This window comes from Burkholderia sp. SCN-KJ (genome assembly GCF_024656005.1).
In the GTDB taxonomy this organism is placed as follows: domain Bacteria; phylum Pseudomonadota; class Gammaproteobacteria; order Burkholderiales; family Burkholderiaceae; genus Burkholderia.
Genome location: NZ_JANKOG010000003.1, coordinates 1 through 57,671 on the forward strand (window position 1 = coordinate 1; position 57,671 = coordinate 57,671).

Consider the following 57,671-nt stretch of genomic DNA (forward strand, 5'->3'; position numbering starts at 1 on the left):
TGCGCGGCGGTGTGCCGGCGCGCCGGTGCGTCATGCGGCCTTGTCGGCGCGCGTCCTGCCGCCTGCGGCCGGCCGCGCGTTCTTCTTCAGGTGCGCGCGGTTGTAGTCGATCGCCGCGCGAACGAGACGCTTCAGCGCCCGTTTGTCGAGCTTGTCGCCTTCGAGGAAATCGATCGCACGCCGCGCATTGCCTTCAAGGCCCGCATTGAACAGCCCGTCGGGATCGGGCAGCTGCGCGCCATGCATGAACGTGAGCTTCACCTTGCCCTTGTGCGCGTTCGCGACCGCGATCATCCCGTCGCACGACCACACCGGGCTGCCCATCCATTTCCACTCCTCGACGATGCCTTCGTCGGCGGCGAGGATCGTCTCGCGCAGCTCGGCGAACGTCTTGCCGCGCCAGTCGGCGATGCCTGCGATCAGCGCGTCGATGCGGGCCGACGGTTCCAGGTCGGAGGCGCTCATGCACGGCCCTCCTGGTCGTCATCGGGGCGCGCGAGCACCTGCTCGAGCGACGCGAAGAACTGCGTCCAGCCGTGCTGCGCACCGCGGTACGCCTGCTCCTGATCCGCGCGGAAACCGGCCTGCTCCATCCGCAACAGCGTGCCGACCGGCGTCGGCGTGAGCGTCCAGGTGACGACGCTTTCCAGCCCGTACGCGGCCCACGTATAGGACAGCACGCGCTGCGGCTCGATCGTCAGCAACGTGCAGTCGACCGAACCCCAGTCCGCGCGGAAGCTGAACGCGCGGCCCGCGACGGGCTCGAAATCGCTCTGCATCAGCCATGCCTCGATCAGATGCGGTTGCGTGAGCGCACGCCAGACCTTCTCCGGCGGATGCGACAGTTCCCGTTCGACGACGACGGTGCGTGTGTCAGTGGTGGCTTGGTTCATGACTGATCCATCCTCTTGAGCAGATCTTCGAGCGCGTCGAACCGGTTCTGCCAGAAGCCTGCCATCTGGCTGGTCCAGTCGATCAACGGTGTCAGCGCTTGCGGCTGCGCGCTGTAATGCGTCTGCCGGCCTTCGTGACGGTCGCTCACGAGCCCGGCCTGCTTCAGTACCCCCAGATGCTTCGATACCGCCGGCTGCGACACACCTGCGTGCGCCGTCAGCGCGGCAACCGTCAGCTCGCCCTCCTCGCACAGCCGCTCGAACAGCGCGCGGCGGGTCGGATCGGCGAGCGTCCTGAACAGCATGTCGGGAACGTTTTGCATGGCTTGATTCATAACCCGATAGTTATGGATTCAAGAATATCGCGGGATCGACGCACGTCAAGGCGCAATTTCGCAGGAAGCATCAGGCGATCCTGCAGCGGGGGGCGTTCGCCGGAACGGACGGAATGGCGGCGAATCGGCTTGCGAAGGACATCACGCGCGCGTCGAGGCAGCGTCACCGTCCGATTCGAGCATTTCCTCTAATCTGCTCACCGGACCGTCCAACCGAAAGCGCGCTGCAAGACTCGCCAATACGTCGTTCCACAGTTCGGGAAACGCGCGCGACCGACGGGTTCCGTTTTTGTGCATTCGCGCATTCGTACGTCGTCGCGCCGGCCGCGCGGCCACGCCTGACCACATATTGCAACGCGCAATGCGTTCACGGGCGCTCGAAAACGCTGCTCGCACACGGTCCTTCGCTCTGCAATCGCGCGCATTCCGCTGCCGAAACGAACGAGTCGTGCGCGCAAACGCCAGCGACCGATGCGCGGTCGCGTGGCGAACCGGTTCCCTTTGCCGCGGGCTGCTGCCGCATGCATGAACGACGCATCGCCGGCACGCGAGCACGCCGATGTCAGAACTGACAGCTATGGAAACTGGCAGCTACCTGAACGGCACCGGCGCCCTACGCTCGTCACCGCTCGCGGCCCCACAAGGGCCCGGGCTTCCAGCAACGTCGTCTCTCCTAAAAAGGACTCCCGATGAAAAGGAACGCCTGGTTTGCCCTTCCCCTTCCGTCGCCGCGCCGCCTCGCATGCGCGTGGCCGCTCGTGCTCGCCGCCGGCGCGGCACATGCGACGACGGACTGGGTCGACACCCACACGAAGGCCTTTCTGACCGGCCCGCAATTGATGGCGCGCAGCGCCGCACCGTCGCTCGAACTCGCGGCCGGCGAAACGGCCGACATCGTCGTCAGCCTGAAGCTGCGCAACGCCGCGCAGCTCAAGCAGCTCGCGCACGACGTGAACCGGCCCGGCAACGCGCATTACCGCCAGTACCTGACGCACGAACAGTTCCTCGCCAGCTACGCGCCCACCGACGCGCAAGTGAAATCGGTCGTCGACTATCTGCGCAAGAGCGGCTTCGTGAATATCGAGGTCGCGCCGAACCGGCTGCTGGTGTCCGCGCGCGGCACGGCCGGCACGGTAAAGACCGCGTTCAACACGTCGCTCGTGCATTTCCAGTACGCGGGCCGCTCGGGTTTCGCGAATGCTTCGACCGCGCAGGTGCCGCGCGCGCTCGGCGACGTCGTCGGCTCGGTGCTCGGGCTGCAGAACGTCGCGCGCGCACGGCCGATGCTGCGCATCGGCAACGTCGCGAAACCGCAGGCGCTCGCGGCCGGCACGGCCACCGGCCACTATCCGAAGGAATTCCCGGGCCTCTACAACGCGACCGGCGTGCCGACCGCGGCCGGCGTGAGCGTCGGCATCGTCACGATCGGCGGCGTATCGCAGACGCTGCAGGACCTGAAGCAGTTCACGTCGAGCAACGGCTACGGCACGGTCACGACCCAGACCGTGAAGACCAACGGCACCGGCACGACCGGCAGCTACAGCGACGACCAGGACGGCCAGGGCGAATGGGATCTCGACAGCCAGTCGATCGTCGGCTCGGCCGGCGGCCAGGTCGGCAAGCTCGTGTTCTACATGGCGGACCTGAACGCCGCCGGCAACACGGGGCTCACGCAGGCGTTCAACCGCGCGGTGTCGGACAACACCGCGAAGGTGATCAACGTGTCGCTCGGCTGGTGCGAGACCGACGCGAACGCGGACGGCACCATCGACGCCGAAGAGCAGATCTTCACGACGGCTGCCGCGCAGGGTCAGACGTTCGCGGTGTCGTCGGGCGACGAGGGCGTGTACGAGTGCAACAACCGCGGCTATCCGGACGGCGCGAACTACACGGTGTCGTGGCCGGCCGCGTCGCCGCACGTGCTCGCGATCGGCGGCACGACGCTGTACACCACGTCGGCGGGTGCGTTCTCGAACGAAACGGTGTGGAACGAAGGCCTCGACGGCAACGGCAAGCTGTGGGCGACGGGCGGCGGCGTCAGCACGGTGCTGCCGGCGCCGGCGTGGCAATCGGGCAGCAATCGTCAGTTGCCCGACGTATCGTTCGATGCCGCGCAGAGCACGGGCGCGTACATCTACAACTACGGCCAGTTGCAGCAGATCGGCGGCACGAGCCTCGCCGCGCCGATCTTCACCGGCTTCTGGGCGCGTCTGCTCGCGGCGAACGGCACCGGCCTCGGTTTCCCGGCCGCGAAGTTCTATGCGGACATCCCGTCGAACCCGTCGCTCGTGCGCTATGACGTCGTGTCCGGGAACAACGGCTATCAGGGGTATGGCTACGGAGCAGGCACCGGCTGGGACCTGACGACCGGCTTCGGCAGCCTGAACATCGCGAACCTCAACAAGCTGATCCAGACGGGCGGCTTCTGAGCCCGACGCGAAGGCCGGCGCGCGGCGGTCGTTCGCCGCACACCGGCCGGGAAAGATTCGGAAAACGGGCGGGCGCGGAGCCCTACTCCGTCGCCCGCTCGTTCGTCGCTGTCGTCGCTGTCGTCGCTGTCGTCGCTGTCGTCGCTGTCGTCGCTGTCGTCGCGACCGACGCAACCGGCGCGCCGGCCCGGTGCGACGGCGCGAAGAGCCGCAGCCCGCTCGCCACGCTCGCCGCCCCCGCAAAACCCGCCCCGAGCATCAGCGCGAGCGTCGGCCCGTGACGCCCCGCGATCCCGAACGACAGCGCGACGAGCGCCGCGCCCGTCGCCTGCCCGATCAGCCGCGCGGTCGCGATGATCCCGCTCGCACCGCCGCTGCGCTCGGGCGGCGCGCTCGACATCAGCGCCTTCAGGTTCGGTGACTGGAAGAAGCCGAAGCCCGCGCCGCACAGCATCATCCGCCAGCCGATGTCGACGACGCTCGGCGCTGCCGGCAACGCGGCGAGCGACACCATCCCCGCGCTCAGCAGCGCGAGCCCGATCGCACCGAGCAATCCGGGCGGATAACGGTCGGACAAGCGGCCCGCGATCGGCGCGGCGAGCGCGACGATCGCCGACCACGGCGTCATCAGGAAACCGGTCTCGACCGCATCGCGATGCAGGACGGTTTCGAAGTAGAACGGCAGCGACACGAACGCGAGCCCCTGCGCGGCAAACGCGCACACGGCCGTCAGCGCGGACAGCGTGAACACGGGCCGGCGGAACAGGTCGACCGGCAGCATCGGTGCCGGATGCCCGGCCTGGCGGCGGATCAGCAGCCAGCCGAACGCGAGCGCGACTGTCGCGGCCGCGAACACGACGGACAGCGGCCCGCGCTGCGCGAATTCGCCGAGCGCGAAGATCAGCGACGCGAACGTGATCACGTTGAACAGCGCGGCGAGCGGATCGAACGCATGCTTGCCGCGCGCCGTCTGCGGCAGCGACGGAATCGCCACGGCAAGCGCGAGCACGCCGAGCGGCACGTTCACCGCGAACAGCCACGGCCATGCGGCCACCGACAGGATCAGCGACGCGATCGTCGGCCCCACCGCGAACGACACGCCGACGACGAGCGCGTTGAAGCCGACGCCGCGCCCGAGCCGGTGCGCGGGAAACAGGTTGCGGATCAGCGCGACGTTCACGCTCATGATCGCGCTCGCGCCGAAGCCTTGCACGATCCGCGCCGCCGTCAGCTGCGGCAGCGTCGCCGCGAGCGAGCAGCCGAGCGACGCGAGCGTGAATACCGCGAGGCCGCCGACATACACGCGCTTGTGGCCGACGATGTCGCCGAGCGACGCGAACGGCAGCAGCGTCGCGACCATCGCGAGCTGGTACGCGTTGATGATCCACACCGACGCGGCCGGCGACGCGTGCAGGTCGGCGGCGATCGCGGGCAGCGCGGTGTTCGCGATCGCGGTGTCGAGCGTCGCGAGCGCGACGGCCAGCAGCACGGCGGACATCGCGCGCCAGTTGACGGCCGGCTCCCGGGCGCCGGCGGAGGATGCGAATTCGGACAAGATGAGGCTCGGCTGACTGACGAGCGACGCGCGGCGTCGCGGATTGAGCGGCGCGGCAACGGGCGCTCCGTGCGTGCGACGGCAACGGAACGCGCGGCACCACGAGCCGTATTGTTGCAGAGCCGCATCGAACGTGCAGGCAACCGCTTCGTCAGTCAGCGAAACGAAAGCTTCGCCACGCCGGGTCAGGCGCGCGGCTTCGTTGAGAACGCAACGATCGCCGGCCCGGCAGCCGGCGCAACGTCACGCGTCCGCCCGCCGTTACGACACCGCGCGCCGCGCGTTGCGGCCGCGCAGCCATTCGAGCGCGAGCAGCAGGCTCGTCGAGAAGATGATCAGGATCGTCGCGAGCGCGGCGATCGTCGGGCTGATGTTCTCGCGAATGCCGGTGAACATCTGGCGCGGCAGCGTCGTCTGGTCCGCGCCCGCGAGGAACAGCGTGACGACGACTTCGTCGAACGACGTCGCGAACGCGAACAGCGCGCCCGACATCACGCCCGGCGCGATCACCGGCAGCGTCACGCGGAAGAACGTCGTGACGGGGTTCGCGCCGAGCGACAGGCTCGCGCGCACCAGGTTCTGGTTGAAGCCCTGCAGTGTCGCGGCCACCGTCGTCACGACGAACGGCACGCCGAGCGCCGCGTGCGCGGCGATCAGGCCGGTGTAGGTGTTCGCGAGCCCGAGCGGCGCGAAGAACAGGTACATGCCGACGCCGACCACGACGACCGGCACGATCATCGGCGACAGCAGCACGGCCATCAGCAGCCCCTTGCCGCGGAAATCCGCCTTCGTGAGCCCGATCGCGGCGAGCGTGCCGAGCACGGTCGCGACGACAGTCGCCGACGGCGCGACGATGAAGCTGTTCTTCGCGGCCATCCGCCACTCGTCGGACGCGATCAGGTTCTCGTACCAGCGCGTCGAGAAGCCCGGAATCGGATAGACGAGGAACGTGCTCGACGAAAACGACAGCGGCACGATCGCGAGCACCGGCAGGATCAGATACAGCAGCGTCAGCACGACGAGCACGCGCAACGCGACGTACCACGCGCGCTCGACGAACGACATGTGCGGCGCGAACAGCGGCCTGGCGAGTTTCATGGTCGGCTTCCCCTTCCCGTTTTCCTGTCCCCGGCGCTCAGCCGAGGCTCACGTTGGTGCGCGTGAAGCGCCCGTACACCGCATACAGCACCAGCGTCGCCGCGAGCAGCAGCCCGCCGAGCGCGCACGCCATGCCCCAGTTGATCGTCACGTTGGTGAAGTACGCGACGTAGTAGCTGACCATCTGATCGTTCGGCCCGCCGAGCAGCGCGGGCGTGATGTAGTAGCCGATCGCGAGGATGAACACGAGCAGCGCGCCCGCGCCGACGCCCGGATAGGTCTGCGGCACGTACACGCGCCAGAACGCGGCGAACGGATGGCTGCCGAGCGACACGGCCGCGCGCTGGTAGGTCGGCGGGATCGACTTCATCACGCTGTACAGCGGCAGGATCATGAACGGCAGCAGGATGTGCGTCATCGAGATGTACACGCCGACGCGGTTGAACAGCAGCGTCAGCGGATGCGAGATCAGCCCGGCGCCGATCAGCGCGGTGTTGATCAGCCCCTCGCTCTGCAGCAGCACGATCCATGCGGCGACGCGCACCAGCACCGAGGTCCAGAACGGAATCAGCACGAGGATCATCACGAGGTTCGCGCGGCGCTCCGACAGCGTCGAGATCCAGTACGCGAGCGGATAGCCGAGCAGCAGCGCGAACAGCGTGACCGCGACGCCGATCACGAACGTGCGGCCGAAGATCGCCAGATAGATCGACTGGTCGGGATCGGCCCGCACGATCTGGCCGAAGCCGTCCTGCTTGTGGTCGAGCGCGGCGAGCAGGTAGAACGGCGACACCTGGCTGCCGTTCTTCGCGATCGCCTGCCAGTACGCGGGCTCGCCCCAGCGCGAATCGAGGTCGATCAACTTCGCGCGGGTCTGCGCGGGTGTCAGCGCCGCGGTGCCCGCGCCCTCCTCGCCCTTCAGCGGCATCGCGCGCGCCGTCTTCGCGACGAGCGAGCGGTAGCCGGGAATCTCGGTGTTCAGGCGCCGCGCGAGCGCGCCCATCGCCTCGCTGTCGGCGACCTTCGTCATGTCGGCCGCGAGTGCGGCATACGCGGCATCGGCCGGCGGGGTCTTGCGGTCCCAGCCCGACAGCGCGGCCACCGTGTTCGGCAGCGCGGTCGCGATCTCCGGGTTCTGCACCGCGCGCGTGAGCAGCGTGCCGATCGGCACGACGAAGATGAGCAGCAGGAAGATCGCGAGCGGCGCGATCAGCAGCAACGCCATCGTGCGCTTGCGGGCCTCGGCGGCCTTCAGCTCGCGCTTGAGCGCGGCTGTCGACGGCGAGGAAGGAGCGATCGTCATCGTGTTCAACGGTTCTCTCCGGCCGGGCTCGATCCGGCAGAATGCCGCGCGACGCGTTCGGCGCGCCGCGCGGCAGGTTGCATCAGGACACCTGAGTAGCGGTTACTTCGTCGCCCACGCGGCGAAGCGCTGCTCGAGCTCGTCGCTGTGGTCGGTCCAGAAGCCGATGTCCTCCAGCACCGCGTTCTTGCCGTTGGCCGGCGAGTTCGGCAGGTTCGCGAGCGTCTTCGCGTCGAGCGACTTGATCGCCGGGATGTTCGCGGGGCCGTACGCGATGTGATGCGCATACTCTTGCTGCGGCTTCGGCGTCAGCGTGTACGCGATGTACTGTTCGGCCAGCGCCTTGTTCGGCGAGCCCTTCGGAATCGCCCAGTAGTCGAGGTCGTAGATGCTGCCGTTCCACACGACCTTCAGGTTCTTGCCTTCCTTCTGCGCGGCGTCGATGCGGCCGTTGTACGCGGTCGACATCACGACGTCGCCGGCCACGAGGAACTGCGGCGGCTGCGCGCCCGCTTCCCACCACTGGATGTACGGCTTCAGTTCGTCGAGCTTCTTGAACGCGCGGTCCTGGCCGGCCTTCGTGCCGAGCACCTTGTAGACGTCCTTCGTCGGGACGCCGTCGGCCATCAGCGCGAACTCGAGGTTGTAGCGCGCGCCCTTGCGCATCCCGCGCTTGCCGGGGAATTTCTTCACGTTCCAGAAATCGGCCCAGCCGGTCGGCGCGGTCTTCAGCTTGTCCGCGTTGTACGACAGCGCGGTCGACCACACGAAGAAGCCGACGCCGCACACCTGCGGCGATTCCGGAATCAGGTCGGACTTCTTCGCGATCTTCGACCAGTCGAGCTTCTCGTACAGCCCTTCGTCGCAGCCGCGGTTCAAGTCGCCCGACTCGACTTCGACCACGTCCCAGTTGACGTGCTTCGCCTCGACCATCGCCTTCACTTTCGCCTGCTCGCCGTTGTACTCGACGGCCGTGACCTTGTTGCCGGTCGCCTTCTCGAACGGCTGGTTGAATGCGGCCTTCTGTGCGTCGCCGTTCGCGCCGCCGAAGTTGACGACCGTGAGTTCGGCCGCCGCGGCCGATGCGCCGACGACGGCGAGCGCCAGTGCGAGCGCGGTGCGACGCGCGGTAGTGCTTGCTCCGTTCATGATGGTTCCTCTCCTCTCGTGGTGGAAGTGGGCGGTTGTTGTTGACGACGTGCTGCGATAAAGCGGGAAAACCCTGTGTCAGGCGAACACGCGCAGGTGCTCGGGCGCGAATGCGAGCGATACCGGCGCGCCGGGCGAGAACGCGTCGAGCGCGCCCGTGCCGAGCGGCACCTTCACGAAGCATTCGTCCTGGCCCGGCAGCGCGCAGCGCATGCGCACGTGATCGCCGAAATAGATGAGGCTGCGCGCCTCGCCGGTCACGCGGTTGGCGGTGCTGCCGTTCATGTGCCCGTTCGCGAGGCTCATGCGTTCGGGGCGGATGCACGCGACGGCCGGCGCGCCTTCGGCCGCGTCGCCGATGCGGCGCCCGACGAGCTGCGTGCCGTCGTCCAGCCGGAATTCGCAGAATTCGCCGTCGACGCGCGCGATGGTGCCGCGCAGCCGGTTGCTGTCGCCGATGAAGTTCGCGACGAATTCGTTGCACGGCGATTCGTACAGGCGGTCGACGGTATCGAGCTGCTGCACGATGCCCTTGTCGAACACGGCGACGCGGTCGGACATCGTCAGCGCCTCGCCCTGGTCGTGCGTCACGTACACGAAGGTCACGCCGAGCTTCTCGTGCAGCGCCTTCAGTTCGTACTGCATGTGTTCGCGCAACTGCTTGTCGAGCGCGCCGAGCGGCTCGTCCATCAGCACCAGCTTCGGCTCGAACACGAGCGCACGCGCGAGCGCGATGCGCTGCTGCTGGCCGCCCGACAACTGCGCCGGATAACGCTTCGCGAAACGCTCCATCTGCACCATCTTCAGCGCATGCGCGACGCGCTCCGCGCGCTCGGCGGCCGCGAGCTTGCGCACCGTCAGCGGATACGCGACGTTCTGCTCGACCGTCAGGTGCGGAAACAGCGCGTAGTTCTGGAACACCATGCCGATGTTGCGCTTGTGCGGCGGCACGGTGTTCAGCAGTTCGCCGTCGAGGCGGATCTCGCCGCCCGTCGGGAACTCGAAGCCCGCCAGCATCATCAGGCAGGTGGTCTTGCCCGAGCCGGACGGCCCGAGCAGCGTCAGGAATTCCCCTCGGTGGATATCGAGGTCGAGCGATTTGACGACCAGCGTCTCGCCGTCGTAGGTCTTCCGCACGCCGCGAAAGCTGACGATCACATCATCGGACTTCATCGTGGCTGTCCCCTTGCTGCGCGACAAACGTTTTTGAGATGCGAGCCACTATACGGCGCGCACGGTTCTATACTAGGGAACCATTTCAATATTCCTAGTAGGACCACTTTGGATACCGTGATCCTGGGCGACTGGCTCTCGGCCCGTCTCGACCGCGGCTCGTCCGAGCCGATGTACCGGCAACTGCTGCAACTGATGCAGCAGGCCATTCTCACCGGAGAATTAGGGCCAGGCACAAAGCTGCCGAGTTCGCGCACGCTCGCGTCAGACCTGTCGATCGCGCGCAATACCGTGCTGCACGTGTACGACCAGCTGACGGCCGAAGGCTACGTGCTGACGACGACCGGCAGCGGCACCTACGTGGCCGACACGCGGCCGGACGCGGCCGCGATCCGCGTGCCGGGCGCCGCCGCACCGCAGCCGTCCGATGCCGATGCGGCGCTGCAGCAGGACGCACAAGGCGGCCTGTCGATGCGCGGCCGGCAGCTGATCGAGCACGCGGGCGTGTCGCGGCGCCAGTGGGGCGCGTTCATGCCGGGCGTGCCGGATGTGTCGGAATTCCCGAGCCGCACCTGGAGCCGCCTGCAGGCGCGCCTGTGGAAGGAAGCGAATCCCGAATTGCTGACCTATGCGCCGGGCGGCGGCTACCGGCCGCTGCGCCGCGCGCTCGCCGACTACCTGCGCGTCGCGCGCTCGGTCAAATGCACGCCGGACCAGGTGATCATCACGACCGGCATCCACCAGTCGATCGACCTCGCGGTGCGGCTGCTGTCCGATATCGGCGATCGCGCGTGGGTCGAGGAGCCGTGCTACTGGGGCGTGCGCAGCGTGCTGCAGGCGACCGGCCTCGCGCTCACGCCGGTGCCGGTCGACCAGGAAGGCCTCGATCCGAGCGCGGGCGACATGCAGCATCCGCCGCGGCTCGTGCTCGTCACGCCGTCGCATCAGTATCCGCTCGGGATGGTGATGAGCCTCGCGCGGCGCCGGATGCTGCTCGAGTACGCACGCCAGCACCGCTGCTGGATCATCGAGGACGACTACGACAGCGAATTCCGCTACGGCAGCCGGCCGCTCGCGTCGCTGCAGGGGCTCGACGACGGCGGCCGCGTGATCTACGTCGGCAGTCTCGGCAAGATGCTGTTCCCGGGCCTGCGGATGGGCTACATGGTCGTGCCGGAGCATCTGGTCGACACGTTCCGCACCGGGCTGTCGGAGCTGTATCGCGAGGGCCAGCTGATGCAGCAGGCCGTGCTGGCCGAATTCATCATGGACGGGCACCTGACTTCGCACGTCAGGCGGATGCGCACGCTGTACGGCGAGCGCCGGCAGTTGCTGATCGATGCGATCCATGCGCGCTTCGGCGACGCGCTGCCTGTGATGGGCGACGAGGCGGGACTCCATCTGGTGCTCGGCCTGCCCGACACGTGCGACGATCGCGCGGTCACGCAAAGCGCGTTCGACGCGGGCGTGATCGTGCGCCCGCTGACCAGCTACTACAGCAGCCTGGACACTGCGCGGCGCGGGCTGCTGCTCGGCTACGCGTGCGTCGCGCACGAACGCATCGGCCCCGCGTTCGACACGCTCGCGGCCACCATCGAACAGCATCTGCCGCGGCGCTTCACGCGCGCGGCATGAGCGCGTGCGCGATTGCGCGCATTACTGCGCGGCAGCCGCGCCGCGGTCGAGCGACGCCGCGCGCAGCGCTTCGCCGGGCTTCGTGAACATGCGCTGACGCAGCGCGGCGATCTGCGCGTCGCGATCCTGCGGCGACAATCCGGCCGCGCCGATCTGCGCACGCTGCGCCGCATAGTCGGCGTAGCGGCTCTGCCACGACGCGTCCTCCTGCTGCATCTGCGCGACGCGCGCGGCGGCTTCCGGGCCGAGTGTCTGCGTCAGTTGCGCGCGCATCGCATCGGGCGTCGCCCCGCTCTTCCGTAATTGCGCGATCTGGTCGAGCGCGGCTTGCTGCCGGTCGGCCTTCTGCCGTGCCGCGCGTTCGTCGGCCGGCATCTGCTGCGCGAGCGCCGCGAGCCGCTCCGCCTTTTGCGCCTCCGTCAGCGCAGGGTCCTGCGTAATCTTCAGCCGCGCGAGATCGTAGCGCTGCCGCCACTGCTCGGTGCCGAAGAACGGCTGGCTCCAGTCGCCGAGCGTCCGATACGCGATCGACGCGCGCTGGTCGAGCGCGAGTTGCAGCGCGCCGAGATCGGACTTGTCGACCGCACCCGCCTCCGGCAGCTTCGCGAGCGCGTCGAGATACGTGCGGTATCGATGCCAGACGTCGAGCGCCTCGGGTTGCGCGACCGTGCCTTCGAGCTGGGCGGCGATCTCGCGCACGACGAGCGCATCGAGCGCGGGCGCGCTCAAGTCGCTCCGCGCGGTCAGGCAATAATCGAAGAAATCGCGCACCGCGCGCGACTTCGCAAGGTGGCCGCCGGTGTCGAGCGGCAGCCGCGGCGCACTGGAATCGGCGAGCGGCGGCGGCAGGCCAGCGCTCGCCGGCAATGCGGGCTGCGACGGCGCGGCGTTCACGCCGCCGAGGGCTGCGGCATCCGCCGACGCATGCGTCGCGTCGGCGCCGCGATGCGATGCCGTACCGGTCCAGATCGCGACGCCGGCGATCGCCGCCAGCCCCACCGCGCCGTAGACCACGACGCGCCGCGCGAGCGGCGCGCGTCCTTCATGTGTCGTCATCGATCACACGCCCGCGAGCTGCAGCCGGTTCGCATGCGTGCGGATCACCGCGACCGGATCTTCCGCATACGCACCGCGCACGCCGAGCAACTGGTTGATCTCGTCGAGATGGTTCCACTTGTAGCTCGTGCCCAGCACCTTCCCGTACAGCGCGCTGCACTTCGACACGAGTCCGTCGTTCTGGCCTGAGCCGCGATTGATCATCACCGTGCCCGTGCCGAACAATGCGAGTGTCGACAGGTCGAGCGCATTCGCCGGATCGATCACCGGGATCGTGCTGGTATCCGTCGCGCCCGTGACGCCGAATGCGGAAACGGTCGGCTGGACCGCCGTGCCGGCCCACGAATACAGCAGGTGCGTATTGCCGCCGACGGTCTCCGTCGGCGCGCCCGTCTGGCAACTGCCCGGCGCGCCGAGGCCGGCACTCGGGTAATTCCGGTTGTACGCGGCGGCCTGGGCGGTCGTCAGCGTCTTCAGTGCGGCGAGCGCGTCCTGGTTGGTGTTGTTGCTGCTGCTCGTCAGGATGCCGAACACATTGACGAACGCGGCGATCACCGCCGACGACAATCCGGTCGGATCGTAGGCGAGCACGCCCTGCACGAAATCGGCGAACTCCGAGCCGCGATGCGGCGTGCCGATCGTCGTGACCGACGCGACGAGATCGGGCGCGACGGCCGCGACATAGCGCGACGTGAGGCCGCCCTGGCTGTGACCGACCAGGTTCACCTTGGTCGCGCCGGTCGCGGCAAGCACCGTCTTCACGTAAGCGAGCAGCTGTTCGCCGCGCCCGTTCGGCCCGTCGTCGCTCTGGAACCCCGACAGGTTCGCGACGTAGACGGTCGCGCCGTGCTGCTGCAGGTCCTCCTGGATGCCGTACCAGTACTCGAGCACGCCCGCGTACTTGTCGGTGCCGGTGAGCCCGTGCACGAGGATGATCGGGTAACGCGTCGCCGCGTAGTTGTCCGCCGGCGCGGTTGCCGCCATCGCCGCGTGCGTCGTCGCGAGCGTCATCACCGCGGTCGTCCCCGCGAACGGCGCGACGCTCATCGCGCATGCCACTGCCCCTGCCACCATCCTGGAACGCATCGATCTGGCCATGCATGTTCTCCTGATTATTGTGCTGCCGGTGCGAATGAGATCGGATCGACGCGCACGGCACGTCGCGAACGGTCGCGGGTACCGTGTGCATCGAATGCGGGAGTGAATCACGAGTCGCGAACGTTTGCGCCCTGACTAGATACGGTTCTCTAATCGGTTGACGCGCCCCGCCCGTTCGGGCGGGGGCTGCATTCACGCGTGCGCATGCTGCATCGCACACGCGCGCCGCACGTCACAGTTTCGCGCTCACGCGCACCCATGCCGTGCGCCCCGGCTCCATTACCGGTGCGTTCGCCGGATAGCCGAAGCCCGCGTTGCCGGCGAGGTTCAGGTGCTCGGTGTAGGCCTTGTCCAGCACGTTGTCGACGCCGATCGAGATCTGCACCTTCTTGCTGACGTTGTACTGCGCATGCAGCGACAGCACGCCGAAGCCGGCGCTCGGGCCGAAGTCCTTGCCGACCACGTTGCCCTCGTTCATCGCATAGCGATGCTGCGGTGCAACGACCCGCCACAGCCCGCCGGCCGACCATGCGCCGCGCGTGTACTCGAGCCCGAAGCGCGCCTCGAGCGGCGGCATCTGCGGCAGCGGATCGCCGCTCGTCGCGTTGCGCCCCCACGCATACGCGAGCGACGTCTCGACGCGCAGCGGCGCGACCGGCCGCCACGACACGCCGGCTTCGCCGCCCATGATCTGCGCGTTGACGTTGCTTGCCTGCGTGGTCGGGCCCATCATCCCGGCCGCGTAGTTGAACAGGATGTAGTCCTGTACATATCCCGCGTACGCCGACACCCATGCATCGAACCGGTCGCTCTTGTATTGCGCGCCGATGTCGAGCTGCGTGGTCTTCTCCGGCTGCACTGCCGAGAACGCGTTGATCGAGCCGGCGGGCCCGCGCTTCGCGGAGAACAGCTCCCAGTAGTCGGGATAGCGTTGCGCATGGCCGATCCCCGCGTACCACGTGACCGGCAGCGACGCGAGATCGCGCTCGTAACGCACGAATCCGCTCGGCAGCACGCGCGCGCGATCGTCGTCGAAAGTCGGATTCGGCTTGCTCGCCATCATCCCGCTCGTCGTCGCACGCTTGTCGCGCGCGCTCGCGTAGTCGACCCGCGCACCGCCGATCACGCGCGACGCATCGCTCGCATACCACGTCAGCTCGCCGAACGCACCGGCGTTCCACATCGTCGCCTGCGCATCCCACGGCTGGTCGCCGTAGTTCTGCCGCCCCATCGCCGAGCGCGCGTCGAGCCGGTTCGACTGCGCGTCGACGCCGGTCACGAGCTTGAAGTCGCCACCGAAACGGAAGGTCGCCGCCGCCCGCGCGCCGAGCGTGCGGCGCCGCACCTCGGACGCCATCCGCATCGGCATGCTGCTGGTCGGGTCGGGCTGCCGCAACGTATGGTTGTCCATCACGTGGTCGGCTTCGTTGTAGTACACGCGCGCCTCGATCCGGTCGAGCACGTCGCCGAGATGCCGCTTGTCGAACGACAGGCCGAACGTCTCGCGGCGGAAATGCGCGCCGTCCATCCCGCGCCCGGCGTAGCGCGCATAGCCGTCGCCGGTGCCCGCCGTCAGTTCGACGCGCGTGTGATCGTCGGGGGTCCAGCCGAGCGCCGCGTCGGCGTTCCACTTGTCCCATTGCGACGGCACGGTATTGCCGTTGCCGTCCTCGTAGTCCTGCGCATGCGCATGGTTCGCGGTCACGCGGCCATAGACGTCCGGCGTGCCGGCCGTCACGTCGACGTTCTGGTCGTTGCGGCCGAACGAGCCGCCGACCACGCTGCCGTCGAACCGCATGCCGGGACGCTCGAAACGCGGCGTCACGCGTTCGAACAGCACGGTGCCGGCCGAGGCGCCGGGGCCGTACAGCACGGTCTGCGGGCCCTTCACGACCGTGACCTTGTCATAGCTTTCCGGCGCGATATACGAGGTCGGCGCATCCATCCGGTTCGGGCAGGCGCCGAGCGTCGGCATCCCGTTCGCGAGAATGTTCAGCCGCGAACCGAACATCCCGCGCAGCACGGGGTCACCGTTCGTCCCGCCGCTGCGGATCGACGTGAAGCCGGGAATCGTCTTCAGGTAGTCCGCGCCGTCGCTCGCCGGCAGCGGCTGGCGCGGCGTCTTCGGATCCGTGACGACGACGAGCGGCGTCTTCAGCGGCGACGCAACGACTTCGACGGGCGGCAGCAGCGTGGCCGCGTCGTCCGTCGGCGCACCGGCCGCACGTGCGGATTCGGTCGCGGCCGCTGCCGCGGTCATCGCGCCGACGGCGAGCGCGGGAACGGTGAGTTTCAGCATGCGCGGCACGCGCCGCATACGGGAATGGCGCGACGCCCTCGGCGCGCGCAAGGAAAGCATGGTCATGATCGAAAGCCCGAGTGACGCCCTCCACGCGGCCTCGACGGACCGCACGGATATCGGCGATGAAAGAAACGGAAGACAGCGCGTCAGGCGCGCTCGGGCGGTGCGCGTGGATACGCGCGCGGATAGCGGTCGGCGCGCGCCGCGACGGCATGCGGCGCGGCGGCGGAAACGGCATGAGCGGGGACGAAGGCGAACGAGGCGGCGGCCGCGCCGCCGATCGCGGGGCTGTGCGCGAAGAAGCCGCAGTAGCCGCACGCATCGAGATGCCGCGCGTGATCGTGCGCGTGGCCTGCATCGGGCGCGCGGTGCGCGCCATGCTCTGCACTACAGACGATCGCGTCGGGGGTCACCGCCTGCGCGATGCGCCACTGCGACACCAGCGGCGCCGCGATCGCGAGCCAGATCGCGAACACGCCGAGCCAGGCGGTCAGGTGACGATGTCGGTGCAGCATGCGCGGCGATGCGTAAGCGGAACGTAAAAACAGCCGAGATGTTACAGAATGTTCGCCGCGATGGCCAGCCGCGCATCGGGGTAAACGGATCGAGGGCGCATGGTTGCGTCAACAACCATGTGCCCCCGAATGTTACGCGGCTTCAGCGCGCGGCGATCACGGCGCCATGCGTCGCAGCACGCCGTCGCGCCGGATGAAGTGGTGGTACAGCGCGGCCAGCGCATGCAGGCCGATCACGAAGTAGAACGCGTTGCCGATCAGTTCGTGCGCTTCCTTGATCGTCGGCCGCAGCGCCTTGTCGGGGCCGAACAGCGTGAACGACACGCCGATCCAGTCGAGCGACACGGGCTTGCCACCCATGTTGACGAGCATGATGCCGAGCAGCGGCTGCGCGATGATGAAGACATACAGCGCGACATGGGCGAGCATCGACAGCCACTTGAGCAGCGTCGCCTGCGGAATCGGCTCCGGCACGCGGCTGACCGTCCGCCACAGCACGCGCAGCACCGACAGCACGAGCACGAACGTGCCTGCCAGCAAGTGCACGTTCATCCAGAACACGCGGCTGTCGCTGCCTTTCGGTCCGCGAATCTCGATGGCCAGGTAGGCGAGTGCCACCAACAGGAAGATGACCCAGTGGAAGAAAATTGCGGGCGCGCTGTAGCGCGTCTGTTTCGCGAGGATGTTTTTCATGCGTTGTCTCGTGTTTCTCGTGTGGTATGCGGGGGAGGCCCGTGCCGGGCTGGCCGGTGCCCGGCGGCTGCCCCGATTGTAGCCTCGCGCGTGGCCGGCGTTGTGCGACCGGATCAAATATCCGACGAATCCGCGCGACCCCGTTCCACGGTGCCGCCATATGGAAAATCCGCATCGCGCGCGTGCGCGGCTGTGGCACGATGAAGCTTTGGTGCGACGTTGCGCGGGCATCATGAGCAAAGCGATCTTCGTTGCGGCCTACCGGCTGATCGCCGCGTTGCTCGCGGTGTCCACCACGCTGCACAGCGTCGCCGGCGGCTGGGGCATGCCGGCCTTCCATCTCGGCAACTACCTCAGCTACTTCACTCAACTGAGCAGCCTGTATGCAGCGGCCATGCTGGTCGCGGGGCTGTCGCGCATCACGCGTCCCGGCTCGGCCCGCTACGAATCGATGCGCGGCGCCGCCGTGCTCTACGTGCTGATCACCGCGATCGTCTACGAGCTGCTGCTCGCGCGGCTCGATGCGCTGCGCCACGTCACGCCGGCCCTCAACAACTGGGTCCTGCACCGGATCGTGCCGCTCGTGGTGCTGTGCGACTGGCTGTACGTGGAGCCGCGCTCGCCGATCCCGTGGCGCAGCGCGGTCGCGTGGCTCGGCTTTCCGGTGATCTATCTCGGCTATACGCTCGTGCGCGGCGCGCTGGAGAACTGGTATCCCTATCCGTTCGTCGATCCGCGGCCGCACGGCTACCTGCCGGTCGCGATCCAGTGCTCGCTGATCGCGCTCGGCGCGGCGGGGCTCGCGCTGGGCATCCGCTGGCTCGGCAATCATGCGAGGCAGTCCGACGCCGCGGCGCTCGAGGAAGGGTGAAGGCGGGAGCGTGTGCGCCGCACGGCGCACACGTCGTGAAGCGGCGCGTCAGCCGCCGTTGCGCGGCAGGAAGTTCATCGGGTCGACGACCTTGCCGTTCTGCCGGACTTCGAACTCGAACGTCGCGCGGCCGCTCGCGTCGGTGCCCATCTCGGCGACCGGCTGGCCCGCGCGCACCGCGTCGCCTTCGTTGACGAGCAGCCTGCCGTTGTGCCCGTAGGCCGTGATGAGCCCGTTGTCGTGCTTCAGGATCACGAGCGGGCCATACGCCTTGACGCCGGATCCGGCGTACACCACCCGCCCGTTGGCCGCGGCCCGCACCGAACGGTCGGGCCCCGACGCGGCGATCACGATGCCGCGCGTCTTGCCGGCCGAGAACGGCGTCGCGACGATGCCCGTGGCCGGCCATGCCAGCGAGCCAGGCTGCGCGGCCGCCGCGGACGGCTGCCCGAGCGACGTCGCGGCTGGCGGCGGCGCGACGCGCAGCACCTGGCCGGGATACACGGCGTCATTCGGCGACATGCGGTTCCAGCCGGCCAGGTCCTGCACGCGCTGCCCGTAGGCGGCGGCGATGCCGGCGAGCGTGTCGCCCGGATTCACGCGGTAATAGCCGGCGATCACGCCCGGCGTGGCGACCGACGCCGGCGTCGACGGCCGCACCGGCTGCCAGCTGTCGGTCCACGGCGTCATCGTACAGCCCGTCAGCGCGGCAGCCGCGGCGACGAACGCCGCCTGCGGCAACCAGCGCGCCAGCGCATCGTGGATCGGAATCGTTTTTCTCAAGGGTCCTCCCGGATTTGCGTCGTTGCGCCGCCCACCGCCCTCCGGCATGCGACGCACGATGTCCGGCCGGACGGCCGGACCAACCAGTATCCGACCGCTCTCGCGGCCGTCAGTTTCTACAGCGGGACGTCGACGCGAAAAGGCTCACCGGCCCCTTCTTCGCGCCATCTTTGTGTCGTCCCGATCGGCAAAGATACCATTTGTCGCGGTCAGGACCGCGGCAGACGCCCCGGCCGGCAACAATCTTGCGGCGTAACGAACGGGTGCCGGCGGGCGGCAGGCCGCGCCGCGCGGGTCATTCCGCGGACTTCCGGCCGGCCGTCCCGCGGCGGGCAGCGTATCGCACCCATGAGCGCTGCCCCGCTGCCGGCCGCCTCCTATACTCGGAGGAGCACCGCACGTTCCAGCGATAACGAGGAGAAAACCATGAACAATGCGACGTTTCTGTCCGTGCAGCTCAACGCCGAGGATTTCGCCGGTTCCAGCGGCCTCGTCGAACTGCTCAACCGGCACCTGCTGTTCGCGACGGACGTCGCCGAAGCCGCGGACGCCCTCGTCCAGCTGGCGAGCGTCGCGCACCTGAGCGGCGCCACCCGGCACAGCGTCGAGCTGCCGGTACTCGCGATCGAGCGGCTGCGCGACGCGCTCGACACGCTGAGCGGCTACGACGAAGCGTGGCTGCAGGCGCTGGAACCGGCCGACGCACTGTTCCGGGACATCGGCCGCGGCCCGCGGCCGCTGCACTGACGCGGCGGGCGCCGCCAATGAAAACAGCCCGTCGTTCCGTGATTCGGAACGACGGGCTGCGTGTACTGCGCGGGGGTCGGATCAGGCCGCCCATGCGGCCGGCGATCGATGACGATCAACGACCCTTGTAGACCGGTGCACCGTCCGACACGCGCTTGACCTGCCAGCCGGTCTTGGCAGCGGCCGGGGCGCCCGATTCTTGCTGGGCGGCCGGTTGCGCACCGTAGCCGCTCGTATCGGCAGCGGCGACGTTCTGTTGCGGGTTCACGCGGGCTTCAGCTGCCTGGATGCTTGCCGGGTAGTCGGTACGGTCGCTGCCCAGCTTGTAGCCGGCCTGTTGCAGCTGGGCCAGTTCGGCCTTCACCTGCGCACGGGTGACGGGAGCGTTCTGTTGGGCGAACGAGACGGCGGGAACGGCGAGGACGGCAGCTGCAGCGAACGTTGCGATCAGCGATTTCATGATTACCTCCGGGATTTTTTTGCTCCGCCGCACACACCATGTCTGCAGCGATGGAACAAAGTTTAGCCCCGAGATCACCTAGGGAAAACCATGAAAGAACGAAAACACTGTTTCCTCGGAACCAACAATTGCGGGATCCGGGAACGAAAAACCCTACTCAAAGAATAGAATTTCGCAACAATACCGTCCTCGCCTGCCGGTTACGACCAGTTCGCGTGGAAGCTGCCCGGCTTGTCGGTACGCTCGAACGTGTGCGCGCCGAAGAAGTCGCGCTGCGCCTGCACAAGGTTCGCCGGCAGCCGTTCGGAACGGTAGCTGTCGAAGTACGCGACCGCCGACGCGAACGCCGGCACCGGCACGCCTGCCTTCACCGCGGCCACCACCACGTCGCGCAGCGATGCCTGGTAATTCGCGGCGATGTCCTTGAAGTACGGGTCGAGCAGCAAGTTCGCGAGCGCCGGATCCTTCGCGTACGCGTCCGTGATCTTCTGCAGGAAACGCGCGCGGATGATGCAGCCCGCGCGGAAGATCTTCGCGATCGTGCCGAGATCGAGGTTCCAGCCGTACTCTTCGGATGCCGTGCGCAGTTGCGCGAAGCCCTGCGCGTACGAGATCACCTTGCTCAGGTACAGCGCGCGGCGCACGGCTTCGACGAACGCGGCACGATCGCCGTCGAACGGCGCGGCGGCCGGGCCCGACAGGATCTTGCTGGCCGCGACGCGCTCGGTCTTCAGCGATGACAGCACGCGCGCGAACACCGACTCCGTGATCAGCGGCAGCGGCACGCCCAGGTCCAGCGCGTTCTGGCTGGTCCACTTGCCGGTGCCCTTCTGCGCGGCGCGATCGAGGATCACGTCGACGAGGTGCTTGCCGGTCTCTTCGTCCTTCTTGCCGAAGATCTTCGACGTGATCTCGATCAGGTAGCTGTCGAGCTCGCCCTGGTTCCACTCGGTGTATACCTCGCCGAGTTCGTCGTTGGTCAGGCCCGCGACGTCCTTCAGCACCGCATAGCTCTCGGCGATCAGCTGCATGTCGCCGTATTCGATGCCGTTGTGGACCATCTTCACGTAGTGGCCCGCGCCGTCCGGCCCCATGTACGCGACGCACGGCTCGCCGTCCGACGGCGCCTTCGCGGCGATCTGCTTGAGGATCGGCTCGACCAGGTCGTACGCGTCGCGCTGGCCGCCGGGCATGATCGAAGGGCCGCGCAGCGCGCCCTCTTCGCCGCCCGACACACCGGTGCCGATGAAGTGCAGGCCCGATTGCGCGAGCTCCTGGTTGCGGCGGATCGTGTCCGTGAAGTGCGTATTGCCGCCGTCGATCAGCACGTCGCCCTTCTCGAGCAGCGGCTTGAGCGATGCGATCGTCGCATCGGTCGCTTCGCCGGCCTTCACCATCATCAGGATCCGGCGAGGCGTCTCGAGCGACGCGACGAACTCCTCGAGCGTGTAGGTCGGCACCAGATTGCGGCCGGGGAATTCGGCGATCAGTTCGTCGGTTTTCTCGCGGCTACGGTTGTACACCGACACCGCGTAACCGCGGCTCTCGATATTGAGTGCGAGATTGCGGCCCATCACCGCCAGCCCGATCACACCGATTGCTTGTTTGCCCATTAGTCAATTCTCCGGAAAAAACGGGGCGCGACCCGAGCCGGGCCGCGCGCACAGGCGAAAGGATAGTGGAAACCCGGCCGCGATGCGCGCTTGCGTGTCATTGCTCCGCGTGCGGCAGGCGCCGGAACACGACGCTCAGGTTGTTCGCCGGCATGTCGACGACCTCGATGCAGTCGAGCCCGCGGTCGAGGCCAAGCGCGACGACCGCCTCGAGATCGCGCACGCCCCACGACGGATCGCGGCTGCGCAACTGCTGGTCGAATGCCTCGTTGGATGGCGCCGTGTGCCGGCCTGCGCGGCGATACGGGCCGTAGAGGAACAGCACGCCGCCCGGACGCAGCACGCGCGACGCGCCGGCGAACAGCGCGTCGGTGCAGGCCCACGGCGAGATGTGGATCATGTTGATGCAGACGATCGCGTCGAACGCCGCGGCCGGCCACGACGCGTCGCGCACGTCGAATGCCAGTGGCTCGGCCAGGTTCGCGAGGCCGGCATGCGCGACCCACGCGGCGATCGAGCGGCGCGCGTGCGCGTCGGGATCGCTCGGCTGCCAGCGCAGCCCCGGCAGCGCCTGCGCGAAATGGACCGCATGCTGCCCGGTGCCGCTCGCGATCTCGAGCACGTCGCCGGTAGCCGGCAGCACGCGGCGCAACACGTCGAGGATCGGCCCGCGATTGCGCTCGGCCGCCGGTGCCGACAGCCGCGCGGACGGATCGGACGACGACGTCGGCCCGGTCACGATGCGTGCTCCGGCGCGCTGCCGGCAACGCCCAGCCGCGCGTTCAGCGCGTCGAGCGCGGGCGCGCAACGCGCCTCGACCTTCAGCGTCAGCATCGGATCGGCACGCGTATGGCCGAGGTTCAGCGCGGCGACGGGCTTGTTCTGCGCCTGGGCCCACACGCAGAACCGGTAGCCGGAATACACCATCAGCGACGAGCCGACGACGAGCAGCGCATCGGCCGCATCGAGCGCCTGCGACGCCAGCGCGACGCGCTCGCGCGGCACGTTCTCGCCGAAGAACACCACCGCCGGCTTCAGCAGCCCGCCGCAGGCCGGGCAGGCCGGGATGCGGAACGTGTCGAGCGCGGCCCATTCGAGATGCGCGTCGCCGTCGGCGGCAGGCTCCGCGTGCGCGCCGAGCAGCTCGGGGTTGTCCGTTTCGAGCACGGCCTGGATCGTCGCGCGCGCGTGATGCGCGCCGCAGTCGAGGCACGTGACGCCGTTGATGCCGCCATGCAGTTCGATCACGTCGCCGCTGCCCGCGCGCTGGTGCAGCCCGTCGACGTTCTGCGTGACGAGGCGCTCGATCCGGCCGGTGCCGCCGAGCCGCGCGAGCGCGACATGCGAGCGGTTCGGCTGCGCACGGCCCACCACGGGCCAGCCGATCATGCTGCGCGCCCAGTAGCGGCGGCGCGCAGCGTCGGAACCGAGGAATTCGTGGAGCTGGATCGGCGGCGAGCGCATCCATTGACCGTTGCGGTCGCGATAGCCGGGAATGCCGGAATCCGTGCTGATGCCCGCACCGGTCAGCACGAGCAGCCGCGGATGGCGCTCGACGAACGCGTGCAGCGCATCGAGCGCGGCCGGTTCGATGCCGGCGGATGAGGGGTCGGGCAAGGCGATGTCGTTCATGTTGGCGGCGCGTGATCGGGCGCGGTGGCCGGCCGTGCGGCCGGCGCGCCAGCACATGATACAGAACGCCGCGCGATCCGGCCGGCGGTCCGCGCGCGACACCGGCGCCGCAAAAAAAGACGCCCATCGACCACATGGCGATGGGCGCATCAACAATTGATCCATCGGGGTAGTGGATCAACTGACAGCACAATGTCGTCGGATCCGCCGCAGCGCCGCCGGCAGACCTTCCCCGGGACTACACCTTCGAATTCCTGAAATTGCCCTGATGTTTGCGAGGATCGCCGCGCGGCACGGCGCACGGCACACGCACGCATGCTTCGCGTGCGGCGCGCCTGCGTTTCGCGCGTCGGCATGACGATCCGGAAGTCATGGTCGCCCACCCGCGCACCGGCGGTTCATCCCCGACGGCCGACCGGCACGGGTCGGCCTCGTGCGTCACGCCTGCACGTCGTCGTTCGGAACGAACCGGATGGGTCCGGATGAAGCGAAAAGCCGCGCGCTCATGTCGCCGTAATCAACGGCGACGCGAAATCACGGGCAGGTCGGCGATTCATGTTTGCAACATGGCACGTTGCGATTCGGTCTGTTCTCATTCTCTTGTCCCCGTCTTCGATGCGTCCGACCTACTGAAGCGACGGCCGGGCCCCTGCTGCGCCCGGCGATCGCGCTCACGGCGCATACAGACATGCAAGGAGCGCACCATGCTTCGCCGTGCAAGGCCGCGCGGGCCGTGAAACGACCCCGATGCAAATCGCACGGCGACAGACAAGCGTGAACGTTTCGAAAGTGAAACGATGGGAAACGGCCCGCGCGATCGATCGCGCCGGATGCGACGCCGGTGTTGCGCGCATGTGACGCGTGCGCCGGCGGCGCGCTCGCGCCACCTCGATGCCGACGATCCGCTTACAGTCGCCCGACCGTGGCCGCGCACGCATGGTCGAACGCGTTTTTCGAACCTGCGAGCGCCGCCTGCGACCACGGACAGCACCGTGCTCGCCGCAAGACCGGCCACCACGCGCTGACGTACGTTCATGCCGATTGATTGCCCGATGACCGAAGGCGCCGATCATGCCGGAATCGCCGATGCCGCCGCGCGCCGCAGGCGGCGCGCAAACACGTTAGGATTCGGACACGGTGCGGCGCGCGCACCGGCTTCGCCCCGTCTCCAAGGAATGGACATGACCCTGCCCGCCTTCGGCCGCGCCGACGTCGCGCGGCGCGTTTTCTCGGCCGAGCGGCTGTCGATCGGCCTGACGCAGCCGCTGCTGCGCAGCGGCCATACCGTCGCGAATTTCAACGAGCAGCTCGAACTCGCGGCGCTGGCCGATTCGCTCGGCTTTCGCGCACTGTGGGTTCGCGACGTGCCGCTCAACAGCGCCGATTATCCCGACCCGGTCGGGCATCTCGATCCGTGGGTGCTGCTCGGCGCGCTCGCGTCACGCACACGCCGGATCGTGCTTGCCAGCGGCGCGATCGTGCTGCCGCTGCGTCATCCGCTGCATATCGCGAAAGGCGCGCTGTCGGTCGCGACGCTGTCCGGCGGGCGCTTCATCCTCGGCCTCGGCTCCGGCGACCGGCCGCCCGAATATGCGGCGTTCGGCGTCGACGCGCAAACGCGGCGCGACCGGTATCGACGGCATTGGGACATCGTCGCGGCCGCGCTCGGCGTGCCGTCCCGTGTGCTGCCCGACGAGACGCCACCCGACGCGCCCGACTTCACGCTGCTGCCGCGCGGCGACAACGCGGTGCCGATGCTTGCCGTCGGCTCCGGCGGGCAAAGCGTCGACTGGATCGCACGGAACGCGATCGGCTGGATGACCTATCATCGCGACCCGGACACGCAGCGCGCTCGTTATTCGATGTGGCGCGCGGCCGTCGACCGGCTCGCACCGCCGGGCTTTCGCGCGTTCGGCGTATCGATGCGGCTCGATCTCGATGCGAATCGCGATGCACCGCCCGCCGCGCTGCCGCTCGGCTATGCGACCGGTCGGAACGCGCTCATCGACATCCTGCGGGACATGCGGGCAGCCGGCACGCACCACGTCACGCTGAATCCCGGCTCGGACCGGCCCGTGCGCGAGGTCGTCGAGGAAATCGCCGAGCATGTATTGCCGGTCTTTCACGACGATCGGGATTGATTCATCAGGAATCCGGAATTCTCCACCCATAGCCCATAGTCGAAGCCACGGTTGGCCACCAATCGAATCACCGGCGAGCACGTTTCGTTCCCGATCCTGCGCTTTCGCTTGCGGCGGGACCGCATGCCAACACCCGACGACCTGCCCGCATCACGGATCGTGAACGGCCGGCGCGAGACACCGCCACGCGGAAGGAACCGAACGGCAACGCGCAAACGCCCGCACCGGCTGCCGCATGCCCGATTCGCATATTCGTCGACGGAACTATCCGGTTCCGATGGCAATCATGTTAACTTCCGTCCATCGTCCAGACCGGCGGGCCACGTTCCGATGCGCGCCCGCACGCCTACCCATGCGATATTTCCTGCTCGGCTGGCTGCTCGCCGCCGTCGTATCGGCCGCCCACGCGGCCGCCCCTGCCCCGGCCGCCGCCTCGGCCGCCTCGGCCGCCTCCACCGCCGTGCCCGCGCTGACGCCGCAGCAGGCGCAGCAGGCCCTCTCCGTCCTGCAAAACCCGCGCGAGCGCGAACAGGTCGAAACGACGTTGCGCGCGATCGCGGCCGTCGGCGTGCTGAGCACGCCCGCGCTCGCGGCGAGCGCCGCGGCGCCGGCCAGCGCGGCATCGGCTGGCGCTGCTGCGGCCGCACTCACGACGAACGGGCTCGCGTCGATGCTCGTCCGGCAGGGATCGCGCTGGGCCGGTGAAATCGGCGGCGCGCTGAACGAATCGCTGCGCTCGCTGCTCGATGTCGGCTCGGTCGGCAACTGGTGGCACGAGCGGCTCGTACGCGCCGACCAACGCACCGATCTCACGCGCGCGATCTTGATCATCCTCGCCGTGCTCGTGCCCGCGCTCGCCGTCGAATGGTTCGCGAAGCGGCTGCTGCGGCGCGCGCTGGCCGCGCTGAGCGCGCGCCGCACCGAATCGTCGCGCCGGGCCGATGCAGATGCAGATGCCGACGCCGATGCACCTGAACCCGAACCGCCCGGTCCCGGCGACCGCACTTCGACGCCGGAACCGGCCGCCGCCGCTGCCCGCGCCGACGGCACCGGCACGCCCGATACGTCGTCGCAAGGTCGCGGCCACGCGCGGCGCCACACCACGCTGCTGCGCCGGATGCCGCGCGCGCTGGTCAGCCTCGCACTGCGGGTGATACCGCTGCTGGTATTCGTCGGCATCGCGAGCCTGACGATGTCGGTCCTCGACGGCGCCGGCACGCCGACCCAAACAGCACTCGAATCGCTGATCGACATCTACGTGATCTGCCGCCTCGTGACGATCGTCAGCCGGCTGTTCTTCCAGCCCGACGCGCGGCAGCTGCGGCTGCTGCACATCAGCGACGCATGGGCCGCGTTCGCGCAGCGCTCGATCGCGCGGATCGTGATGGTCGTCGGCGCCAGCACGGCCGCGGTCGAGATCGCCGCGAGCTTCGGCCTCAGCGACGCCGGTCACGTCGCGCTGCTGAAGGCGGTCGCGCTCGTCGGCCACTTGATGATCTCGGCGCTGATCCTCCGGTGCCGCCAGCCGGTCGCCGCGCGCATCCGCGCGGCCGGCGAAGACCGGCCGGCCTTCGCGATGGTCGGCAACGCGCTCGCCGACGCGTGGGCGCCCGTATCCGTGTTCGTCGTGATGGCGTTGTGGTTCGTGTGGGCGCTCGACGTCCACAACGGCTACCGCGTGCTGATCACGCTCGGCGGCCGCTCGATCGCCGTGATGATCGGCATGCGGATCGTGTCGATCGTCGTGTTCGGCGCGCTCGCGCGGGTGTTCCAGCGCCGCGACGACGACCGCACGCTCGTCCACCTGCACGCGTACCGCTACTACCCGCTGGTGCGGCAGGTCGTGTCGGCGGCGATCGCCGTCGTGACCGTCGTGCTGCTGCTGCAGACCTGGGGCGTGCCGATCTTCCACGCGTTCGCGACCGGCACGATCGGCCATCGGCTCGCGTCGGCGCTGATCACGATCGCGATTGCAGCCGTCGTCGCGCTGATCGTCTGGGAAGCCGCGAACATCGCGATCGAGCGCCGCCTGCAGCAATGGACACGCGAAGGCAACCTCGTGCGCGCGGCGCGCTTGCGCACGCTGCTGCCGATGCTGCGTTCGCTGCTGTTCATCATGATCGCGCTCGTCGTCGTGCTGACCGGCCTCAGCGAAATCGGCGTGAACATCGGTCCGCTGCTCGCCGGCGCCAGCATCTTCGGCGTCGCGCTCGGCTTCGGCTCGCAGAAGCTCGTGCAGGACTTCATCACCGGGATCTTCCTGCTGATGGAGAACGCGATGCAGGTGGGCGACTGGGTCACGCTCGCCGGCGTATCCGGCACGGTCGAATATCTGTCGATCCGCACCGTGCGGCTGCGCGCGGGCGACGGGTCGCTGTACACGATCCCGTTCAGCTCGGTGACGACCGTCAACAATACGAATCGCGGGCTCGGCAATGCGGCCGTCAAGGTCAGCATCGCCTACGGCCAGGACATCGATCGCGCGATCGCGACGCTGAAGGAGATCGGCGCCGCGTTGCGCGACGATCCGGATTACAAGGACGGCATCCTGTCGGACTTCAGCTACTGGGGCATCGACCAGGTCGACGGCGCGGCGATCGCGCTGGCAGGACAGATCCAGTGCAAGGACTCGGCGCGTTGGAGCGTGCAGCGCGAATTCAATCGGCGGATCGCGGTGCTGTTCCGCGAACGCGGAATCCGGATCGCGAATCCGCAGCGCAGCCTCGTCGCGTATGACGACGGTTCGCGGCCCGTCGAGCCCGAGAACGATGAGAACAGCGACCACGCCGCCGGCACGCCGGACGCCGAACCGCCACCGCCCGTTGCGCCGGAGCGCAAGCCGGACTGATCGTACGGATGCCGCTGGCGCGAGCACCGCCGGTCGCGCCGTGCGCGCGCCATCGAACGACGGATAGCCGCGCTCAACGCGCGGCGGTTTTCTTCGCGCGCCGAACGCGCTTCGCTGCGTTCGCCGGCGCGGCCGGCGTCGCGCCGGACGAACGCCTGCTGCACTGTATCGACGGCCTGTTCCGGCTCGTCGACGACCTGCAGGCCGTCGAGCGGCACGACACGCCGAAGCTCGAGCTTCGGCGACGGGAGCGCCGTTGTAGTTTCCGTGCGGATGGCAGACCGGATTGCGTTACGCATTCGCCGGCGAGCGCCGTGCGCGACGCGTGACCGGAGCAGCCGGCGTCTGCGGCTCGAATGTTTCCTCCACAACCATTCGCTCATTACGAATGGAATCGTCAATTATCCGGCGCGCCGATCCGCCATTACATCCGACAGCGCCTTTGAAAATTACAAAACGCCCCTAAACTTTTCAAAAGCATTTCAGCTTATTCAATTTAATTTTGTTTCATATAATCAGAAAAAGTTTGACACCGAACTTTCGTTCTTGATACCGTCCGATTCAAGCAATCTGACGAATTGTCCACCACGCAATCGATTCCGCTCGACGCATTGCGCTTGCGCCGCACCGAAGTTCTCGCCGCCGACCGCCTCTTCTTCCGTTGGCGCATGCAACATCCCGATGCAATTGATTGGGCAGCTGCCGTCCGGCAGCAAGCCGAAGGATCGAACCGAATGAACAGGACACCGAAACTGTTGCTCTAGTCATCCCGCCTGCATCAAGCCTGCTGGCGCGGCCGCCCTGCATCGCGGTGCAGCGCCTCCATTGCCGAGCATTCCAGCATTTCGCCCCCGGAGGATCACCACCCTTGCGGATCGGGCGAAAGGCCCCGTCGCGTCCGCGCCATCCGCGCGAGCGCGGCGGATATCGGCGGCGCACGATCCGCGCCGCTGTCGACCGTTGTTGTTCGTGCCGTTCGAGGTTCAACCGGAGGGGTAATTCAACATGAATCAGGTTGCAGACAAGAAACAAAAGCACATCCGCATCGTCAAGCTCGCCTTCGCCGCCGCGGCAGCCGCTTCGTTCGGCATGGCGAGCGTCCATGCCGCACCGGCCGCCGGCTGGACGGAAACGCGCACCAAGGGCTTCCTGCCGCTCGTCCAGCAAGGTGAAAGCAGCAGTACCGCCGGCGCGCCGGCAGCCAGCACCGCCGCCGCTGCCGCGGCCGCCACCGAGATGGCGCCCGGCGAATCGGTCGACATCGTGCTCGGGCTGAACCTGCGCAACGAAGCGCAACTCGACCAGTACCTGCACGACCTGCATACGCCCGGCTCGCCGCACTACAAGCAGTTCCTCACGCCGGCGCAGTTCGCCGCGCAGTACGCACCGACCGACCGGCAGGTCGCCTCCGTCGTCGCGCACCTGCGCCAGGCCGGCTTCGTCAACATCGTGGTCGCGCCGAACCGCCTGCTCGTGTCCGCCTCCGGCACCGCGGCAACGGTCAAGTCGGCGTTCCGCACGACGCTCAAGCGCTTCACGCGCAACGGCCGCAGCGTCTACGCGAACACCGATGCCGCGCAGGTGCCGAACGCGATCGGCGGCATCGTCGGCGCGGTGCTGGGCCTGCAGAACGTCGAGCTCATGCACACCGGCGCGGGCAGCAAGCCGCAAGGCAACACCAGCAACCTGACGATCCCCGCCGGCGCATCCGCGGTGCCGCACAACCCGACGGAATTCTCGTCGCTCTACGGCGGCGACGGCACGCCGACGGCCTCGCAGACCACGGTCGGCATCATCGCCGAAGGCGACCTGTCGCAGACCGTCAGCGACCTCAACACGTTCGCCGCGAACAACGGCCTCGGCACGATCAGCAGCAGCGTCGTGCCGACGGGTCCGTCAGGCAGTTCGTACACCGATACATCCGGCACCGTCGAATGGAACCTCGACAGCCAGTCGATCGTCGGCGCCGCCGGCGGCAGCGTGAAGCAGGTCGTGTTCTACGTGGCACCGTCGATGACGCTCACGGCGATCACCGCCGCGTACAACAAGGCGGTGAGCGACAACGTCGCGAAAGTCATCAACGTGTCGCTCGGCGTGTGCGAATCGTCCTCGTACAGCACCGGCTCGCAAGCGACCGACGACACGATCTTCAAGCAGGCCGTCGCGCAGGGGCAGACCTTCTCCGTGTCGGCCGGCGACCACGGCGCGTACGAATGCGCGAGCGGCACGCCGTCGCGCTCGACCTATACCGTGAGCGAGCCCGCGACGTCGCCGTACGTGATCGCCGTGGGCGGCACGACGCTGTTCACCAATACGTCGACCAATGCGTACAACAGCGAAATCGTCTGGAACGATCCGAGCTGGCAGCCGGGCACCGTGTGGTCGACGGGCGGCGGCTACAGCAAGTACGAAGCCGCGCCGGCGTGGCAATCGTCGAGCCTCACCGGGTCGACCAAGCGCGCGCTGCCGGACGTCGGCTTCGACGCCGACCTGCGCACCGGTGCGATCCTCGTGGTGAACGGCCAGACGTCCGACACGCTGTGGGGTTCGGGCTACCTGAACAACGAAGGCGGCACGAGCCTCGCCGCGCCGATCTTCACCGGCATCTGGGCGCGGCTGCAATCGGCGAACAACAACGCGCTCGGCTTCCCGGCGTCGAGCATCTACAAGTACTTCCCGAGCAATGCGGCGCTGCTGCACGACGTGACGTCCGGCAACAACGGCAGCGGCACGTACGGCTACAAGGCGAAGGCCGGCTGGGATGCGACGACGGGCTTCGGCAGCGTGAACATCTCGAAGCTGAACGCGTTCATCCAGGGCACGGCGGATTTCGCGCGCTGATCGTGCGATGAGCGGTGCGGTTCCGGGTGCCGGTCGTTTCGCGCGCCCGGAACCGTGTCGGCGGCAGTGCGTGCGGCGCGTCCCGATCGACGGCGACCGTCGGCACACGCCGCCCGCGACTGTCGCACGCAAGAGAAATCACAGCTGCGATTCGATCGGAAACAAGCCGAGAAACCACACTTCCATACGCCGCGCCGCCGACACTTCCGGTTCGTGATCGAGCTCGGTCACCTTCCCGTCCGCGTCGGTCTGAATCCACTTGAGGCGCCCCTTCCCGGCCGGATCGGTCCGCAACTCGACGCGCCACGCGATTCGATCGAGCCGCGGCTCCAGGTCCGTCGCGACTTCGGATGCAATCGCCGGGCTCTCGCAGTAAACGCCGATCTCGGTATTGAGGTTCAGCGAACGCGGGTCGAGATTCATCGATCCGATGAAGATGCTCTTGCGATCGAACACATACGTCTTTGCATGCAGCGACGCACGCGACGAGCCGATGATGACCCGCTTCGAGATGCTCTTGTCGCCGGACGGGCGCCGCTCGTAAAGCCGCACACCGGCTTCGACGAGATCGCGCCGATAGTGCCGGTAGCCGGCGTGCACGGCCGCGACGTCGGTCGATGCAAGCGAGTTGGTCAGGATCGTCACGTTCACGCCGCGCGCCGTGAGCGTGCGCAGCCGTTCGACCATCTCCTTGCCCGGCACGAAGTACGGCGACACGATCAGCAGTTCCTGCTCGGGCCGCAGCGCGAGCGCGCGCAGTTGCGGCATCAGGTGCCCGTCGCTGTCCTTCGGCGAGCGGGCGATCTTCGCCGGATCGTCGTACAGGACCGTCGCGCGCCCCCACGACAGCTCGGTCCCCTGCCCGTGCACGATCTGGTCGAGCCGTTGCCGCGCTTCGAGCACGTACGGATTGTCCTCCATCGCGCGCAGGTAATCGCGCAGCCGTTCGCGCTCCCGGTCGAGGCCGCCGGGCGCCGCGTCGTGCCCGACCAGCGCATCGACCGGATATGCGTACGGCGAATTCCAGAACGTATCGAATTCGGTCGAGATGTCGTTCACGACCGGGCCGTGCACGACCACGTCGAGATCGCCGAACTCCAGCATCGACGACGCGCCGAAGTACTCGTCGCCGATATTGCGGCCGCCGACGATCGCCGCCTGGTTGTCCGCGATCATCGCCTTGTTGTGCATGCGCCGGTTGACCCGCGAGAACTCGAGCACCGTGCCGATCTTCTTGAAGTGGCGTGTGGCGACCGGATTGAAGAGCCGGATCTCGATGTTCGGATGCGAGCTGATCTCGAGCAGCTTGCGATCGTCCGCGTTCGTCCCGAGATCGTCGAGCAGCGCGCGCACGCGGACCCCGCGATCGGCCGCGCGGATGATCGCATCCGCGAGCTCGTGCCCGGTCAGGTCGTCGTGCCAGATGTAGTACTGAAGGTCCAGCGAGCGGTCCGCGCGATCGGCGAGCAGCACGCGCGCATCGAGTGCATCGACCGGGTCGCGCAGCAGATGAAACGCATCCTGCCCAGGATGGGTGGCGGCCTGCTGGCGGAACGCCGCGCCGAGGCGCGTGTTTTCGGTATCGGAGAACGCATGCGTCGGCGCACGATCGGCCTGCGGCGGCAGGCTGGCGCACGCGGCAAGCGTCAGCAACGAGAGAATCGCACTCCACGAACGCAACATGATCATGATGGCCACCCCACGGTCGGGCGAAGTCTGTTTGTGTTTGTTCTGGCTGCCGGACGGAGCGCGGCGCGGATCCCCGGTCCGCGCGCTCGACGAATCCCGAGCGTGCGCGCCGGTCGCGCCACAGCATACTTCGATTGACATCGGGACGGCACGCGCTCCGTGTTTCCCGGTGGCGGCGATACGACATGCGACGCGGACGTGAACACGTTCGACACGTTCGCCACGTTCAGGCGGCGCGCAAAAGAAAAACCCGCGAGGCCTTGCGGCGTCGCGGGTTTCGAGATTTTGCCGAAGGCAAAAGAGTCGCCAGAAAGCAGGCAAAAAAAGCGGCATGCCACGCATGCCGTTTCGGGGATCGCACCGTGCACCGCGAGGCTCGATACCTCTGTCCGACGCTCGGTGCGAACAGCAACGCGTGTTAGTTAGGCAGCGCGTAAGCGATCACGTAATCGCCGAGCTTCGTGCCGAAGGAGCCGTGGCCGCCTGCGGCGATCACGACGTACTGCTTGCCGTTGATCGAGTAGCTCATCGGCGTGGCCTGACCGCCTGCCGGCAGGCGGGCTTCCCAGAGTTGCTTGCCGTCGTTCACGTCGAACGCGCGGATGTAGTTGTCCGCCGTTGCGCCGATGAACGCCACACCACCGGCCGTGATCATCGGGCCGCCCAGCATCGGCATCCCCATCTTGAACGGCAGCGGGATCGGCGAGCTGTCACGCACCGTGCCGATACGCTTCTTCCAGACGATCTCGTTGGTCTTCAGATCGATACCGGCGATGTAGCCCCATGCCGGTTGCTTGCAGGGCAGGCCAAGCGGCGAGAGGAACGGGTTCAGCGTCACGCCATACGGCACGCCGTACTGCGGCTGGATACCCGATTCCGTACCGCTCCCCTTGGCACCCGATGCCGGTTCGATCGGGTTGCCCGGGCCGCGTGGGATCAGACGCGACACGAACGGCAGCGCAATCGGGTTGGCGATGGCGATCTGACGATCGGTGTCGAGCGCAATGCCGCCCCACTCGAACATGCCCAGGTTGCCCGGGAACACCAACGTGCCTTGCAGCGACGGCGGCGTGAAGGTGCCTTCATACCGCAGCTTGTGGAACATCACGCGGCAGACCAGCTGGTCGTACATCGTCGCGCCCCACATGTCCTTGTCCGTGAGCAGGTTCTTCGGACGGAACGTGAGTTCGGAGAACGGCTGCGTCGGCGAGGTACGGTCGCCAGGCGCGGCGCCTTGCGGCACCGGCAGTTCCGGCGCCGGCACGACGGTTTCGCCGGTGCGGCGGTCGAGCACGAACAGGTTGCCGGTCTTGGCCGGCCCGTACACGACCGGCACGGTCTTGCCGTCCTTGGTCGTGATGTCGGCGAGCGTCGGCTGCGACGGCATGTCCATGTCCCACAGATCATGGTGAGCGGTCTGGTAGAACCAGGCCAGCTTGCCCGTCGACGCGTGCAGCGCGAGCAAGCCGCTTGCATATCGCTCCATCTCCGGCGTACGGTCGCCGCCCCAAATGTCCGGCGTACGCACGCCCATCGGCAGATAGACGATATCGAGCTTCGCGTCGTAGGCGGCGGGCGCCCATGAGTTCGGCGAGTTCCAGGTGTAGTGCTCGTCCGGGCCCGGGATATGGTTCGGATCACTTGCGCCCGGATCGAACGCCCACATGAGCTGGCCCGTGCGCACGTCGTAACCACGGATCACGCCCGACGGTTCACGGTTCGAGAAGTTGTCTTCCACCGCGCCCGCTACGACGATCACCTTGCTGGTGACGACCGGCGGCGAAGTGGGCTCGTACATACCCGGCGTGGTGACCGGCATGGCATGCTGGAGATCGAGGTCGCCATTGCTGCCGAAGCCCGCGCAGCGCTCGCCTGTCAGTGCGTCGAGCGCGTACAGGTGGCCGTCGTTGACCGGCAGGTAGATACGGCGCGAGCACGCCCCCGTAGCCGATACGGCTGCGTCGCTTGCCGGTGCGGCGGCCTGCGGCGCCGAAGCAGCAGCGTCGCTAGCGGGAGCAGCCGTTGCCGATACATCGGCACTCGCAGTCAGATCGACATACGACACGCCGCGGCAAGTCACGTGCTGGAACGACGGATCGGTCTTGAGCTTCGGATCGAAGGTCCACTTGAGCGCGCCGCTCTGCGCGTCGAGCGCGAAGAGCTTCTGGTGCGGCGAGCACAGGTAGAGCAGATTGCCGATCTTGATAGGCGTGACTTCGTCGGTGATTTCACCCGGATCGTTCGGGCCTTTCATGTCGTTCGTGCGGAACGTCCAGGCCACCTGCAGGTTCTTCACGTTATCCCGCGTGATCTGCTGCAGCGGCGCGTAGCGCGTGCCTTCCTGAGTGCGGCCGTACGCGGGCCAGTCCGAGGCGTCGATGCCGTTGGCGTTCGCGGCGGGCGAACCGACAGACGAAGCCATCGTGCCATTGACCGTCTGCGGATCGTTGAAGCAGGCGTACACGAGCACGCCCGCCCAGATCACGAGCGCGCCGACGAGCGACTGCACGCCGAGCTTGCGCGGTACTTCGAGACGCCAGCTCACGAGCAGCAGCAACCACACGCCGAACAGGACGAGCACCCCCGAGCGCGGCGCGAGCGCCCAGAAGTCGGGACCCGACTCCCAGATCGACCAGATGGCAGTGCCCACGAGCACGAGCGCGTAGAGCACGAGCGCAGTGGGACTGCGGCGATACAGCAGCCACGTGACTGCCAGCAGCACGACGCCGGTCACGACGTAATACGCCGAGCCACCGAGCGAGAGCAGGTACGCGCCGCCTATCAGCAGAAAGAGCGATGTAAGCGCGATAAACAGGAGCGTTACGACGCCGATGAACCCGGGCGATGATGATTCGCTTGATCTGGTCATGATGATCTCAACCTTCTTTTGAGGACGGCGCCAGCATCGCTTGTCACTCGATGCCTGTGGCGAGGCTCGCCCGCGCGAACACCGGCGAGTCGTCCAGCCACTGCGCTATGCCCGCAGTGGCCGGCTGTGCGGAAAACGCTCCGCGAAACGGCCTGTTGCTTTAGAAGACGTGCATCATCCCGACGTACGCGCCGGTTTGCCCTTCGCCCATGTTCGGACGGGTCGGCAAGCTGGAATCGCGCGCCGCCGCAAACACCGGGAAGTTGCCGTTCTTGCTGTTGTCCACGTGAGCGATCGTGCTGTACAAGAAGGCGCGCTTGCTCGGATTATAGGTGGTAGCGAGTGCGTCGAGCTCGCCTGCGTATGCCGATGGTCCGCTTCAATGCGCATCGGTCTGTCGTCGAATACGCAGACAAGCGATCGCTCGCCGCGAAATCTTCAGGAAGGCAGTTTAGGGATGGGGAACACGAACGGTCCCTATCCGTTCGGGTAGTCCGGAGCCATGGATTGCCCGGATCCGACGCGTTGAAACCCAGAAACGAAAAAGCCGGCCCACCGGGCCGGCTTTTCGCGTCCAATCGAGGTCGGTTGCACCGCTGTGCCGTTAAGCATAACTCGTCCTCGAGATAAAGAATAAGCGGTCCACACATTATGCCACCACCTGCAATCACATTTTTCTCAAAAAACCATAAATCGACCAATCAGTTAAATATAAAGCATATCCCGCCCGAAAAAATTACCAATAAAATAATCCAGTTTTTTAACTTTAACGCGACGCGAATTCGAATACCATGAATGACGTGCCGCCAGTGTGGGAGACGACGTCTTCCCGCCAGGCCCTCAGCGGCGAACAGGAGATGCTCATGCCTATTTGGAGAATCGCCCCCGTAATTGACGAGCCGGGGGTCTCGCTATCGCGCTGGAGAATCTTGGAAACATCGGACGGGACTCGACATTTTGTCGGCGCAGACAACCGAGACCGCACAGGACGCGCCAGCTCTGAGGTCGTTACGTTCGACCTTGAGAGTTGACGCGGCGAGACGCGCTCCGGCCGCATTTATCAGCTCATCGGGGAGCCCGGTTGGTCAGACAATGCGGACTATGTATGGAAGCGCTGGTGCGAGCTTAATCAAACGACGAAATCCGTAGGTTACTTCTAGATCCATGGCATGAGCACCGCATAGTCGTCGGCAGTCACGACGGTGGTAACTTCGCGGACAGCCAGCCATTGCGACCGGCGACGAACGGCCTGAATTGAATAATCGATCGTAAATGCGTTCACCATGACCGTTGAAGAAGCAGCAAAGTATCTCTTCGTGAGTTGCGCTCATATCAACATGCTGCTCGCCCACGGGAAACTGATGGAAGTTTTGCCGAGAAACCCTTCTCTTCAGTTCGACATCGACCTCGCTTCCGTACAAGAGTACCGAGCGAGAAGAGACGCCGGGGCGCGAGCGTGGCTGGATTCACAGACCGAAGAAAACGACCCGCTGGGATGTTGAGAGCATACCGGCACCGGGTATTCGACATCGACCTCACGATTTCCATGGCAGACCGCCGGGAGGCTGGTGCTCCGCGAAGAACCAACCAGACGCCATAACCTCGAGCTCGCTGAGGTATGGAACGGCGCCCGCCGACAAGTCACGTCCGACAAGCTGCGTTTTTCGTACGCCGACCAGCCATTTACGACCTTACAAACTGCTACCGAGCCCTATTACACCACTCAACATGACTTCGACTATGGGGCGCCGACGACTTTATGCCTAGGTCGTAGCAGTTGTGAAGAATGACGCGATCTCTTCATCACCGATATCTGCGCAATCGCCTATTGTCGGGGATCCCATCCGGTTTTGTACTCTCGGTCTTGGCTGCCGCATATCTTCCCAATTCGACTGACGCACTACTTACCGCGCCGACATCATTGGAGGAGCGTCTAGCACACTGCTCTCAACTGTAGCGTCTGCCGTAGAGACATTCGCCACCGAGTTGGGAAACCACTGCAACCCGTGCCAACGTGAATCGCTCACACGCGTTGCGTGTCCTGATCCGGCGTCGGCGTCAGCCACTACCGTCCGGTTCTTGGTCGCGAGTCCGAGATACCGCGACGACACGTCCAGCAGACATCCAGCAAAATCAACCATCATTTCGTTGTTTCCCCTGCATTCGTACAAGAAAGATATTCATCAAGCTGCGCACGGCGTTAGCGTCGCCTGCGTCGCTGCAATCCGAGTAATGTTCGGTACAGCCACCATTGCGCCAACCTCGTCGCGCTGCTCGCCGAAGGCGTCGAGCAAATACTCGGTCAATCTGCGCACCCGCGCGGGGAGATTGCGTCTGGACCGGTAGACGAGGCAGGCTTCCAGTGGCGCCACCTGCCACGCATCGAGCACGCACACGAGTTCGCCGCGATTGAGCGCCGCTTGTGCGAGCTGGCTGGGCAGGATTGCTACCCCCTCGCCGTCGACGGCCGCCGCGAGAAGCGCATGAGGACAATTCGTGCGCAGCGCCGCGCGCGGGGCAAGCGACACACACTCCCCGGATGCTTCATGGCTGACCGTCCATACCGAATGCTGTGCCCCCGTCGCGAGGCAAGCCTCGGCAGGCACATCGAGCGGGTGAGCGAGATCGTTGGTCCGTTCGAGCCAGGCAGGACTCGCATAGAGCCCGAAAGGCACGTCCGCGAGTGCTCGCGCGATGCACGACGACGGCGCCGAGCGACCGACGACGATTGCGAGGTCTGCAAGATCGCCGAGCGTGTCGGCCAGGTGATCGACGCGCCGTACGTCGACCCGTACTTTCGGCCAGGCGCGCATGAAGCGGACCAGGACGGAAGTGAGGCGGGCGGTATCGAAGATTGCCGGCACCTCGATGCGGACGTTACCCGCGCAATCGCCGGCTTCGTCGCTGCCGGCACGCGCGAGGTCTTCATAGGAGGACAGGACGCCCGTGACGCGCTCGAGTACCGCATGGCCCGCCGTGGTCAACGCGACGCGGCGCGTGGTCCGGTTGAAGAGCTGCACACCGAGCATCGTTTCAAGATCCTGCACCGCGCGGCTCACCGACGGTACGCCAATATTCGTGGCGTCCGCCGCCCGCGTGAAACTGCCGTGGTCCGCCACTGCCTTGAATACCTCCAGCGCTTTCAGACGCTCCATATCGACCTCCGATCATTGATTGGCTTGCATGGAGCAATGTTGGCGGGGAGACGCGCATCGGGCCAGTTACGACTTGTTAAGCGTTGCTAAGTCGGCGCCCGGATCCGTGCCAAGCTTCGTCGGCTGGAACAAAGCGGTTTTTTTAAGATCTTTTAAGGGCGCGTACTGCGCTTTTGCGCAATGATTGGCTGTTTTTGCGTCAGTGTGCGCGACCAGCGCACCGTATTGGCCGACACTCAACCCGCGCGATGACGCTCTCGATGACCGCTCCTTACAGCCTCGCGTTCGGCCCTTTTACGCTGCAATTCCCGCAACGAGTCCTGCTCAAGGACGGGACGCCGCTGAAAATCGGCAGCCGCGCGCTCGACATTCTCGTCGTACTTGTCGAGCATGCGGGCGCGCTGGTCTCGACGCGCAATCTGTGCGACAGCGTCTGGGTGGACAACGTCGTCGAGGAAGGCGCGCTGCGCGTGCATCTGTCGGCGCTGCGCAAGGTGCTCGGCGACGGACCGGACGGTGTGCGTTACATCGTCAACGAGACCGGACGCGGCTATCGTTTCGCCGCGCCCGTTACCCGGGCCGAAGCAGCGGACCCTGCCGCACCACGGCCTCATCCGCACGCAGTGCAGCCTTCCACCGGGTCCGAAAGCGGTTCACGCAGTCTGCCGGTCACGCTCGCTCGCGTGATAGGCCGCGAGGACGTCATCGCAGGTCTGACTGACCACTTGCCCGAGCGACGCTTGCTCACCATCGCTGGCCCGGGAGGCATGGGCAAGACGACCGTGGCCGTCGCTGTCGCGCATCGCTTCGCCCAGCGCACCGGCATGCGCGCCGTGTTCGTCAATTTCGCGCCGGTCTCCGCGGCCGCGAGCGCGGCCAGTACGATCGCGTCGGCGCTAGGTGTTGCCGTCCCGAGCGGCGATCCGGTGCCCGATCTTGTCCAGGCGCTTGGGGCGTCGCCGGTGCTGCTGGTGCTGGATAACTGCGAGCATCTGATCGATGCCGTTGCCGTGCTCGCCGAGCAACTGCTGCAAGGCGCGTCCGGCGTGCATTTGCTGGTCACGAGCCGCGAGCCGCTGCGTGCGGAAGGCGAATCCGTCCATCGCCTCGCCGCGTTGCCGTCGCCCGACACTGACGCAGGCGTGAGCCTCCACGACGCCGTGCAGTTCCCGGCGATCGCCCTGTTTCACGACCGCGCACGCGCCGCCAATGACCGGTTTGCGTTGAGCGAGGCGAATCTGGGCCCCGTGATCGATATTTGCCGACGGCTCGACGGTATCCCGCTCGCGATCGAGTTTGCGGCGGCGCGCGTCGGCTTGATGGACGTGCATTCGATTGCAGCGCGGCTCGACGACCGCTTCGCGCTACTCACGCAGGGCCGCCGCACGGCGCTTCCGCGCCAGCAGACGCTGCGCGCGACGCTCGACTGGAGCTATGAATTGCTCCGGCCGGAGGAGCGCCAGGTGCTGCGCCGCCTCTCAGTCATGCGGGCTGCCTTCGGCATAGATGCCGCTGCGGCTGTCGCGGCCAGTGGCGACGTCGATGACCTCGCCGCCTTCGACGCCGTCACTGGCCTGATCGCCAAGTCGCTGATCGCCTGCGTAATCGACGATTCGGACCATCCCTATCGACTGCTCGACACGACGCGCCATTACGCATATATGCGACTTGAAGAGGCGGACGAACTCGATGAAGCGCGCCGCCGTCATGCGTTGTACTGCTGTGCGATCTTTGCCGACCCCGTGGCGGCGTGGGAAGGCAAGGCGCCGCGTCAGTGGCTCGCGATTCACAGCCAGCGAATCGACGACGTGCGAGCCGCTTTTGATTGGGCAGCCGGCCAGGATGGCGAGCCGAAGCTCGCGATCGACCTGCTCATCGCGACGGCGCCGCTGTGGTTCCATCTTTCGCTCCCTCACGAGTTCCTCGGGATGGCCGAGCGCGCGATCGCCGCGGCGGAAAACTCGGATCTGGCGGGTAAGGAGCAGTATATCGAGCTGCTCGCCGCGTACGGTCACGCGCTGTGGCACACGCGTGGGCCGACGGCGGACATGGCGAACGCGTTCGACACCGCACAGGCCGCCGCGCAGCGCCTCGGCAACGACCGGCTCGCATTGCGCACGCTGTGGGGCGTGTGGGCGCATCGGACGCTCGCGGGCGCGTATGCGGAAAGCCTCGAACATGCGCGTGCGTTTCGCGCTGCCGCCGCGCGGACGGGCGATTTTGCGACGACGCAAACCGGCGAGCGGATGTGCGCATTGTCACATCACTTCCTCGGGGACCACGATATCGCGCGGGCGCTGATCGAAGGGGTGATGGCTCGCGACAAGGACCCGGTGCGCGCGACGCACGCGAATCACGCGCAGGTCGACGCGCATATCGCTGCGATTTCCATTCTGATGCGCATTCTGTGGCTGCAAGGCGAGACCGACGCGGCGATGGCGCTCGCGCGCGACTGCGCGACGGAGGCGCTGGCGATCGATCACGACCTGACCGTCTGTTATGGGCTCGCGATCGGCTCGATCGCCGTCGCGACATGGGAAGGTGAAGTGGCGCTCGCGCGCGAATGGACCGCACGGCTTCGCGAGCGCACGCGCCGGCGCGGTCTCGCGTATTGGGACAAATGGGGCGAGGGCTTCGAGGCCATTCACGAAGGGAGACCTGTCACGCCGGACGGCGCAACCCCGATGCAACTCGAAGTGTTCGCGCGCGCTGGCGACGCAGGGAGCGCAAACGCATTGATCGAAGCTGGACGGGCGAACACGCCGTCGTGGTTACAGGTGCATTTGCAGGAGGCTGCGGCAATGCGCGGTGTGCAGACCTGAAGCGACGGTAAATCGGCTCGAAGCGTGCGTCACTAGCCTGAACGCTTTGCCGGACACGGGCTTAACGCCTCTTAGCAACGCTTAACTGTGGCTCGTGCGGGAATCCGATGAAAATTTGTTCTGTCGACGGCCAACGGTGCCGGATCGACAAGCAAGCCTTACTCATCGGAAACTGCCCCATGGATGATTTCACGTCTGCCCGTCCGCCCGAAGACGCCGCACCGGGCCTGATCAGATCCGCAGACTCGTATCCGGTCCTCGATGCGGAAACGCAATCGTTCCTCGACCATGCCACTGAGGCAGGGGTTCCGGCAGCGCGTCTGCGCGAATGGGCAAACGGCGATGCTACGGATGCGATCCACGCCGAAGAAATCGCGCTGAAAGCTGGCGCTGCGGATCCGGGCTTCACGATACGGATCGTACGACCGCCGCAGGCGGCGCCCGCTCCGCTGCCCGCCGTGCTCTTCCTGCCGGGCAGCGCGAGCTTCGCGGGTGGCCAAAGCGACAACCGGCTCGCGCGCAGGATTGCCACCGACGCCGAGGCGGCCGTCGTGCTCGTCGATTACACCTCGGCACCCGCTGCGTGCTTTCAGACCCAAAACGAGCAGGCATTCACCGCGCTCGTCCATCTGCACGAGCACGCACGCGCATTGAATCTCGACGCAGGCACCCTTATCGTCGCCGGCGAAGGCACGGGCGGTCATCTCGCCGCCACCCTCGCGCTGCTCGTCAAGGCGCGCCGTGGCCCCCGTATCGCGCTTCAGGTCATGCTGTGTCCGACGCTTTCCACAAGCCTGGCGGGCGCCTCGGCAGCGAAATACGCCGACGGTCCCGGCTTGACCCCACACACCGGGCGCATGCACGCACGGACGCGCTTTTCGTCAGAAAACCTCGGCGAAATAATCGCAATGCCGCTAAACGCGAGTTACACGGACCTCGAAGACCTGCCTCCCGCGCTGATCGTCACAGCCGAAAACGATGTCGCACGTGACGACGGCGAAGCCTACGCCCGCAAGCTGATGCTCGCCGGGGTTCGCGTAAGCGCGGTTCGCTGCCTCGGCACGATTCACGATTTCACGGTACTCGACGGCCTCGCCGACACGCCGCCTACCGAGGCTGCATTGCGATTGGCATGCGGCACGATCCGCGCGACGCTACGCGGACACTGAATATGGGACAGATCGATATGTCCGTTGACTGCATTGACGAACGCCACAGCTCAACCTTCCCATCCCCTCAGGAAATCGAGTAGTAGACCGCGATGCCTGCGGTAGTCATGCACTCGAGGTTCTGCACTGTCTTGAGGAAGCCGCGCAGGGGCGCACCGTCGACAGAACTGGGACTCTCGTCGCTCGTGTATATCGCGACTCTGTTATGGATAGGCGTGCGCCATTTTGAGCGCAGACGACGGCCGGGCCACCGCCCTCCGAAAGTCGACGCGCGCAGACGGCCATCTTCGAGCAACTGCTGCGTGCCGGTCGATCAGTCGCCGGCGCAGTCGTTCAACCCGGATGCCCCGTGAGACCATGACCGGCATCCGAGGCGTCATAATCGGAAAATAAGGCATAACGTGTCCAGGTGGACAACTTATGCTCAACGGCACAGACTTCCCCGGATAACCCTGGAAGCGAATCTGGTGGGCCCCCCGGGAGTCGAACCCGGCACCAACGAATTATGAGTTCGCTGCTCTAACCAAGCATGAGCTAGGGGCCCAGACGGGAAGCAACCTGTGCTACACGCCACCCCGGCAACGAAGCCGGGCCGGCATTGTAACAACAAAGCCGCTAAAGAGGACAAACGCCACCGGCATCACGCGGATACCGGCGGCGTTCGCAAGTGAGACGCTGGAAATCAGTTCCCTTCGAGGAACGACTTCAGCTTGTCGGAACGGCTCGGGTGACGCAGCTTGCGCAGCGCCTTGGCCTCGATCTGACGGATCCGCTCGCGGGTGACGTCGAACTGCTTGCCGACTTCCTCGAGCGTGTGATCGGTGCTCATCTCGATACCGAAGCGCATCCGCAGCACCTTCGCCTCACGCGGCGTCAGCGAATCGAGCACGTCCTTCACGACGTCGCGCATGCTGGCATGCAGCGCGGCATCCGCCGGCGCGACCGTGTTGTTGTCCTCGATGAAGTCGCCGAGATGGGAATCGTCGTCGTCGCCGATCGGCGTTTCCATCGAGATCGGCTCCTTCGCGATCTTCATGATCTTGCGGATCTTGTCTTCCGGCATCTCCATCTTCTCGGCGAGCGTTGCCGGATCCGGCTCGAGACCGGTTTCCTGCAGGATCTGCCGCGAGATGCGGTTCATCTTGTTGATCGTTTCGATCATGTGAACCGGAATACGGATCGTGCGCGCCTGGTCCGCGATCGAACGCGTGATGGCCTGGCGGATCCACCACGTCGCATAGGTCGAGAACTTGTAGCCGCGACGGTATTCGAACTTGTCCACCGCCTTCATCAGGCCGATGTTGCCTTCCTGGATCAGGTCGAGGAACTGCAGGCCGCGGTTCGTGTACTTCTTCGCGATCGAGATCACGAGACGCAGGTTCGCCTCGGTCATTTCACGCTTCGCCTGACGCGCCTTCAGTTCGCCGGCCGCCATCTGGCGGTTGGTTTCCTTCAGGTCCTTCAGCGGCAGCACGACGCGCGCCTGCAGGTCGATCAGACGCTGCTGCTGCTCGCGGATCGCCGGAACGTTACGCGACAGGACCGCGCTGTACGCGTGGCCTTCGGCCGCGATCTTCTCGGCCCAGTCGAGATCCGTCTCGCTGCCGGGGAAGCGCGCGATGAATTCCGAACGCGGCATGCCGCACTTGTCGACGACGATGTGCAGGATCTGACGCTCGACCTGACGCACCTCGTCCACTTGCGCACGCAGCGTATCGCACAGACGCTCGACGGTACGCGCGGTGAAGCGGATCGTCATCAGTTCGGTCTGGATCGTTTCCTGCGCCTTCAGGTAGGACTTCGACTTGTAGCCTTCCTTCTCGAATGCGCGGCGCATCTTGTCGAACCACTCGCTGATCTGCGAGAACTTGTCGAGCGAGGCGCGCTTGAGGGCTTCGAGCTGGGCGGCATTGGCCGACGCCTGCGCGGCACCGTCGTCCTCCTCCTCTTCCTCTTCTTCCTCTTCCTCTTCGGCTTCCTCGTCCTCGTTCTCGATCGCTTCCGCTTCCTTCGCGGAGAAACCGTCCGTATCGGCGGAGTCCGAAGCATTCGGATCGAGCAGGCCGTCGACGAGCTCGTCGACGCGGATCTCTTCGTTCGCGACGCGCTCGGCCATCGCGAGGATGTCGGCGATCGTCGTCGGGCACGCGGAAATCGCCATCACCATGTGGCGCAGGCCGTCCTCGATCCGCTTCGCGATCTCGATTTCGCCTTCGCGCGTGAGCAGCTCGACCGTGCCCATCTCGCGCATGTACATCCGGACCGGATCGGTCGTGCGGCCGAATTCCGAATCGACGGTCGACAGCGCGACTTCCGCTTCTTCCTCGACTTCATCGTCCGACGACGCGGCCGGCGCGTTGTCGTTCAGGAGCAGCGTTTCCGCGTCCGGAGCCTGCTCGTAAACCGCCACGCCCATGTCGTTGAACGTGCCGATGATGCCTTCGAGGGCTTCGGTCTCGGTGAAGTTGTCCGGCAGATGGTCGTTGATTTCGGCATACGTGAGGAAGCCGCGCTCCTTGCCGAGCTTGATCAGCGCGCGCAGCTTCACGCGGCGCTCTTCGAGCTCCTCGGCCGTGCCGGGCGTGCTCGTCGCGAACGCTTCCTTCAGCAGCGCCTTTTCCTTGGCGCGACGATCGCGCACCTTGGATTTGCCCGGGGCAGCCGCGGCTGCGGGCTGCTCGTCGCTCTGATTTGCGTCGTCATCGACGGATACTTCGTTCAGCTTTTTGGTCATGGAGTTCGCCGTACCGGCTATATCGACTCGCGGCTGCTGGACGACAGCCGGTTGAACCGTAGGTGCATGAGTAGTACGTACTGCCGTTTCGTCCGCGGCGGCAGTCGTGTCCCTTGCGCTTTTCGCACTTGCCCGCTTCGCCGCCGGCTGGGCCGGCCCGGAGTCGGGTCTGGCGGCAGCCCGTGTTCTGGCTGCCGGCGCCGGCGCAGCCTGAGCAGTGCCGGCCGCGGTTTTCTTTCCTGCAGGGGCTGACGTGGCCGAAGACGTTGTCCTGGTGGAAGAAGCAGACTTGGCCACTGTGACCTTGGTGGTCGGCTCCGTCGAGCCCTTGCCTGCTGCTTTCTTTCCGCCTGTCGTCTTTGCCATCGCGAATCTCGCCTCTGCTTAGAAAACAAACCGCTGGAAACCTTATATTATAGCACGCTGGGGCGCCCTCTCTCAGCGCCCCGGCCGCCTACAGCCCGAGCCGACGTTTCATGTCGGTTCGCTGCTGGTTCAATTCCGTCAATTCGGCCAGTTCCTCGGGTGTGAAGGTCGATTGCCGCGCCAGCCGATCGAGCCGGTCGCAGCAGGCGTCATAGCGCATCTTGAGCACCGCGGCCTGCAGTTCCTCCCCCGCGATCCGCTCCTGTTCACGCTGCCGCTCGGGCACCGTCTCGTCTTCCGGATTCTGTAACAGCAAATCGCGGACGTTTTCATCATAGTCCAGAATTTCGCGGAAGATTTCCTCGTAAGTCGCGCCGTTCGAGGAGGTCCGCAGGACATCCGACAGCAGCCGGAACTCCGCGCCGTCACCCAGCGCACGCGCATGCTCGACGACTTCGGCGAACAGCTCGCCGATCCGCGGCAGCGCGCGCAGGGTCGCAAGCTGTTCGTCGTCGAGCTGCGACGCGATCCGCGGATGCATCACGAGCGTACGCAACGCGCGCTTTTCGCTGTCCGTCACGCGCCGTCGCTCGCTGCGCGCGGGCGCCTGGCGCGGTGGCGCCGCGATGCGCGCATCGACGTCCGACAACCCCGCGACTTCCTCGAACGGGATATCGAGACGGTCGGCGAACATGTGCATGATCTGCGCGCGCAACGCGTTCGCCGGCAGCGCCTGCAGCAGCGGCTTCGCGTCGAACAGCGCCTTCGCGCGACCTTCCGGCTGATCGAGCGCCTTGCCCGCAATTGCTTCGTTCAACAGAAATTGCGACAGCGGCATCGCGCGCTCGACCTGCTCGGAGAATGCGTCCGCACCGAATTCGCGTACATAGCTGTCCGGATCGTGCTCGGCCGGCAGGAAAAGGAATCGGATCGTCCGGTTGTCGGCCGCATGCGGCAGGCACGCTTCGAGCGCGCGGCGCGCCGCGCGCCGGCCGGCCGAGTCGCCGTCGAAGCTGAAAATGACCGTGTCGGTCTGGCGCAGCAACTTCTGTACGTGGATCGGCGTGCATGCCGTGCCGAGCGTCGCGACCGCGTTCGGGAAGCCGAGCTGGGCGAGCGCGACGACGTCCATGTAGCCTTCGACGACCAGTACGTACTTGCGCTCGCGGATCGCGAGGCGCGCCTCGAACAGCCCGTACAGTTCGCTGCCCTTGTTGAACAGCGGCGTTTCCGGCGAATTCAGGTACTTCGGCTCGCCGCTGCCGAGCACGCGTCCGCCGAACCCGATCACCTGCCCCTTCACGTTGCGGATCGGGAACATGATCCGCTCGCGGAACCGGTCGTAGCGTCGCGCCACACCCTGCGCGTCGGTTTTCTCGCTGACGATCACGAGCCCCGATTCGACGAGCGAGTCGTCGCGGTAGTCCGGGAACGCCGCTTCGAGGTTCTGCCAGCCGTCCGGCGCATAGCCGAGCCCGAAGCGCGCGGCGATCTCGCCGGTCAGGCCCCGGTTCTTCAGGTACTGGATCGCGACGGTCGCGCCACGCAGTTGCTTGCGGTAGTAGTCGCACGCGGCGGACATCACGTCGGACAGCGCGGTCGCGACCGATTTCGACACGGGCGCCGGATAGTCGCCACCGCCTCCACCGCCGCCGCGCATCGACGGCTCGTGCGGCACGGTCAGCCCGACCGAGTGCGCGAGCTCCTGCACGGCTTCCGGGAACGTGAGCCCCGCATGCTCCATCAGGAAGCCGATCGCCGTGCCGTGCGCGCCGCAGCCGAAGCAGTGATAGAACTGCTTGGTCGGGCTGACGGTAAACGACGGGCTCTTCTCGTTATGGAACGGGCACAACCCCATGAAGTTGGCGCCGCCCTTCTTGAGCTGCACGTACCGGCCCACCACGTCGACGATATCGACGCGGTTCAGCAAATCCTGCAGGAACGAATGCGGAATCACCGTGGGATCGAGCGAAAAAAAGACAATACGACGCCCCGGCGCACGCGCATGCGACGCGCCGGGAAGCGGGTTTTACTTCGACAGCGCGGCCTTGACCTGCGCGGAAACGGCCGTCATGTCGGCGCGGCCGGCGAGCTTGCCCTTCAGCACGCCCATCACCTTGCCCATGTCCTGCGGGCCGGCTGCGCCGGTTGCCGCGACCGCGGCCTCGACTTCGGCAGCCACTTCGGCGTCCGACAGCTGCGCGGGCATGTAGGCGCCCAGCACGGTCAGTTCGGCCTGCTCCTTCGCGACGAGATCGTCGCGGCCGGCGGCCTCGAACTGGCTGATCGAGTCCTTGCGCTGCTTGATCATCTTGTCGATCACCGCGGTGATGCCCGCGTCGTCGAGGGTCACCCGATCATCGACCTCGCGCTGCTTGATCGCGGCCATCAGCAGGCGAATCGTCGCCAGACGCTCGCTTTCCTTCGCGCGCATCGCGGCCTTCATGTCTTCGCTGATCTGCTCTTTCAAACTCATCTTGCACCCGGGATGGAAACGTGACTTCGACGCCCGCGAACGGGCGTCAACACAAAAACCCGCTTGGGACTAAGTCTCAAGCGGGTTGCTCGAATCCGGCATCGGCGACTCGCGGCCCCGGAACGAGGCCGATCGTGCGGAGGTCGCCGGTGCGCCGCTCAGCGAACCGCGCGGCGCTCAATCGTTCAGTACAGCTTCTTCGGCAGCGTCTGGCTGCGAATCCGCTTGTAATGACGCTTCACCGCAGCAGCCTTCTTGCGCTTGCGCTCGGCGGTCGGCTTTTCGTAGAACTCCCGCGCACGAAGCTCGGTCAGCAGACCGTTCTTCTCGATCGTGCGCTTGAAGCGACGCATGGCGACTTCGAACGGCTCGTTTTCTTTAACGCGAATGATCGTCATGATCCGACACGAATAAAGGTTTGCAGGGAAGACTTAGGAGTATAGCAGAGCGTTGTGCAAAGACATAAGGGCCGGGTCCCGTCAACGGCAGGGCGCGCAGCCGTGTCAGGCGCCGCGCGAGAACTCCGCCGCCGCCTGTCCGGCCGCCGTGCCGGACGCCCATGCCCACTGGAAGTTGTAGCCGCCGAGCCAGCCCGTCACGTCCACCGCCTCGCCGATGAAGAACAGCCCCGGCACCCGCGCGCTCATCATCGTCGCCGACGACAGTTCGCGCGTATCGACGCCCCCTTTCGTCACCTCGGCCTTCTTGTAGCCCTCGGTGCCGTTCGGCGTCAGCGTCCAGCCGGACAGCGCGTCGCCGATCTGGCGCAGCGTCTTGTCGGGCAGGTCCGCGAGCCGGGCGTCGGCCGCGACGCGGTGCGTGTCGAGCCAGACGTGGGCGAGGCGCGACGGCACCCAGTCCGCGAGCAGCGAGCCGATCTGGCGCTTCGACGTGCGCTTCGCGTCGAGCAGGTCGGCCACCGCGTCGCGCTGCGGCAGCAGGTCGATACGGATCGGGTCGCCGGAGTGCCAGTAGCTGGAGATCTGCAGGATGCCGGGGCCCGACAGGCCGCGATGGGTCAGCAGCAGGTCCTCGACGAATTCGCCGCCGCGCTTCTTGTCGCCGGTCGACACGCGCACTTCGAGCGACACGCCGGACAGCGCCGCGAACGGCTCCCAGTCCTGCGACGCAAAGGTGAGCGGCACGAGCGCGGGCCGCGTATCGACGAGCTTGTGGCCGAACTGCTTCGCGAGCCGGTAGCCGAAGTCGGTGGCACCGATCTTCGGGATCGACAGGCCGCCGGTGGCGACGATCAGCGCGCGTGCGCGGATCGGCCCCGCCTGCTGCGTGTCGAGCGTGAAGCCGTCGGACGGCGCGTGGCGCACCGCGTCGACGACCACCGGCCGGCGCCAGGCGATGCCGCCCGCGTCGCATTCATGCTTCAGCACGTCGATGACCGCGTCGCTGCCGTGATCGCAAAAGAGCTGCCCCTTGTGCTTTTCGTGCCAGGTCACGTGGTGGCGCTTGAGCAGCCCGAGGAAGTCGCGCGGCGTGTAGCGCGCAAGCGCCGAGCGCGCGAAATGCGGATTCGACGACAGGTAGTTGTCGGGGCCCGCATGGAGGTTCGTGAAGTTGCAACGGCCGCCGCCCGAGATGCGGATTTTCTCGGCGAGCCGCGGCGCATGGTCGATCAGCACCACGCGGCGGCCGAGTTGCCCGGCGACCGCGGCGCTCATCATTCCGGCGGCGCCCGCGCCGATCACGGCGATGTCGTAAGTTTCCATGGCGCGGTTTGTTCAGGAACTTTGCATAGACTAGGAATTATGCATATTTATCAGCCACTTAGAGGTAGGCGACTGATGAATATCTTGAGGAAGGGCGAATGATACATGCGACGGCGGAGAACGCAACGCCTGGATGGGGGCGCAGCCCCGATTCGCAGGTGGCGCTCGCAACCGTGAATCGACGGTCCTCATCCTTGCGGGTCGGCAGGAGAACCTGAATGCGGCTGATCTCATCCACCAGCGACTTCCTCGTCAGCAGCCGGCCCTATCCCGGGTTCCCGATCCTGCCTTGGGACAACATGGACGGTTGCCGTCCAGAGACACTCTCGGATTCGGTTCGGACGATGCGCTTGTGCTCTTTCCATTGACCACACGGTGTTTGATTGCTTTTAGTGGAAGTCAAGGTCGCATTGGAACTGGCTCCGCACAGCCTGGGCAGGTTGAGCGAGTCAATGAGGTCACTTGTGAAGCTGCGAGGCGCTTACGAACATTCACTTGCCCCTGCAGATCGACCGCCCCAGTCGATGAATGAGGTGACATTTGACCAAACCGACGCTTATGGATTTCGGCTGCCCGATCAAGTCTCGGCGCGGCTCGCTCCTCAGCTGGCTGCTGAGGTCATCCTGGCGATCACGGCCCCACGTCGATGCGGCCATAGAGACCATCCGCTTCGTCGTTCGTGCCGGCCGCGAAGAACAGCGTATTAGTGGGCTGACTGTTGAGCCCATTCCCGAATGCGATGCCCCACAGTCCAGCCTCGACGATTGCGCTGCCGTCAGCGTGCTCAAGGGTCCCGAGCATGGTCCCGGACGTCGCATCGAACGCGTGGATCATGCCATCGCCAAAGTTGCCGATCAGGACGGCGTTGCTGAAGCGTCCAAAATTCGCAGGAGCCAGTGCCATACCCCACGGCGCATTCAGCGACCCGCCGGTAGCGAAGCGCTGCAGGAATTGTCCCGACGGACTGAACACATCTATCACGCCGAAGCCTGCGCCCTTGACGTCATCATGTGCTGCCGCATCCTGCTTCGCGTAGGCGACGAACAGTTTCGAGCCGAGCGCCTGGATGCCAAATGGCGCGAATCCCGCAGGTAAAGCGGGATCCTGAAACGCGCCGACTGGCGTGACTTTGGCGAAGGTCCGGTCGAACACGTCGATCCGGTTGTTGTGGAAGTCCGTCGCGTACAGGAAATTCGCCCCGTTGTTACTGGCAATCGCGAGCCCCTTGTAGACGGCGGCGCCGCCGCTGTCGAACACCGTGATAGCCGACGTCGGGTTGACCGCGGGCGACCATGCGGTCATGGCCCCGCCCTCGCCAACGAAAATGAACGCTGCAGGCCCCGATTTGGCGCCCTGGGTCACCATGAAGTCATTCGTGCCATTGAACACGATCCCGGTCGGAGCGGGGTCGCCGCTCGTGCCGGGCGGGATCGTCACGACGAGCGATTGCGGCACGCCGTTGCCATCGTAGAGCGTCGCGTGCTGCGTGCCGTTGTCCGCGACCCAGACGAAGCCCTTGGGATTGAAGGCAATGCCCCATGGATTCTTCAGGTTGGCATCCACATGCGCAGCCGGAACGGCGCCGTCGGAGACCAACGCACTGACCGCGTACTGTTTCTCGTGAGACGAACCGCCGCCACACGCCACGACGCTCGCCAGCACGACAGCCGACAACGCAGCACCGAACGCCGTATGGATCTGTTTCATGATGGAACTCCGAACGTGGAAGAGCAGCTAGTAAACGAATCGGCAACCTCGTTTATTCCGCCCGTCTCGCCCGCGCATCGTGAATTTTCGAAGCATGGTCACCGAAGCGGGCGAACTCGCTCCGATCGATGTCGATCCATAGTTGTCGGCGGAAGCCGAACGCCGATGCACGTAAGTCTCCGCATATCGACACGTGTCGTTGACGGCCATTGTTCGAGCAAGCCCGCGTTGCAATTCACGGTGCCACGACAAGCGCCGTGTGCATGCCGGATTCATAGTGCCCCGGCTTGTTGCAGATCAGCACGTAGTGGCCGGGCGCGAGCTTGAATGACACACGCCTGCTCCTGCCGGGCGCGATATCTTCGACTTCCCCGATTTTCGTCAGCCTGTGCTCCATTACCTCTCCTTTTCTGACGGGGAGCGCATCGTCAGACAGATCCGTCTTGAGCACGACGAGCTCATGTTCCATGTTGTTGTCAGCGGCATTTTTGACATCAAGCGTGACCCGACCAGACTTCACGGTGTGCGTCTTGAGCTGAATCGAGTTCGATAGCAATGTCGCGTCGACTGTATGCTGCGCCCAGCTAGCCTGCGGCGTCACACCAAGGACGGCCGCGCCCGCGACGACGATGACTCTGCAAATGGCATACATGGCTCCCTCCATAGACATTGAAGCATCGCGTCTGCCGCGAGTTGAGCGACTGCGTGCGCTATTCATCGAACGCGCAAGCCCCCCTGCCTGTGTGACGGCATGAACGTTCTCGGGGGTGCGCGATACCTAAACGTACGCATCGGGGCACTTATTCCCGGAGCCGCGCAGTGGCGACGCGTTCATCACGGTACTGGCCATCGTCTTCCTGCAATGGTCGTTCCGTGCAACGCAGGTGCGTAACCGCCAACTCGCACATGTTGGCTGGCTCCCTGTTCGACATGTGAACCGACCCCACGAAGGTTACAGAAGCGTTGTACCTGCCCGGCCTGCGGCCCGGGCCGCGCAAAGCGGCGATCGACCCTCGCCTGCTATAATTTGCGGTTACGTTTACCTTCCTGCGGCGCGCTCGATGCAGCGCGCCCCGCCCTGACCCATGCTCGTTCTCGGCATCGAAAGCTCCTGCGACGAAACCGGCCTCGCGCTCTACGACACGCAGCGCGGCCTGCTCGCGCACGCGCTCCATTCGCAGATCGCGATGCACCGCGAATACGGCGGCGTCGTGCCCGAGCTCGCATCGCGCGACCACATCCGCCGCGCGCTGCCGCTGCTCGAGGAGGTCATGGCGCAAAGCGGCACGCGCCGCGACGACATCGACGCGATCGCATTCACGCAAGGCCCCGGCCTCGCCGGCGCGCTGCTGGTCGGCGCGAGCATCGCGAACGCGCTCGCGCTCGCATGGAACAAGCCGACCGTCGGCATCCATCACCTCGAAGGCCACCTGCTGTCGCCGCTGCTCGTCGACGAGCCGCCGCCGTTCCCGTTCATCGCGCTGCTGGTGTCGGGCGGCCACACGCAACTGATGCGCGTGACCGACGTCGGCGTGTACGAGACGCTCGGCGAGACGCTCGACGACGCGGCCGGCGAAGCGTTCGACAAGACGGCGAAGCTGATCGGCCTCGGCTATCCGGGCGGCCCGGAAGTGTCGAAGCTCGCGGAGACGGGCACGCCGGGCGCGGTCGTGCTGCCGCGCCCGATGCTGCATTCGGGCGACCTCGACTTCAGCTTCAGCGGCCTGAAGACGGCCGTGCTCACGCAGATGAAGAAGTTCGAAGCGGCGAAGCTGGAGGGCGTTGCGCTCGAGCGCGCGAAGGCCGATCTCGCGCGCGGCTTCGTCGACGCAGCCGTCGACGTGCTCGTCGCGAAATCGCTCGCCGCGCTCAAGAAGACGAAGCTCAAGCGCCTCGTGGTCGCGGGCGGCGTCGGTGCAAACCGCCAGCTGCGCGCGGCGCTGTCGGCCGCCGCGGCCAAGCGCGGCTTCGACGTGCACTACCCCGATCTCGCGCTCTGCACCGACAACGGCGCAATGATCGCGCTCGCCGGCGCACTGCGGCTCGGCCGCTGGCCCGAGCAGGCGAATGCGGACTACGCGTTCACGGTGAAGCCGCGCTGGGATCTCGCGTCGCTCGCGCGCTGAGTCGCGCGGCACGGCGCTGCGCAACGTCGCTCGCACCTGCACGCGCCGGACGGAAAGCAAGAAGGCCGCTCGATTCGAGCGGCCTTCTTCATTGCAGCGGCAGTTCGACGCAGCGCCCCGAGGTTACGCAGCGTGTCGCTTGTCGCGCTCGATCAGCGCATACGCGCTGTGATTGTGGATCGATTCGAAGTTCTCGGCTTCGAGCACGTAGGCGATCACGCGCTCGTCCGCGTCGAGACGCTGCGCGACGTCGCGCACCAGATCCTCGACGAACTTCGGGTTTTCGTACGCGCGCTCGGTCACGAACTTCTCGTCCGGACGCTTCAGCAAGCCCCACAGCTCGCACGACGCCTCTTCTTCCGCGATGCGGATCAGCGCCTCGACCGGCAGGTCGGCTGCGAGTTCGGCATCGATCGTCACGTGCGAGCGCTGGTTGTGCGCGCCGTACTGCGAAATCTTCTTCGAACACGGGCACAGGCTCGTCACCGGCACGAGCGCCTTCAGAAACACGCGCGTTTCGCCGTTGCGGCTTTCGCCCGCGAGCGTCACTTCGTAGTCGAGCAGGCTCTGCACGCCCGACACCGGCGCCGTCTTGTTCACGAAGTACGGGAACGTGACCTCGATGCGGCCGGCCTCGGCTTCCAGCTTCTCGAGCATCGACGCGAGCATCGCGCGGAAGCGCGCGACCGTCAGCGGCGCACGGTTCTCTTCGAGCAACGCGACGAAGCGCGACATGTGCGTGCCCTTCTGATCGGCAGGCAGGCGCACGTCGAGATTCCAGACGCCGACGCTCGGCTGCACGTCGCCGCTCTCGGTGCACACCGTCAACGGATGCCGGACCGCCTTCACGCCCACGCGCTGAATCGGAATCTGGCGGGTATCCACCGTGCTCTGCACGTCGGGCATCACGAAGGCGGGATTCATCTGGTTCATCTTGTTCAATCCTTGTAAGCCGCGCGTTCGACGACGCGCACGCCGCGTCACGCGGCAGCCGGAAAAGCAACATGGGCCCGCAGGCCCATGTTTTCCGCATCAATGTAGACCGGTTGCGCCAGTCGCACCGACGCCGCCCACAGGCGGCGCCAGCTTATGCGACGCGCTTCGCCTGATCGGCGACATCCGCCGCCGGGCTCAGGAAGCGTTCGCGAATCGATTTCGCGATGCCCGCGCCGTCGAGGCCGCATTGCGACAGCAGCTTCGCGGGATCGCCGTGATCGATGAACTGGTCAGGGAGGCCCAATTGTATTACGGGTCGGATAACCCCACTCTCCATCAGGGCTTCGACGCAGGCCGAGCCCGCACCGCCCATCACGCAGCCTTCCTCGACCGTGACGAGATAGTCGTGCGTCTCGGCGAGTTCACGCACGAGCGCCGCATCGACCGGCTTCACGAAACGCATGTTCGCGACCGTGGCGTCGAGCTCCTCGCCCGCCGCGAGCGACGGCGCGACCATCGTGCCGAACGCGAGGATCGCGACGCGCTTGCCTTCCGGCTGCGACGTACGGCGACGCACTTCACCCTTGCCGAGCGGGATCTCGGTGAATTCCTTCACCGTCGGCACGCCGGTGCCCGCGCCGCGCGGATAGCGCACCGCGGTCGGGTTCGGCTGCTGCAGCGCCGTGTGCAGCATCTGGCGGCACTCGTCCTCGTCGGACGCGGCCATGATCGTCATGTTCGGGATGCAGCGCATGAACGCGAGATCGTATGCACCCGCGTGCGTCGCGCCGTCGGCGCCGACGAGGCCCGCGCGGTCGATCGCGAACACGACCGGCAGGTTCTGCAGCGCGACGTCGTGGATCAGCTGGTCGTACGCACGTTGCAGGAACGTCGAGTAGATCGCGACGACGGGCTTCAGCCCTTCGGTCGCGAGGCCGCCCGCGAACGTCACCGCGTGCTGCTCGGCGATGCCGACGTCGTAGTAGCGATCCTTGAAACGCTTCTCGAACTCGACCATGCCCGAGCCTTCGCGCATCGCGGGCGTGATGCCGACGACGCGCGTATCGCGCTCGGCTTCATCGCACAGCCATTCGCCGAATACTTGCGTATAAGTCTTTTTCGCGGGCGTGGCCGACGGCTTGATGCCTTCCGCCGGGTTGAACTTGCCGGGGCCGTGATAGAGCACGGGATCCGCTTCGGCGAGCTTGTAGCCCTGGCCTTTCTTCGTCACCACGTGCAGGAATTGCGGGCCGCGCAGTTCGCGGATGTTCTGCAGCGTCGGGATCAGCGAATCGAGATCGTGACCGTCGATCGGGCCGATGTAGTTGAAGCCGAACTCCTCGAACAGCGTGGCCGGCACGACCATGCCCTTCGCGTGCTCCTCGAGCTTGCGCGCGAGTTCGAGCACCGGCGGCGCCACGCTCAGCACGCGCTCGACGCCCGCACGCGCGGCCGCGTAGAAGCGGCCCGACATCAGGCGCGCGAGATGGCGGTTCAGCGCGCCGACCGGCGGCGAAATCGACATGTCGTTGTCGTTGAGGATCACGAGCAGCTTCGCATCCTCCGACACGCCCGCGTTGTTCATCGCCTCGAACGCCATGCCGGCCGTCATCGCGCCGTCGCCGATCACCGCGATCGAGAAGCGGTCGTCGCCGTTCAGCTGGCTGCCGATCGCCATCCCGAGCGCCGCCGAGATCGACGTGCTCGAGTGCGCGGTGCCGAACGTGTCGTATTCCGACTCGCTGCGGCGCGGGAAACCCGAGATGCCGTCGTACTGGCGCAGCGAATGCATCTGGTCGCGGCGACCCGTCAGGATCTTGTGCGGGTAGGTCTGGTGACCCACGTCCCAGACGATCCGGTCGTTCGGCGTGTTGAACACGTAGTGCAACGCGATCGTCAGCTCGACCGTCCCGAGGTTGGACGACAGATGGCCGCCCGTCTTCGACACGCTGTCGAGCACGAACGCGCGCAGTTCATCCGCGAGCGGTTGGAGTTGGCGACGATCGAGGCGGCGCAGATCCGCCGGGTCGTCGATGGTTTTCAGCAAGTCGTACATCGTCGTTCCATTGTAGGAAATCAAACGCGCCCGCATTCTATTGCACGCACCGTAGCGTGTGCGCAGCGGCGGGCTTCGCGTCAGCTGACCCGGTTCACCACCAGGTCGGCAAGTTCGGCGAGACGCTGTGCGCGTGCGCCGAACGGTTTCAGCGCATCATGCGCTTCGGCGCGCAGCTGGGCTGCGAGCTCGCGCGACGCGTCGAGGCCGAGGATCGATACGTAGGTCGGCTTGTCGTTCGCCGCATCCTTGCCGGCCGTCTTGCCGAGCGTCGCCGAATCGGTCGTGACGTCGAGAATGTCGTCGACGACCTGGAAGGCCAGACCCACGGCACCCGCGTAAACGTCGAGCGCGGCCATCGCCTCCGCCGACGGCGTGTCGCCCGCCAGCGCGCCCATCCGCACGGCCGCGCGCAGCAGCGCGCCCGTCTTCATCCGGTGCATCGTCTCGAGCTGCTCGCGCGTCAGCTTGAGGCCGACGCTCGCCAGGTCGATCGCCTGCCCGCCGGCCATGCCGATCGAGCCGCTCGCCAGCGCCAGCTCGCGCACGAGCGCGGCCTGCTGCACCGGCGACAGCGCGGCGGCGTCGGTCAGCGCGACGAAGGCCTGCGACTGCAGCGCATCGCCGACCAGCAGCGCCGTCGGCTCGTCGTACTGCACGTGCACGGTCGGC

At 66.5% G+C, this 57,671-nt stretch carries 45 protein-coding genes and 1 tRNA gene (1 of these 46 running past the window's edge); 13 read left to right on the forward strand and 33 right to left on the reverse strand.

Annotated elements, in window-relative coordinates; translation table 11 throughout:
- Positions 1-30 precede the first annotated feature (30 nt).
- From NQV17_RS05795 to NQV17_RS05805, 3 genes are read right to left on the reverse strand one after another with little or no spacing between them, the layout of a single operon-like run.
- A complete protein-coding gene (locus NQV17_RS05795) occupies positions 31-465 on the reverse strand; it encodes a DUF1801 domain-containing protein (RefSeq protein WP_257770294.1) in 435 nt (144 codons plus the stop codon).
- Positions 462-893, reverse strand: coding sequence for an SRPBCC domain-containing protein (locus NQV17_RS05800; protein WP_257770315.1), 432 nt, complete (start codon positions 891-893; stop codon positions 462-464). Before NQV17_RS05800 ends, NQV17_RS05795 begins: the two co-directional genes overlap by 4 nt.
- Complete coding sequence (locus tag NQV17_RS05805) at positions 890-1,216, reverse strand: helix-turn-helix transcriptional regulator (protein WP_257770326.1); 327 nt, start codon at positions 1,214-1,216, stop codon at positions 890-892. The genes NQV17_RS05800 and NQV17_RS05805 overlap by 4 nt, the downstream gene beginning before the upstream one ends.
- Before the next feature lie 701 nt (positions 1,217-1,917).
- Here NQV17_RS05805 and NQV17_RS05810 point away from each other — a divergent pair.
- Complete coding sequence (locus tag NQV17_RS05810; RefSeq protein WP_257770328.1) at positions 1,918-3,657, forward strand: S53 family serine peptidase; 1,740 nt, start codon at positions 1,918-1,920, stop codon at positions 3,655-3,657.
- A gap of 82 nt (positions 3,658-3,739) precedes the next feature.
- Here the strand turns inward: NQV17_RS05810 and NQV17_RS05815 are convergent, their stop codons facing one another.
- The 5 genes from NQV17_RS05815 to NQV17_RS05835 all read right to left on the reverse strand — a co-directional run bounded on the left by NQV17_RS05815 (position 3,740) and on the right by NQV17_RS05835 (position 9,935).
- Entirely contained in the window at positions 3,740-5,212 is a 1,473-nt protein-coding gene (locus NQV17_RS05815) for an MFS transporter (RefSeq protein WP_257770330.1), read from the reverse strand.
- A 261-nt stretch (positions 5,213-5,473) separates the two neighbouring features.
- Positions 5,474-6,310, reverse strand: a complete 837-nt coding sequence (locus tag NQV17_RS05820; RefSeq protein ID WP_040141016.1) for an ABC transporter permease — start codon at positions 6,308-6,310, stop codon at positions 5,474-5,476.
- A 37-nt stretch (positions 6,311-6,347) separates the two neighbouring features.
- On the reverse strand, positions 6,348-7,622 hold the full coding sequence (locus tag NQV17_RS05825) for an ABC transporter permease (RefSeq protein ID WP_044845305.1): 1,275 nt from the start codon (positions 7,620-7,622) through the stop codon (positions 6,348-6,350).
- A gap of 93 nt (positions 7,623-7,715) precedes the next feature.
- Complete coding sequence (locus NQV17_RS05830; protein ID WP_257770335.1) at positions 7,716-8,762, reverse strand: ABC transporter substrate-binding protein; 1,047 nt, start codon at positions 8,760-8,762, stop codon at positions 7,716-7,718.
- 78 nt (positions 8,763-8,840) lie between these two features.
- Positions 8,841-9,935 carry an ABC transporter ATP-binding protein gene (locus tag NQV17_RS05835; protein ID WP_044845303.1) on the reverse strand — a complete coding sequence of 365 codons (1,095 nt, stop codon included), beginning with the start codon at positions 9,933-9,935 and terminating at the stop codon, positions 8,841-8,843.
- Positions 9,936-10,043: 108 nt separating this feature from the next.
- Here NQV17_RS05835 and NQV17_RS05840 point away from each other — a divergent pair, with 108 nt between their 5' ends.
- Positions 10,044-11,570, forward strand: coding sequence for a PLP-dependent aminotransferase family protein (locus tag NQV17_RS05840; RefSeq protein WP_257770337.1), 1,527 nt, complete (start codon positions 10,044-10,046; stop codon positions 11,568-11,570).
- Between the two features lie 21 nt (positions 11,571-11,591).
- On the opposite strand, the gene NQV17_RS05845 is transcribed toward NQV17_RS05840, so the two are convergent.
- From NQV17_RS05845 to NQV17_RS05865, 5 genes are all read right to left on the reverse strand, one after another.
- Positions 11,592-12,626, reverse strand: a complete 1,035-nt coding sequence (locus NQV17_RS05845; RefSeq protein ID WP_257770339.1) for a lipase secretion chaperone — start codon at positions 12,624-12,626, stop codon at positions 11,592-11,594.
- 3 nt (positions 12,627-12,629) lie between these two features.
- The gene (locus tag NQV17_RS05850; RefSeq protein ID WP_257770341.1) at positions 12,630-13,724 is read right to left on the reverse strand and encodes a triacylglycerol lipase; all 1,095 of its coding nucleotides are present in this window, start codon (positions 13,722-13,724) and stop codon (positions 12,630-12,632) included.
- Positions 13,725-13,956: 232 nt separating this feature from the next.
- Complete coding sequence (locus NQV17_RS05855) at positions 13,957-16,089, reverse strand: TonB-dependent copper receptor (RefSeq protein WP_257770343.1); 2,133 nt, start codon at positions 16,087-16,089, stop codon at positions 13,957-13,959.
- 83 nt (positions 16,090-16,172) lie between these two features.
- A complete protein-coding gene (locus NQV17_RS05860) occupies positions 16,173-16,541 on the reverse strand; it encodes a DUF2946 domain-containing protein (protein WP_257770345.1) in 369 nt (122 codons plus the stop codon).
- Positions 16,542-16,697: 156 nt separating this feature from the next.
- On the reverse strand, positions 16,698-17,234 hold the full coding sequence (locus NQV17_RS05865) for a cytochrome b (RefSeq protein WP_257770347.1): 537 nt from the start codon (positions 17,232-17,234) through the stop codon (positions 16,698-16,700).
- A 232-nt stretch (positions 17,235-17,466) separates the two neighbouring features.
- On the opposite strand from NQV17_RS05865, the gene NQV17_RS05870 reads away from it, so the two are divergent.
- Positions 17,467-18,105: a Pr6Pr family membrane protein gene (locus NQV17_RS05870; RefSeq protein ID WP_257770349.1), complete on the forward strand. Its 639-nt coding sequence runs from the start codon at positions 17,467-17,469 to the stop codon at positions 18,103-18,105.
- A 48-nt stretch (positions 18,106-18,153) separates the two neighbouring features.
- Here NQV17_RS05870 and NQV17_RS05875 read toward each other — a convergent pair whose 3' ends face one another.
- Positions 18,154-18,888 carry a peptidoglycan DD-metalloendopeptidase family protein gene (locus tag NQV17_RS05875; RefSeq protein ID WP_257770351.1) on the reverse strand — a complete coding sequence of 245 codons (735 nt, stop codon included), beginning with the start codon at positions 18,886-18,888 and terminating at the stop codon, positions 18,154-18,156.
- Between the two features lie 426 nt (positions 18,889-19,314).
- On the opposite strand from NQV17_RS05875, the gene NQV17_RS05880 reads away from it, so the two are divergent.
- The gene (locus NQV17_RS05880; protein WP_006760526.1) at positions 19,315-19,635 is read left to right on the forward strand and encodes a hypothetical protein; all 321 of its coding nucleotides are present in this window, start codon (positions 19,315-19,317) and stop codon (positions 19,633-19,635) included.
- A 115-nt stretch (positions 19,636-19,750) separates the two neighbouring features.
- Here NQV17_RS05880 and NQV17_RS05885 read toward each other — a convergent pair whose 3' ends face one another.
- The 4 genes from NQV17_RS05885 to NQV17_RS05900 all read right to left on the reverse strand — a co-directional run bounded on the left by NQV17_RS05885 (position 19,751) and on the right by NQV17_RS05900 (position 23,340).
- The gene (locus NQV17_RS05885) at positions 19,751-20,095 is read right to left on the reverse strand and encodes a DUF4148 domain-containing protein (RefSeq protein WP_044845294.1); all 345 of its coding nucleotides are present in this window, start codon (positions 20,093-20,095) and stop codon (positions 19,751-19,753) included.
- Positions 20,096-20,295: 200 nt separating this feature from the next.
- Positions 20,296-21,708: an NADP-dependent phosphogluconate dehydrogenase gene (gene gndA / locus NQV17_RS05890; RefSeq protein WP_257770355.1), complete on the reverse strand. Its 1,413-nt coding sequence runs from the start codon at positions 21,706-21,708 to the stop codon at positions 20,296-20,298.
- Positions 21,709-21,805: 97 nt separating this feature from the next.
- A complete protein-coding gene (locus NQV17_RS05895) occupies positions 21,806-22,447 on the reverse strand; it encodes a DUF938 domain-containing protein (RefSeq protein ID WP_124570558.1) in 642 nt (213 codons plus the stop codon).
- On the reverse strand, positions 22,444-23,340 hold the full coding sequence (locus NQV17_RS05900) for an NAD-dependent protein deacetylase (RefSeq protein ID WP_124486414.1): 897 nt from the start codon (positions 23,338-23,340) through the stop codon (positions 22,444-22,446). Before NQV17_RS05900 ends, NQV17_RS05895 begins: the two co-directional genes overlap by 4 nt.
- 1,181 nt (positions 23,341-24,521) lie before the next feature.
- Between NQV17_RS05900 and NQV17_RS05905 the strand changes: the two genes are divergently transcribed.
- The 5 genes from NQV17_RS05905 (at position 24,522) to NQV17_RS05925 (ending at position 31,170) form a co-directional block, all read left to right on the forward strand.
- Positions 24,522-25,481: an LLM class oxidoreductase gene (locus tag NQV17_RS05905; RefSeq protein WP_257770371.1), complete on the forward strand. Its 960-nt coding sequence runs from the start codon at positions 24,522-24,524 to the stop codon at positions 25,479-25,481.
- A 352-nt stretch (positions 25,482-25,833) separates the two neighbouring features.
- The gene (locus NQV17_RS05910) at positions 25,834-28,329 is read left to right on the forward strand and encodes a mechanosensitive ion channel domain-containing protein (protein WP_257771200.1); all 2,496 of its coding nucleotides are present in this window, start codon (positions 25,834-25,836) and stop codon (positions 28,327-28,329) included.
- Between the two features lie 8 nt (positions 28,330-28,337).
- Positions 28,338-28,658, forward strand: coding sequence for a hypothetical protein (locus tag NQV17_RS05915; RefSeq protein ID WP_257770373.1), 321 nt, complete (start codon positions 28,338-28,340; stop codon positions 28,656-28,658).
- 249 nt (positions 28,659-28,907) lie between these two features.
- Positions 28,908-29,093: a hypothetical protein gene (locus tag NQV17_RS05920; RefSeq protein ID WP_257770375.1), complete on the forward strand. Its 186-nt coding sequence runs from the start codon at positions 28,908-28,910 to the stop codon at positions 29,091-29,093.
- 241 nt (positions 29,094-29,334) lie between these two features.
- Positions 29,335-31,170 (forward strand): protease pro-enzyme activation domain-containing protein, encoded by a 1,836-nt coding sequence (locus tag NQV17_RS05925; protein WP_257770377.1) that lies wholly within the window; start codon positions 29,335-29,337, stop codon positions 31,168-31,170.
- A 138-nt stretch (positions 31,171-31,308) separates the two neighbouring features.
- Here the strand turns inward: NQV17_RS05925 and NQV17_RS05930 are convergent, their stop codons facing one another.
- The 3 genes from NQV17_RS05930 to NQV17_RS05940 form a co-directional block, all read right to left on the reverse strand.
- Complete coding sequence (locus NQV17_RS05930; RefSeq protein WP_257770378.1) at positions 31,309-32,859, reverse strand: phospholipase D family protein; 1,551 nt, start codon at positions 32,857-32,859, stop codon at positions 31,309-31,311.
- Between the two features lie 418 nt (positions 32,860-33,277).
- Complete coding sequence (locus NQV17_RS05935; protein WP_257770389.1) at positions 33,278-35,728, reverse strand: glucose/quinate/shikimate family membrane-bound PQQ-dependent dehydrogenase; 2,451 nt, start codon at positions 35,726-35,728, stop codon at positions 33,278-33,280.
- Between the two features lie 160 nt (positions 35,729-35,888).
- Positions 35,889-36,014, reverse strand: a complete 126-nt coding sequence (locus NQV17_RS05940; RefSeq protein ID WP_257770391.1) for a hypothetical protein — start codon at positions 36,012-36,014, stop codon at positions 35,889-35,891.
- A 997-nt stretch (positions 36,015-37,011) separates the two neighbouring features.
- Here NQV17_RS05940 and NQV17_RS05945 point away from each other — a divergent pair.
- Positions 37,012-37,230 carry a hypothetical protein gene (locus tag NQV17_RS05945; RefSeq protein WP_257770393.1) on the forward strand — a complete coding sequence of 73 codons (219 nt, stop codon included), beginning with the start codon at positions 37,012-37,014 and terminating at the stop codon, positions 37,228-37,230.
- A gap of 681 nt (positions 37,231-37,911) precedes the next feature.
- On the opposite strand, the gene NQV17_RS05950 is transcribed toward NQV17_RS05945, so the two are convergent.
- Complete coding sequence (locus NQV17_RS05950) at positions 37,912-38,883, reverse strand: LysR family transcriptional regulator (protein WP_257770395.1); 972 nt, start codon at positions 38,881-38,883, stop codon at positions 37,912-37,914.
- A 260-nt stretch (positions 38,884-39,143) separates the two neighbouring features.
- Here NQV17_RS05950 and NQV17_RS05955 point away from each other — a divergent pair, with 260 nt between their 5' ends.
- Positions 39,144-41,705, forward strand: coding sequence for a helix-turn-helix transcriptional regulator (locus NQV17_RS05955; RefSeq protein ID WP_257770398.1), 2,562 nt, complete (start codon positions 39,144-39,146; stop codon positions 41,703-41,705).
- 179 nt (positions 41,706-41,884) lie between these two features.
- Positions 41,885-42,874, forward strand: a complete 990-nt coding sequence (locus NQV17_RS05960) for an alpha/beta hydrolase (protein ID WP_257770400.1) — start codon at positions 41,885-41,887, stop codon at positions 42,872-42,874.
- A gap of 465 nt (positions 42,875-43,339) precedes the next feature.
- On the opposite strand, the gene NQV17_RS05965 is transcribed toward NQV17_RS05960, so the two are convergent.
- From NQV17_RS05965 to NQV17_RS06000, 8 genes are all read right to left on the reverse strand, one after another.
- A tRNA-Ile gene (locus NQV17_RS05965) sits at positions 43,340-43,418 on the reverse strand.
- A 138-nt stretch (positions 43,419-43,556) separates the two neighbouring features.
- Positions 43,557-45,974, reverse strand: a complete 2,418-nt coding sequence (rpoD, locus tag NQV17_RS05970; protein WP_257770402.1) for an RNA polymerase sigma factor RpoD — start codon at positions 45,972-45,974, stop codon at positions 43,557-43,559.
- A gap of 88 nt (positions 45,975-46,062) precedes the next feature.
- Entirely contained in the window at positions 46,063-47,931 is a 1,869-nt protein-coding gene (dnaG, locus tag NQV17_RS05975; protein WP_257770404.1) for a DNA primase, read from the reverse strand.
- A gap of 72 nt (positions 47,932-48,003) precedes the next feature.
- On the reverse strand, positions 48,004-48,450 hold the full coding sequence (locus tag NQV17_RS05980) for a GatB/YqeY domain-containing protein (protein ID WP_257770406.1): 447 nt from the start codon (positions 48,448-48,450) through the stop codon (positions 48,004-48,006).
- Positions 48,451-48,635: 185 nt separating this feature from the next.
- Positions 48,636-48,848 carry a 30S ribosomal protein S21 gene (gene rpsU, locus NQV17_RS05985; RefSeq protein WP_006479415.1) on the reverse strand — a complete coding sequence of 71 codons (213 nt, stop codon included), beginning with the start codon at positions 48,846-48,848 and terminating at the stop codon, positions 48,636-48,638.
- A gap of 105 nt (positions 48,849-48,953) precedes the next feature.
- Complete coding sequence (locus tag NQV17_RS05990; protein WP_044845276.1) at positions 48,954-50,174, reverse strand: NAD(P)/FAD-dependent oxidoreductase; 1,221 nt, start codon at positions 50,172-50,174, stop codon at positions 48,954-48,956.
- A gap of 630 nt (positions 50,175-50,804) precedes the next feature.
- On the reverse strand, positions 50,805-51,881 hold the full coding sequence (locus NQV17_RS05995; protein ID WP_257770410.1) for a TIGR03118 family protein: 1,077 nt from the start codon (positions 51,879-51,881) through the stop codon (positions 50,805-50,807).
- Between the two features lie 235 nt (positions 51,882-52,116).
- On the reverse strand, positions 52,117-52,533 hold the full coding sequence (locus NQV17_RS06000; RefSeq protein ID WP_257770412.1) for a sulfocyanin-like copper-binding protein: 417 nt from the start codon (positions 52,531-52,533) through the stop codon (positions 52,117-52,119).
- A gap of 433 nt (positions 52,534-52,966) precedes the next feature.
- Here NQV17_RS06000 and tsaD point away from each other — a divergent pair, with 433 nt between their 5' ends.
- Positions 52,967-54,007 (forward strand): tRNA (adenosine(37)-N6)-threonylcarbamoyltransferase complex transferase subunit TsaD, encoded by a 1,041-nt coding sequence (tsaD, locus tag NQV17_RS06005; RefSeq protein ID WP_044845274.1) that lies wholly within the window; start codon positions 52,967-52,969, stop codon positions 54,005-54,007.
- A gap of 123 nt (positions 54,008-54,130) precedes the next feature.
- On the opposite strand, the gene folE2 is transcribed toward tsaD, so the two are convergent.
- The 3 genes from folE2 to NQV17_RS06020 form a co-directional block, all read right to left on the reverse strand.
- On the reverse strand, positions 54,131-54,940 hold the full coding sequence (folE2, locus tag NQV17_RS06010; RefSeq protein WP_257770425.1) for a GTP cyclohydrolase FolE2: 810 nt from the start codon (positions 54,938-54,940) through the stop codon (positions 54,131-54,133).
- A gap of 154 nt (positions 54,941-55,094) precedes the next feature.
- The gene (dxs, locus tag NQV17_RS06015; protein ID WP_044845272.1) at positions 55,095-56,999 is read right to left on the reverse strand and encodes a 1-deoxy-D-xylulose-5-phosphate synthase; all 1,905 of its coding nucleotides are present in this window, start codon (positions 56,997-56,999) and stop codon (positions 55,095-55,097) included.
- 80 nt (positions 57,000-57,079) lie between these two features.
- Positions 57,080-57,671, reverse strand: partial view of a polyprenyl synthetase family protein gene (locus NQV17_RS06020; protein ID WP_044845271.1) — the 3' portion only. Its footprint extends 293 nt past the window's final position; 592 of the gene's 885 nt are visible here — the last part of the coding sequence; the start codon falls outside the window, past its right edge — the gene reads right to left on this strand; the stop codon is at positions 57,080-57,082.

What these genes read in the sequence shown, in the direction of transcription:
- NQV17_RS05795 (WP_257770294.1), bottom strand. Translation starts at nt 465, where the DNA reads ATGAGCGCCTCCGACCTGGAACCGTCGGCCCGCATCGACGCGCTGATC.
- NQV17_RS05800 (WP_257770315.1), bottom strand. Translation starts at nt 893, where the DNA reads ATGAACCAAGCCACCACTGACACACGCACCGTCGTCGTCGAACGGGAA.
- NQV17_RS05805 (WP_257770326.1), bottom strand. Translation starts at nt 1,216, where the DNA reads ATGCAAAACGTTCCCGACATGCTGTTCAGGACGCTCGCCGATCCGACC.
- NQV17_RS05810 (WP_257770328.1), top strand. Translation starts at nt 1,918, where the DNA reads ATGAAAAGGAACGCCTGGTTTGCCCTTCCCCTTCCGTCGCCGCGCCGC.
- NQV17_RS05820 (WP_040141016.1), bottom strand. Translation starts at nt 6,310, where the DNA reads ATGAAACTCGCCAGGCCGCTGTTCGCGCCGCACATGTCGTTCGTCGAG.
- NQV17_RS05830 (WP_257770335.1), bottom strand. Translation starts at nt 8,762, where the DNA reads ATGAACGGAGCAAGCACTACCGCGCGTCGCACCGCGCTCGCACTGGCG.
- NQV17_RS05835 (WP_044845303.1), bottom strand. Translation starts at nt 9,935, where the DNA reads ATGAAGTCCGATGATGTGATCGTCAGCTTTCGCGGCGTGCGGAAGACC.
- NQV17_RS05845 (WP_257770339.1), bottom strand. Translation starts at nt 12,626, where the DNA reads ATGACGACACATGAAGGACGCGCGCCGCTCGCGCGGCGCGTCGTGGTC.
- NQV17_RS05850 (WP_257770341.1), bottom strand. Translation starts at nt 13,724, where the DNA reads ATGGCCAGATCGATGCGTTCCAGGATGGTGGCAGGGGCAGTGGCATGC.
- NQV17_RS05855 (WP_257770343.1), bottom strand. Translation starts at nt 16,089, where the DNA reads ATGACCATGCTTTCCTTGCGCGCGCCGAGGGCGTCGCGCCATTCCCGT.
- NQV17_RS05860 (WP_257770345.1), bottom strand. Translation starts at nt 16,541, where the DNA reads ATGCTGCACCGACATCGTCACCTGACCGCCTGGCTCGGCGTGTTCGCG.
- NQV17_RS05865 (WP_257770347.1), bottom strand. Translation starts at nt 17,234, where the DNA reads ATGAAAAACATCCTCGCGAAACAGACGCGCTACAGCGCGCCCGCAATT.
- NQV17_RS05870 (WP_257770349.1), top strand. Translation starts at nt 17,467, where the DNA reads ATGAGCAAAGCGATCTTCGTTGCGGCCTACCGGCTGATCGCCGCGTTG.
- NQV17_RS05880 (WP_006760526.1), top strand. Translation starts at nt 19,315, where the DNA reads ATGAACAATGCGACGTTTCTGTCCGTGCAGCTCAACGCCGAGGATTTC.
- NQV17_RS05885 (WP_044845294.1), bottom strand. Translation starts at nt 20,095, where the DNA reads ATGAAATCGCTGATCGCAACGTTCGCTGCAGCTGCCGTCCTCGCCGTT.
- gndA (WP_257770355.1), bottom strand. Translation starts at nt 21,708, where the DNA reads ATGGGCAAACAAGCAATCGGTGTGATCGGGCTGGCGGTGATGGGCCGC.
- NQV17_RS05900 (WP_124486414.1), bottom strand. Translation starts at nt 23,340, where the DNA reads ATGAACGACATCGCCTTGCCCGACCCCTCATCCGCCGGCATCGAACCG.
- NQV17_RS05905 (WP_257770371.1), top strand. Translation starts at nt 24,522, where the DNA reads ATGACCCTGCCCGCCTTCGGCCGCGCCGACGTCGCGCGGCGCGTTTTC.
- NQV17_RS05910 (WP_257771200.1), top strand. Translation starts at nt 25,834, where the DNA reads ATGCGATATTTCCTGCTCGGCTGGCTGCTCGCCGCCGTCGTATCGGCC.
- NQV17_RS05915 (WP_257770373.1), top strand. Translation starts at nt 28,338, where the DNA reads ATGCCGCTGGCGCGAGCACCGCCGGTCGCGCCGTGCGCGCGCCATCGA.
- NQV17_RS05925 (WP_257770377.1), top strand. Translation starts at nt 29,335, where the DNA reads ATGAATCAGGTTGCAGACAAGAAACAAAAGCACATCCGCATCGTCAAG.
- NQV17_RS05930 (WP_257770378.1), bottom strand. Translation starts at nt 32,859, where the DNA reads ATGATCATGTTGCGTTCGTGGAGTGCGATTCTCTCGTTGCTGACGCTT.
- NQV17_RS05935 (WP_257770389.1), bottom strand. Translation starts at nt 35,728, where the DNA reads ATGACCAGATCAAGCGAATCATCATCGCCCGGGTTCATCGGCGTCGTA.
- NQV17_RS05945 (WP_257770393.1), top strand. Translation starts at nt 37,012, where the DNA reads ATGACCGTTGAAGAAGCAGCAAAGTATCTCTTCGTGAGTTGCGCTCAT.
- NQV17_RS05950 (WP_257770395.1), bottom strand. Translation starts at nt 38,883, where the DNA reads ATGGAGCGTCTGAAAGCGCTGGAGGTATTCAAGGCAGTGGCGGACCAC.
- NQV17_RS05955 (WP_257770398.1), top strand. Translation starts at nt 39,144, where the DNA reads ATGACCGCTCCTTACAGCCTCGCGTTCGGCCCTTTTACGCTGCAATTC.
- NQV17_RS05960 (WP_257770400.1), top strand. Translation starts at nt 41,885, where the DNA reads ATGGATGATTTCACGTCTGCCCGTCCGCCCGAAGACGCCGCACCGGGC.
- rpoD (WP_257770402.1), bottom strand. Translation starts at nt 45,974, where the DNA reads ATGGCAAAGACGACAGGCGGAAAGAAAGCAGCAGGCAAGGGCTCGACG.
- NQV17_RS05980 (WP_257770406.1), bottom strand. Translation starts at nt 48,450, where the DNA reads ATGAGTTTGAAAGAGCAGATCAGCGAAGACATGAAGGCCGCGATGCGC.
- rpsU (WP_006479415.1), bottom strand. Translation starts at nt 48,848, where the DNA reads ATGACGATCATTCGCGTTAAAGAAAACGAGCCGTTCGAAGTCGCCATG.
- NQV17_RS05990 (WP_044845276.1), bottom strand. Translation starts at nt 50,174, where the DNA reads ATGGAAACTTACGACATCGCCGTGATCGGCGCGGGCGCCGCCGGAATG.
- NQV17_RS05995 (WP_257770410.1), bottom strand. Translation starts at nt 51,881, where the DNA reads ATGAAACAGATCCATACGGCGTTCGGTGCTGCGTTGTCGGCTGTCGTG.
- NQV17_RS06000 (WP_257770412.1), bottom strand. Translation starts at nt 52,533, where the DNA reads ATGTATGCCATTTGCAGAGTCATCGTCGTCGCGGGCGCGGCCGTCCTT.
- tsaD (WP_044845274.1), top strand. Translation starts at nt 52,967, where the DNA reads ATGCTCGTTCTCGGCATCGAAAGCTCCTGCGACGAAACCGGCCTCGCG.
- folE2 (WP_257770425.1), bottom strand. Translation starts at nt 54,940, where the DNA reads ATGAACCAGATGAATCCCGCCTTCGTGATGCCCGACGTGCAGAGCACG.
- dxs (WP_044845272.1), bottom strand. Translation starts at nt 56,999, where the DNA reads ATGTACGACTTGCTGAAAACCATCGACGACCCGGCGGATCTGCGCCGC.